The sequence below is a fragment of the Polaribacter sp. ALD11 genome (genome assembly GCF_002831685.1).
Taxonomy (GTDB): Bacteria; Bacteroidota; Bacteroidia; order Flavobacteriales; family Flavobacteriaceae; genus Polaribacter.
Genome location: NZ_CP025119.1, coordinates 2,810,172 through 2,867,842, shown reverse-complemented (window position 1 = coordinate 2,867,842; position 57,671 = coordinate 2,810,172). Strand labels below are relative to the sequence as shown.

Sequence of the window (57,671 nt, the reverse complement as noted above, 5' to 3'; positions counted from 1 at the left end):
CCTTCAACTTGTAAAATACTAATCGGATTATTGTTTAAAATAAAACTATACGGATTGTCATTGATAATTAAAATATGGTGTTTTTTTCCGAATGCAATCAACTTTTCAAACGTTTCTAAGGTTGCGTTTGTTCCTGTTGGCATGTGCGGGTAATTTACCCACATAATTTTAACTTCACTTAAATCTTGTGCCTCTAATTCCTTAAAATCTGGTTGCCAACTTGTTGCATCACTTAAATTATAAAAAAGCGGTTCTGCACCAACTAACTTCGTTACTGATGTATAGGTTGGATATCCTGGATTTGGAATTAATACTTTATCGCCTTCATTTAAAAAAGCCATAGAAATATGCATAATTCCCTCTTTACTTCCCATTAATGGCAAAACTTCATTTTCTGGGTTTGAATCTACAGAAAACTTGGTTTTGTAAAAAGTTGAAATTGCATTTCTTAATTCTGGTAAACCTTGATAGGATTGATATTTATGTGCACTCGCGTCCTTTAAACTTCCTTGAATTGCCTCCAACACTTTTGTTGGTGGTTGCAAATCTGGAGAGCCAATTCCCATATTAATAATTGGTTTTCCAGCAGCAGCCAAAGCTCTTACCTCTCTTAATTTCTTCGAAAAATAGTATTCTTGTACTGTCTCTAATCTTTTAGCAGCTTTAATCATTTTCTTCCGTTTTTATAAGTTCCTAAAATTTTGAATTCTTCTGCCATAATTTCTAGTATTGCTATTGCTTTTTCGTAATCTTTATAATTATCAAAAGTTACATCCACAAAAAACGAATATTTCCAAGGTGTTTCTATAACTGGTAAAGATTGAATTTTTGTTAAATTCATCTTACAGTCGCTCAATACATTTAAAATTGCTGCTAAACTTCCTCTTTTATGACTTAATTGAAATTTTAAAGAAGCTTTATTAATTTGGTCAACTCCGTTATTTGGTGCTGAAGTTTGTACAATTACAAAACGTGTAGCATTGTCTTTTATCGCTTGAATTTCGTCTTCAATTACCTCTAAATTGAATATTTCTGCTGCAATTTTTGGTGCAATTGCGGCAATACCAACTAAATTTTCTTTAGAAATTCTTTTCGCTACTTCTGCAGTATCTACATCTTCTACTAACTTAATGTGAGGATGTTTTTTAAAGAAAACTTTACACTGCTGCAATGCCATTGGATGCGACCAAACTTCTTTTATATCTTCAATTTTTTGGCCTTTTAAACACATTAAATGATGGTGAATATTCAAATATTCTTCTCCTATAATATGAAGATTGTTATTATCTATTAGTGCGTAATTAGGAATAATTGACCCTGCAATTGTATTCTCTATTGCCATAATACCAACATCTGTAGATGCATCTAACAAACTATCTACCAACTCATCAAAAGACATGCATTCTTTTAATTGAATTGAAGTTCCGTAAAAGTCGCGCGCAACTTTATGGTGGTTTGAGCCTTCGGCTCCTTGTATGGCTATAATCTTATTCATTATTTAAAATAATATCAAAAAAAAAGCCTCGAATTAGATTCGAGACTTTATATTGTGTAAATGTTTCTTAACAACATGATACAAAGTCTCTCCTCTTATTGTAAAAATAAAAGTAAAAATAGAAACGTGCCCAAGTGTTATTTAACATCTTAATCTTCTTTGTTCTGAATGACAAATCTAAAGATTAAATTGTAACAAACAAATTATATCGCATTTTTTATACAAGAATTGGCAATCTGTTAAAAAAAACATAATAAAAATGAAAAGTTTTATGAATTTCTTTAATTATTTAGAAATGAAACAGACATATGAGAAAAGAAGAAAAAGCTCTTCTTATATATTGGAGTTCGAATTACAATTATAAAGACCTTGTAACAACAAGTTATTGTATACAAATATCTTTTTACAAGAATATTTTTATCAAAAAATAACACTATATTTGCAGCTTCAATGAATACATCATTGATATACATAATAATCATTTAAATAATATTGGAATGTATTTAACTAAAGAAGTAAAAGAAAGCATTTTCGAAAAACACGGTAAAGGTAAAAACGATACTGGTTCTTCAGAAGGGCAAATTGCTTTATTCACACACAGAATTAACCACTTAACTGGGCACTTAAAGAAAAATCGTAAAGATTTTAACACAGAGCGTTCATTAGTAATGTTGGTAGGTAAACGTAGAAGTTTATTAGATTATTTAAAGAAAACCGAAATCAATAGATATCGTGCAATCATTAAAGAATTAGGAATTAGAAAATAATTCGTACAAAAAAGAGGCTCTATAAACGTGCCTCTTTTTTATTATAACAAATTTAGAAGTCTGGTAGTAACTCCATCAGCAATTATTATAAAAAATCAAGAATACCAACAATATTCTTGAATTTCCATTGCAACAACAAACGACAACACAACAACAAACAAATTAAAAATTTAGAATTAAAATTTATGATTCCAAAAGTATTTAGAGAGGTTATAGACCTTGGAGACGGAAGAACCATCTCATTAGAAACCGGTAAATTAGCAAAACAAGCTCACGGTTCAGTTGTTGTTCAAATGGGAAAAGCAATGTTATTATGTACAGTTGTATCTAATTACAAACAAAGTCCTGTAGATTTTTTACCATTAACAGTAGATTATAGAGAAAAATTTGCTGCTGCAGGTAGATACCCTGGAGGTTTCTTTAAGAGAGAAGCTAGACCAAGTGATGGTGAAGTATTAACAATGCGTTTAGTAGACCGTGTTTTACGTCCATTATTTCCAAAAGACTACCATTCAGAAGTACAGGTAATGATTCAATTAATGTCTCATGATGAAGATGTTATGCCAGATGCATTAGCAGGTTTAGCAGCATCAGCAGCTATTCAATTATCAGATTTCCCTTTCGAATGTCCTATTTCTGAAGCACGTGTTGCTAGAATAAACGGAGAATTTGTAATCAACCCAAACAGAGCACAATTAGCAGAGTCTGACATCGATATGATGATTGGAGCTTCTGCAGATTCTGTAATGATGGTGGAAGGTGAAATGGATGAGATTTCTGAAGAGGAAATGGCAGATGCAATTAAGTTTGCACATGAAGCTATTAAGATTCAGTGTGCTGCTCAAGTTCGTTTAGCTGAAGCTTTCGGAAAGAAAGAAACTAGAGAATATGAAGGTGAAAGAGAAGATGAAGAATTAGCTGTAAAAATAAATGACTTTTGTTACGACAAATGTTATGCAATCGCTAAAAAAGGAACTTCTAAAGTAGAGCGTACAACTGCTTTTTCTGAAGTAAAAGAAGCATTAAAAGCAACATTTACAGAAGAAGAATTAGCAGAATATGGTGATTTAGTTGGAAAATATTTCAATAAATCTCAAAAATCTGCAGTTAGAGAATTAACATTAGCAGAAGGTTTACGTTTAGATGGTCGTAAGACTGACGAGATTAGACCAATTTGGTGTGAAGTAGATTATTTACCTTCAGTACATGGTTCTTCTATCTTTACTCGTGGAGAAACACAAGCACTAGCAACAGTAACTTTAGGAACATCTAGAGATGCTAACAAAATAGATATGCCATCTTACGAAGGTGAAGAGAATTTCTATTTACATTATAACTTTCCTCCTTTTTGTACAGGTGAAGCAAGACCATTAAGAGGAACTTCTAGAAGAGAAGTTGGTCATGGTAACTTGGCGCAACGTGGTTTAAAAGGAATGATTCCTGCAGATTGCCCTTATACAGTAAGAGTAGTTTCTGAAGTATTAGAATCTAACGGTTCTTCTTCTATGGCAACTGTTTGTGCTGGTACAATGGCATTAATGGACGCTGGTGTTCAAATGATTAGACCTGTTTCTGGTATTGCAATGGGATTAATTTCTGATGGAGATCGTTACGCAGTTTTATCTGATATTTTAGGTGATGAAGATCATTTAGGAGATATGGACTTTAAAGTAACTGGTACTTCTGAAGGAATTACTGCTTGTCAAATGGACATTAAAGTAAAAGGACTAGGATATGAGATTTTAGTAAATGCACTAAAACAAGCTCGTGATGGTCGTTTACATATCTTAGAAAAATTAACAGATACAATTGCTGGTGCAAACGTAGAAGTTAAAGAGCATGCTCCTAAAATGATTAACAGACGTATTCCTAATGATATGATTGGTGCATTTATTGGACCAGGAGGTAAACATATTCAAGAATTACAGAAAGAAACAGGAACTACAATTGTAATTACTGAAGACCCTGTAACCGAAGAAGGAATTATCGAGATTTTAGGAACGGATCCAGAAGGAATTGAAAAAGTTATTACTCGTATCGAGTCTATGCTATTCAAACCTGTAGTTGGTAGTGCTTATGAAGTTAAAGTAATTAAAATGTTAGACTTTGGTGCAGTTGTAGAATATGCAGAAGCTCCAGGAAATGAAGTTTTATTACACGTTAGTGAATTAGCTTGGGAACGTACAGAAAATGTTACTGATGTAGTAAACATGGGAGACGTTTTTGATGTGAAGTACTTTGGTTTAGACCCAAGAACTCGTAAAGAAAAAGTTTCTAGAAAGGCATTGTTACCAAAACCAGAAGGTTATGTAGCAAGACCACCAAGAGATGATAAACGTTCTTCTGGTAGTCGTGATAACAGAAGCAGAGATACTCGCGGACGTGATGACAGAAAACCTAGAGAACCAAGAGAACCTAAAAAAGAAGATTAAATTCTTTTTTAATTGATATTTAAAAATCGCCAATTAATTTTGGCGATTTTTTTTGTTTAAAACCCAATTATCTAAATGCTTTTATTTTCTTTGTAACTCTCTATGAAAATTCAACACATTACATATTTATCTCTAGGAACAAACCAAGGACATAAATTAGATAACTTACAAAATGCCGTCAATCTAATTGATGGTAAGATAGGTGCTATTCAAAAAATATCTTCAATTTATAAAACCGCTGCTTGGGGCTTTAATGGTAATGACTTCTATAATATATGTATTAAAGTTTCTACATCTTTACCATCCGATGCATTAATTAATCTTCTTTTATCAATTGAGAAAGAATTAGGAAGAGAGCGAACAAATAAAGAAGGCTATCAAAATAGAAACATAGATATTGATATTTTGTTGTTTGATGACGAAATTATCCTCTCTAAAGCACTAATTGTTCCACACTCTAAGATGTTAGAAAGAAAGTTTGTGATGATTCCTTTAGTTGAAATTGCTGCCAACGTAATTCATCCAATAGAAAAAAAACTATTAAATATTTGCTTACAAAACTGTAACGATTCTTCTGAGATATTTAAAATTGACGCACTACTAACACGTCCAATACCAATCACAGAGAAATATAACTATATTGCTATTGAAGGTAATATTGGAGCAGGAAAAACATCTTTGGCTAAAATGATGTCAGATGAATTTAATGCAAAATTGGTTTTAGAGCGTTTTGCAGACAACCCTTTTTTACCAAAATTTTACGAAGACAAAGAGAGATATGCTTTTCCATTAGAAATGAGCTTCTTAGCTGACAGATACCAACAATTAAGCGATGATTTAGCCCAATTCGACCTTTTTAAAAACTTTATTATTTCAGATTACTATATCTTTAAGTCTCTAATATTCGCACAAGTTACACTCTCTAAAGATGAATATTTATTATACAGAAAAATGTTTAATTTAATCTACAAAGAGATTACCAAACCAGACCTGTATGTCTACTTGTATCAAAATACAGAACGTTTACTAGAAAACATTAAAAAAAGAGGGAGAATATACGAGCAAAATATTGAACCTGAGTATCTTAAAAAAATTCACGACGGATACAAAAGCTTTATCAAGACACAAAAAAACTTAAATCTATTAATTATAGACGTATCAGAAATTGATTTTGTAAACAACACAATTGACTACGATTTTATAATGGACAAAATAAAGAATAATTAGAAAAAAAATTATATTTTTGCGCAAATAAAAATTCCCCCAATTTTTTTTAATAAATTATATATATAAATCTAATGAGGAGAATTTTTTTAATTGCAATCTTAAGTTGTTTTACAACAACTGCAATATTTAGCCAATTTACTACAGACGAAATTACTTACGGAAACAGAATTGACTTAGAAAACTCTAACAGTTGGGCTGCAGGAGGTGGTTTTAGTAACTTTATTATGCATGGAGATTTGCGTTCTATTGGTACTGGAAACCTTGGTAACTTCTATAATTTTGGTGTGTTTGCTTTTGTAGATAAAATGTTTAATCCTTTACTGGGGTTAGAGGTGAAAGCTACCTACTCTCAAATATCTGGTGGAGCTCAATATTTCTCTGATGTTTATGAAATATTGTATGTACCAAATACAGTCATTAGAAACAATATGTATTTTGAAGGTACTGCCTATGGGGCAGAATTAAACTTGATTTTAAGTTTTTCTAACTTATACCAAACAGCAGCAACTAAATGGAATGCAGCTGGTTATTTTGGTGTTGGTTATCATCAATATAATTCTCAACTTTTTGAGAAAAACTTATCTGGCGGTCCAGACAAACCTTTGGTAGATTTTGGTACAAACCCTGCAAGAAATAGTAAGAATTCTGCTAGTTCTATCTATTTATCAGGGCAATTAGGTCTTAAACGAAGAGTTAGTAAGAGAGTAGATATTGAAATTAGAACAGGAATGTACTTTAATTATGAAGATCATTTAGATGCTGCAATATCTAATAAGCAAGATTGGGAAACTTTTTTTGTAACAAGTATAGGTGCTACTGTTAAGTTAGGTAAGAAAAAAGTTTTTACAATTTGGGGGGATGAAAGTGGTGACAGTAGAGGCAAATTTAAAATTATTGACACTGATAAAGATGGTGTAATGGATGAATTAGATGCTGAACCAAATACACCTGCAGGAGTAATGGTTTATGGTAATGGTAAAGCTGTAGATTCTGACAAAGATGGCTTACCAGATTATAAAGATAAATGTCCTTTAGAATACGGGCCAGAATCTAATGAAGGCTGCCCATTAAATGTAGACTCTGATGGAGATGGTGTTATGGATGGTAAAGATCTATGTCCTGCAACTCCAGGAACTATAGAAAACAGAGGTTGTCCGAAACAAGAAGCGGGTAATAATCCTTCTAATATAAATAACCAGATTGCTTTATTAGCTACAAGTATTTATTTTGAAACAAATAGCGATAAAATTCAAAATATTTCTTACAATACTATAGACAAGATTATTACTCTAATGAAACAAGTACCTAACATTAAGTTTCTTATTGAAGGTCATACAGATGATAGAAATAGTGATAGATACAACACATACTTATCTCAAAGAAGAGCAAACGCTGTTAGAAAATACATGATTAAAGAAGGCATTTCTAATGAAAGCCTAAGCGCTAAAGGTTTTGGAGAATCTAGACCCAAATTTTCTAATGATAATGCTGGTGGTAGACAATTAAATAGAAGAGTAGAAATTAAACCTGCTGGTTCTTTAGAGTAAATAGGAAAACAAATAAGTAACAAAAGAGAGCATATTAATAATATGCTCTCTTTTTGGTTTAAAAAATAACTACATAAAAAAAGAGCGACACTTTTAGGTATCGCTCTTATCTATTTTCAAGAAGTATCTTATTTTTTCAATTCTAACTTTTCTGCAAAATACTCACAAAAATCGCGCATTGTAGCGCCCATCTTCTGATCGTCTGTTGCACGTTCAAAAGTATCTGCCATAGATACTAATGTTTGATGATAAAACTGCTTCATTTCATCTACAGGCATATCTTTTGTCCAAAGATCCATGCGTAAGGTATCTTTCTTTTTATGATCCCAAACAGAAATCATAATGGCTTTAGATTCTTCATCATCTATACCACCATCTTTCGCTGTCCAAGAAATTTCTTCAGGAACTTTGTTTTCATCTAAACCTATTCTAAAATTAATTTCTGAGTTATGTTTTACTGACATTATTTTTTGGGCTTATACTTCGATTTTTTAAATAAATCTAATTCGTTAATTTTTAATAATTCTTGCAAAGATACATCATTATGATTCATATAAGAACGTACAATTTGCCAACCTACCCAAACACCAACTTTACCTGGAGATAAATTGTCATGCTCCATATAGAACTTAGAAAATGGCGCTGTTTCTAGAAAACGTTTGTTTAGTTTAATATCTGTACTAAAAAGTATTTTTTTCTCTATAAAGTAACTCCAAATTTGTGCTTCATTTGAAAGTACCCAATTGAGTTTATCTTCCTCATAACCAATTTTTTCTTTATTAGAAACGTTAGGCAAATATCTATCTAATACGTACATTTTTTTTCCTTCATGTATCATTTTACCAACAAAACTTCTCTCTTTAGAGTTCTGAATCTGTTTTTCTATGATTGCTTCTCCTACAGACACAATAAGATGTTCTTTGGTGTTATTTTCTTTGATATACTTTGGGTAATCTGCATAAAAATCATGATTCTTACCTAAATAAACATCTAAAGAAACTATTAATAAACTATCTGCGTAAATTACTCTACTGTCATAATCTATATTCGTTAACATGGTAATTACATCTGGTGCTAAAAAATTAGGATTGTAATATTTAACATGTTTAAAAAGTGATCTCAACTCTTCTTCTAAAGGAGAAATGTCTTTATAAATATTTTGAGTTTCGATAAACAATTCCTGCTCGTCTTTATTATTCATTTTAGAAAATGAAATACTATCTGTTATTCCTTTTGGAAAAAAATAAGGATATTTTGTTTTCAATTTGTCTAAATCCTGTCTTTCTGAAGTATAAAAATCTACATCAAATCTTTTTACTTCAAAATTTACATCAACCTTAGAAACATCTATTTTATTTATATTATTAGTATTGCACGCAAAAAAACTGAATAAAACCGCTAAAATCACTAGAAAAAATCTCATAAACTTTGTATATTGCTGTTAGAATTACAAACGATAAAAATACTAAAATAGTTTCTCTAATGAATACAGAAAAAGTAGCAACTCATATTATTTCTTGGTTAAAGGAATATGCTGAAAACGCAAAGGTAAAAGGTTTTGTTGTTGGTGTTTCTGGCGGAATAGATTCTGCACTTACCTCTACACTTTGCGCAAAAACAGGTTTCCCTACATTATGTGTAGAAATGCCAATTCATCAAGCAGAAAGTCAGGTCACTAGAGCAGAAGAGCATATTAAACAATTAAAAGAGGCGTTTAGCAATGTTTCTGAAGTAAGAGTAGACTTAACCTCTACTTTTGAAGATTTTAAAAACGTAGTTCCACAAACAGAATCTTCTGCAAAGGTAGATTTATCTTTAGCAAACACAAGAGCTAGATTACGTATGACAACTTTATACTACTTTGCTGGCTTACATAGCTATTTAGTTGCGGGAACAGGTAATAAAGTTGAAGATTTTGGAGTAGGGTTCTACACAAAATATGGTGACGGTGGTGTAGATTTAAGTCCGATTGCAGATTTAATGAAATCTGAAGTCTATGAATTAGCAGCCTATTTAAAAGTTCCCAATTCAATACAAAAAGCACAACCCACAGATGGCTTATTTGGAGACAGTAGAACAGATGAAGATCAAATTGGCGCTTCTTACGACGAGTTAGAATGGGCTATGAAACAACAAGATAAAGGAAAAACTGAAAACAATTTTTCAGGAAGAGACCAAGAGGTTTTTAAAATATACGAAAGACTAAATAGAATTAACCAACATAAAATGGTACCAATACCTTTGTGTGAAATTCCAGAAGAATTAAAATAAAAAGACAAAAATCCCGTAAAATTATTTTACGGGATTTTTTTTATGTTTTACTCTAAAACTCTATAAGATATTAGCTGAAATCATCATTTTTTTGATTCTCATATAAGCTCTTTTTTTCGAGCCTTTAGAAATTTCAAAAGGTAAAAAAACAAATAACTGAACAATTTTTAATAGTTGTAAAATTCTTTTCATAATCGAGTATTTTTCTTTAGCAAGTGCAATATACAAAAAAACTATTCTTATAAATGAATACTACCTAGGGGAAAACACCTTATTTTACAATTTAATAACCTTATACAACTCTATTTAATTTCTCAAAAAGACTGATTCTTAGACCTGTATAGCTTTTTATTGTTTCTAAATCTATTGCAATTTCTGCACTAGCTTCTTTTACCAACTCTTCAATTTTCTTTCCTATTAAAACCCTTCTCAAATTAAAAACAGCATCGCTTACTAACTTGGGTAAGATCTCTAAAGCCGTTTTTACCTCAATATTTTGCCCCTCCCAATCGCTTAATTGATGCTTTTCTTCATCCATTAAAATAGAAGTAACTGTCGATGAAATATCAGAATTTTTATGATTTACTAAAGTATCTATTTCTAATTTTTCAAATTGATTTAATTGATGGATTATCTCTGTATAAATCTCTTGAAAAATAATATTTGTAAATTCTGTTTCATCATCTTGCAAATGCACATAAATCTCTGCAGAAACATTATTATTATATTTTCTTGAAGTTGTGGTTACTTTTCCTTGTTCATCTTCATTTTCAATTTCTTCGATAAATTCGGCGACTTCATTACCAAATAATAATAAAATTCTAATAATTTCTTTTTCTAAAATAGAAAGTTGATCTATTTTTTCTGTTGAAGTACCACCTTTTACCAATCCCATTTTAGCTTGCTCTTGCTCCATAAAATATTCTGGTGGTGGTTCATTAGGGTCTTGTTGCGATCTACTTTGTTGTCTACTTGCTTTGCTTTTTTCTTGCTCTCCTTTTTTTATAATTTGTGCCAATTCACTAAACAAAACACGTTCAGAAACTTCCATAATTCTTGCACATTCTTGCACATACACTTCACGCTGAATGCCATCAGGAATTTTAGAAATACTTACCACAATATCTCTAATTACACCCGCTTTTTTTATAGGATCATTATTTGAATCTTTTAATAAAAGAGAAACTTTAAAGTTGATAAAATCTTGTGCAGCATCTTCTAAATAAGTTTTTAGCTCTGCATTTGAATGTGATTTTGCAAAACTGTCTGGGTCTTCTCCATCAGGAAATTGAACCACTTTTACATTCATTCCTTGCTCTAGAATGATGTCAATTCCACGAATAGAAGCTCTCATTCCTGCAGCATCACCGTCAAAAAGTACCGTAATATTTTTAGTAAGTCTATTAACCAATCTAATTTGATCTGACGACAATGCCGTTCCTGAGGAAGCAACTACATTTTCTACCCCAGATTGATGGAAGGAAATTACGTCTGTATAGCCTTCTACCAAATAACAATTGTCTTGTTTTGCTATATCTTTCTTCGCTTGAAAAAGACCATATAAAATTTTACTTTTATGATAAATATCGCTTTCTGGAGAGTTTAAATATTTCGCTGCTTTTTTATCTGCAGTTAAAATTCTACCTCCAAAACCTAAAATTCTACCAGACATAGAGTGAATTGGAAACATAACACGCCCTTTAAAACGGTCGAATTGTCTGTTCTCTTTTACGATTGTTACTCCGGTTGAAGCTAAATATTTTAAATCATATCCTTTAGCTAAAGCGGCATTTGTAAAAGCATCCCATTCATCTAAACAATAGCCTAACTCAAAGGTTTTTATAGTTTCATCTGTAAAACCACGTTCTTTAAAGTAAGAAAGTCCGATTGCTTTTCCTTTGTTAGAATTTAGCATTATATCATGAAAATAATCTTTAGCAAATGTAGAAACCATAAACATGCTTTCCCTTTCATTCATTTGCGCTTTTTCCTCGCTAGATTGCTCTGTCTCTTCTATTTCTATATTGTACCTTTTCGCTAACCATTTAATAGCTTCAGGATATGTGTAATGCTCATGTTCCATTAGAAATGAAATCGCATTCCCTCCTTTTCCTGTAGAAAAATCTTTCCAAATTTGTTTTACTGGAGATACTACAAATGAAGGTGATTTTTCATCTACAAACGGACTTAACCCTTTGAAATTACTTCCTGCTTTTTTTAGTTGAACAAACTCTCCAATAACCTCTTCTACTCTTGCGGTCTCAAAAACTCGGTCTATGGTACTTCTTGATATCATTTAGTGGCGTATTAAAAAGGAATACAAATATAAGAATTAGATGTTTCTAATATTTTTCATTTTGATAAAATAAAAAAAACCTCACTACATTATAATAGTGAGGTTTTATTTTTCATCTCGACTTGCTCGATGTAACATTTTATAAAATTACGAAGCTGCTTTTAATTTCTTCAATGCAGTGTTCGTTAATTTTGCTTCTGCATATTCTTTGGTAACATTAAATATTTTTTCATCTGAACTAGGTAGCTCAAACATGGCATCTGTAAAAATTGCTTCACATAAAGAACGCAAACCTCTTGCACCTAGTTTATATTCAACCGCTTTTTCTACAATATAATTTAACGCTCCTTCTTCTATTGTAAAATCAACTTCATCCATTGTAAACAACTTAGAATATTGTTTTATAATAGCATTTTTAGGTTCTGTTAAAATGGCTCTTAATGTAATAGCATCTAGAGGATTCATGTAGCTTAAAACAGGTAAACGTCCAATAATTTCAGGAATTAAACCAAATGCTTTTAAATCTGAAGGGATAATGTATTTTAACAAGTTCTCTTCATCTACTTTATCATCATCTAAAGATGCTGTAAAACCTACCGCTTGCATGTTTAAACGCTTGCTAATAAATCTTTCAATTCCAGAAAATGCTCCACCCGCAATAAATAAAATCTCTTTGGTGTCTACCTCTATAAATTTCTGTTCAGGATGCTTTCTTCCACCTTTAGGTGCAACATTTACAACGGTTCCTTCTAGTAATTTTAATAATGCTTGCTGAACACCTTCACCAGAAACATCTCTTGTTATAGATGGGTTGTCTCCTTTTCTGGCAATTTTATCAATTTCATCAATAAAAATAATACCCCTTTGCGCCTTTTCTACATCATAGTCTGCAGCTTGCAACAATTTACTTAAAATACTTTCTACATCTTCACCAACATATCCTGCTTGTGTTAATACAGTTGCGTCTACAATAGCAAAGGGTACGTTTAGCATTCTTGCAATTGTTTTTGCTACTAAGGTTTTTCCTGTTCCGGTTTCACCTACTAAAACAATGTTAGATTTTTCGATCTCAACATCATCATCTTCACTATCTTTTGTCTGCAATAATCTCTTATAATGATTATAAACAGCAACAGACATAGAACGCTTTGTTTCATCTTGACCAATAATATATTGATCTAAGAACTCTTTAATTTGTATCGGCTTTCTAAGTGTTAAGTCTTTAGACAAACCATTCGTTTTTGTTTCAGAAACTTCTTCCTCTACAATACCATGTGCTTGTTCTATACATTTATCACAAATATGAGCATCCATACCTGCAATTAGCAAGTCGGTTTCTGCTTTTTTTCGTCCGCAAAACGAACATTCTAAATTTTCTTCTTTCGACATTATTCCTTGCTTTAGGCCTTAGGCTTTAAGCGTTAGACAGCAGCACTTTTAAGGGCGTACTACAGATCGCTTATTGCTTATTGCAAACTATTTATTTCTTTCTCTCTAAGACTTCATCAATCATTCCGTATACTTTTGCTTCATCTGCTCTCATCCAATAATCTCTATCAGAATCATTGTGTACTTTTTCTAAAGTTTGACCAGAATGGTTTGAGATAATTTCATACAATTCATCTTTTAACTTTATAATTTCTCTCGCAGTAATTTCAATATCAGAAGCTTGCCCTTGCGCCCCACCTAAAGGTTGGTGAATCATAATTCTAGAGTGTGGTAACGCAGAACGTTTTCCTTTTTCTCCTGCACACATTAAGACAGCACCCATAGAAGCTGCCATTCCTGTACAAATTGTTGCAACATCTGGTTTTATAAATTGCATTGTATCATAAATACCTAAACCTGCATATACGCCTCCTCCAGGAGAGTTTATATAAATTGAAATATCTTTATTTGCATCTACACTTTCTAAGAACAATAATTGCGCCTGAATAATATTAGCTACTTGATCGTTAATTCCTGTTCCTAAGAAAATAATTCTGTCCATCATTAAACGTGAAAAAACATCCATTTGAGTGATGTTCATTTGACGTTCTTCCATAATGTATGGCGTTAAACTACTTGTTATTTTTGTATAATTGGTACTACTAATTCCGTGATGTTTTGTTGCGTATTTCTCGAACTCTTTTCCGTAATCCATTATTCTGCTTCTTTTAATATTTGTTTTGTAAATATAAGAACTATTTCTTACTATTTTGTTTCAGTTTGTCGGTAAAAAAACCTGAATCTAACAATTCAGGTTTTTATTTTTATATATCTACACGTAGTTAAAAACAACCTAGTGAGATTCTAAAAATAGCCTAAGACTACTTATAAACTTCTTTTGTAAACGCTTCGTAAGAAAGTTCTTTTGTTTTAAAACTCATGTTTTCTTTGTAAAAAGCCAATAATTTCTGACTAATTAATTGAGATTGTAATTTCTGAGCTTCTTCTTGATTTTGTAAAATTCTACCAGCAATTTCGTCCAATTCTTTTTCTTCTGGATTCATGTTACCAAACTGAGCCATCTGCGTACGGATAAATCCTTTTGCATATTCTACCAATTCTGTATACTCTAATTTAATATCATTATCCTTCATAATCTTTCCTTCGATTAATTGGTAACGTAAACCTGTTTCAGATTTATCAAATTCAGCTTTAGCTTCTTCAGCCGTTAATGGTTTCTCACCAGCATTTTGCAACCATTTTTGTAAAAATTCTGACGGCAAATCAAACTTTGTTGTTTCAACTAAGTGCTCTGTAATTGCATTTAATAATTGTTGATCTCCTTGTTGCTTGAATTGCTTTTCTGCGTCTTCTTTAATTTTTGCTCTTAATTCTTCTGCATTAGAAACACTTCCATCAGGGAATAATTTATCGAACAACTCTTTATCTAAATCTGCTGGTTCGGTCTTTGTAACCTCTTCTATTGTTAAAGTAACAGGAATGTCTAAATCGTGAATTTCATCATGAGAAACTTCTAAAATTTGTTGTAATTTATGATCGTTTTCAAATAATTTCTTAGTCTCTAACTCAATTACATCACCAATTTTAGCTCCAATAAACTTCTTTTCGTTCTTTTTACCTTGCAAATCACTTACTAAGAAAGTCCCTTTTTTATTGATTTCTTTTTCCTCATTTACAAAAGCACCCGTTATGTTAGAGTCTGCAGTAGCTTCTTCTAGAGGAGAAACCTTACCATAACGAATTTGAATATTCTTCATTTCTTCGTCTAGTAATTCTTCTGTAGCAATAATATTGTATTCTGTTACTTTCTTTTTAGATTTTAAATCTACATCAAATTGTGGCGCTAAACCTAATTCAAACTCAAAAGAAAGCGTTTCTGCATCCCAGTTAAAATCTTCTTTAACTCTAGGTAACGGATTACCTAAAAGCTCTAACTTTTCTTCTTGTAAATATGTATTTAAAGATGCTTGTAAAACCTTGTTAACCTCATCTATCATTAAAGATTTACCATACTGCTTTTTAATCATTCCCATTGGCACTTGTCCTTTTCTAAAACCAGGAACATTTGCTTTTTTACGGTGATCTTCTAACAGTGCTGAAACTTTTGCTTGATAGTCATCTGCAACAATATCAACTTTTACAACTGCGTTTAACGCATCTCTATTTTCTCTTGTAATATTCATTTCTTTGTTCTTTTATCTTAAAAAAATCGAGTGCAAAATTAATTAAAAAATAATTAGCTAACAAGTGTTTAATCTGTTCTATTTCACATAGAAATATCTAAAATGCTAAATATTATAAATTCTAATTACACTGATTATCATTAGTTTAATTATAGTATTATTCTTTTTTTTCTTCGGAAATATTCTGAAGAGTTCTCAGCAAAACCTCCAATAAAAAATTAGTTATTAATTCTCTTATCTTCCTTTAGTAACGAAAACAATGCAGATCTAAATATAGATAGTAAAATACTAAAAAATAAAGCTGTCCAAAAGCCTGAAACCGTAAAACCAGTTACTAATTTGTCTGCCAAAATGATTATAATTGCATTTATTACAAAGATAAATAGACCAAAAGTGACGATTGTTGCTGGCAATGTAAAGAAGATTAACAAAGGTCTTACAATCATGTTTAGCAATGCAATTACTGCTGCAACTATAATTGCAGAAACATAACCAGAAACTGCTACACCTGGTAAAATATTAGCCAACACAATTACTGCAAGTGCTGTTAACAAAATTTTTAAAAATGTTTTCATGTGTTTTGTTTTAGTACTCTTACTCTAAAAGCGAAAACTATACCAAATGAAAAAAGACTGCTTTTTTGTCAGGTTTATGAGTAAATTATGGCTAATTAAGTCAAAAAATAACTACAAGTAACCCTTTGCAACAAGTACCATTAAAGTTTTTACCCCCAGAATACCACTAGTTAAAACGAACGTTAACAAATAATATTAACAAGAAAAGAAATAATTAAAAAAAACTTACCTCTATAGACTAGCCTGCGTTAGGGATTGTAGAGAAAAGCCCACAGAGAGGAACGAACGAGGACTTGCAACGTAAAGCCCGACCCTTTTCGGGTAACGCCCAAATAAAAACAAAATTATTTGTCTTTCTGAAGCTCCGTAGCCTTACGCTCTAACTCTGCTTGAAATTCTTCCATCACAGGTTTTACTGTACTTTCTGGTATGTCTGCTACCTTAATATACATTAAACCGTCTACTGCATTGTTAAATTTAGGATCTACATTAAATGCTACCAAACGTGCATTCTGCTTCACATACTTTTTAATTAACACAGGTATTCTTAATGCTCCTGGTTCAATTTCATCGATAATTTTATCGAATTTTTGCATATCTGCTTTGGTTGCATCAAATACAAAATCTTTATCACCATCTTTTAGCTTCACTTTAAATTCTTTCTTAGGACGAATATATTGTGCAATATACGGATCGTAATAATGTGATTTCATAAACTCAATCATCAAAGATTTCGAGAAATCTGAAAATTGATTACTAATTGAAACACCACCCATTAAATATTTATATTCAGGATAACGCAATGTTACATGTACAATTCCTTTCCATAATAAAAATAGAGGCATTGGTTTCTGCTGGTATTCACCAATAATAAAAGCTCTACCCATTTCTATTGTATTTTCCATCATTTGATGCAATTCGGGCTCAATTCTAAACAAGGTTTGTACATAAAAACCATTGATTCCGTGTTTTTTATAAATCTCTCTTCCAAGTCCCATTCTATAAGCACCTGCCAATTTACCTTCTACAGAATCCCACAGTAATAAATGGTGGTAATATTTATCGAACTTATCTAAATCTATTTCTTTATTGGTACCTTCACCAACAGCTCTAAAAGTAATTTCACGCAATCTACCTATTTCATGTAATAAATTAGGAATGTCTTTAGCTCTAGCAAAAAAGACTTCATAATTCTTACTTTCTAACAGTCTGCTATCTTTGTCTCTTAATGCATTTATCTCTTTTACAAAGAATTCTGAATTTCTTTGAAGTGTTATTTTTCTAGCAGTTTTTTTAATCTTAATATTTCCCCTAGAAATTAATTTATGGGCTTTCTCAAAAGGATTCGCCAACATGTACGTTTTCTTTCTAATAAATTCTGAGAAAGCAGCAATATCTTTAAATTCATTTTGATCTTTTACTGAAATAGGTTTTCCTATTCTTACTTTAATAACTCTACCTCCTTGATACATCACCTCAGATGGTAGTTTTGCAGTTCTTAAAGTATCGGAAAACTTAGATAAAATATAAAATAACCTACTATTTTTTGCGTGAAAATAAATAGGAATTACAGGTACATTTGCTTTTTTAATAAACCTTACTGCGCCTTCTTCCCAAGGTTTATCTACATTTAACTTTCCGTCTTTATAAGTAGAAACTTCTCCGGCTGGGAAAATACCCATCGGTTTCCCTTCCCTTAAATGCATCAATGCACTCTTAATACCTGCAACACTAGATTTTGCATCTTTTCTTGTTTCAAAAGGATTTACCGGCATTACATAAGGCTTTAAAGGCGCTATTCTGTGCAGTAAAAAATTAGCAATTATTTTATAATCTGCTCTTTTTTCAATTAACAACTTTAACAATAAAACGCCATCAATTCCGCCCAAAGGGTGATTTGAAACTGTAATAAATGGTCCTTCTTTAGGAATCCTTTTTAAATCATCTTCAGGTATTTCGAATTTTATCTTACAATCATCTAAGATTCCGTTTAAAAAATCTAAATCAGATTTGTTTTTGTTGTTTTCATAAATTTTATTGATAGATGATATGCGAAGTATCCTTAAAAGAATCCAACCGACAAAAGTTCCTAAAAACCCAAATTTCTGTAAACCAATTACTTGTGCAATTTCCTTAGATGTTACTAATGCCATAATTTACGATTAGACGTAATTGCAAATATACTAAAAAGAAATATTAATTTATTAATTTATTGCCAAAACACCCTATAGGCATGAATTTTGTGGAATTTAGAAAACTGAAATATCTTTCTATTTATAAAATTACTTTGCTACTTAACCGCATAAACCGAATATAAATAATACAATAAATCCTATAAAACAACGTACTAACTTTTCTATCTATATTGTTGCTAGCACTATCTGAATCGTCTCCTTATTTACCTGTGTTAATAATGATTTTCCTTTTTCTTCTATACTGTCAATAGCTTTATCATCAAAATGGCGCACGGTAAACAAATCAACCCCTTTCTGAACTTCTATCTTAAATTCCTTTTTCAACTCTTCATAAAAGGCATCAAAGGTGTTAAATTTATTATCAATACAAACAGAAAAACTGATAGCAGAATTCTGAATTAAATTTACTTTTAATTGATAATCGTGTAATTTCTGAAAAATATAGCTAATGTTATTTTCTACCATAAAAGAGAAATCTAACGCAGAAATAGAAACTAAAACCTGGTCTTTCTTTACAATAAAACAAGGAATATAAGGCACTAATCTTGTACCCTGAGTAACTCTTGTACCTGTTTCTTTTGGGTTGATAAAAGAACGCACAAGTAACGGAATTCCTTTTCGTTCTAATGGCTGTAATGTTTTAGGATGAATTACAGAAGCTCCGTAAAAAGCCATTTCAATTGCTTCTTCATAAGAAATTTGCTCTAACAGAGTAGTTTCTTCAAAAACTCTTGGATCTGCATTTAAAACCCCAGGAACATCTTTCCAAATAGTTACACTTTCCGCATCTAAACAGTAAGCAAAAATACCAGCCGTATAATCTGAACCTTCTCTACCTAAGGTGGTGGTGTTCTCAGTGTCATTTGCAGCAATAAAACCTTGCGTAATATTTAGTTTAGAAGCGTCTAATTTATTGCTAATAATATCTTGTGTCAAGTCCCAGTCTACTTTTGCATCTCTATAATTACTATCGGTTTTTATATAGTTTCTTACATCAAACCAATTATTTTCAATTCCTACTTTGGTTAGATATGCACTTACAATTTTGGTTGACAAAAGTTCGCCAAAACAGATAATTTGATCGTAAACATAGTTATATCTTTGCGAAGTATTTCTTGCTAAGAACCAGCTTAACTCTCCTAAGAGAATATTAATTTCCTTATAAATCTCATCATTTTTATCAAATAAGCCATCCATTATGTTTTTATGATAGTTTTCAATAACTCCTAATTTTTCTGATAACTTTTCTGTTTTATTGTAATAAGCATCGATAACCTCTTCAAAAGCATTTGTAATTTTTCCCATAGCAGAAATTACAACCACTGTATTATCTGTACCTTCATTTTGTAAAATACTAATTACGTTTTTTACACTTGCTGCATCTTTTGTAGACGCTCCACCAAATTTAAAAATCTTCATTTTTAATTATAATTTAAGAAAATTGTTAGTTAAATCATCATTTATAGATAAATTTTAAATACATTTTTCATGTATCAAAATCATTCAAAATGATATATTTACTTAATTATTTTGAATAAATTTTACTAAATTTTCTTTATTCATTTGCACCACAGACCAATTATTTAAATAAGTTGCGCCTGTACTTTTGTAAAACTCAATTGCATTGGTGTTCCAATCAATTACTTCCCAAGCAACTCTGTTAAAGTTATTGTCATAAGCATATTTTAAAACTGCGGAATACAATGCTTTTCCTGCTCCAATTTTTTGCTTACTTTTTGTAACCATTAAATCTTCTAAATGTATACTACGCCCTTTCCATGTAGAAAAACGTTCGTAAAACAAAGCGATTCCTATGATATTGTTTTCTTGTTCTGCAACAAATACTTTAAACTTTGGAGCTTCGGAAAAACCATCTCTAACCAAATCTGCTACTGTAATTTCTACAGCTTCTGGTTCTTTTTCAAAAACGGCCAATTCAGTAATTAAATTAAAAACAGCTTGCATGTCTTTTTCTTGCCCTAATCTTACTTTAAAGTCCATATTATTTTAATTTTAATCAAAGATAGTTTTTTTGAAATCAGTTAAAAATATTTAGTGTTTTTGAACATTTCTTTTTAATTTGTTCAAAATTCATAGCTTACAGCTAACTTTTTCTTTTTTTAGGAGGAAAAACCTATGTAGCGAAAACGATTTAGTTAAAAAAAAATAGCATCTTTGTAACGTTGAACAAATTCTTAAAAATGGCAAAAAAAAATCAAACTTTAGGTGAGTTTATTATCGAAAATCAAGACTCATTTAAATACACTTCTGGAGAACTTTCTAGATTAATTAATTCTATAAGATTAGCTGCAAAAGTAGTAAATCATGAAGTAAACAAAGCTGGTTTAGTAGATATTACTGGTGCTGCCGGAGACACAAACATACAAGGTGAAGACCAACAGAAGTTAGATGTTTATGCTAATGAAAAGTTTATACAAACACTTACAAAAAGAAATATAGTCTGTGGTATTGCAAGTGAAGAAGAGGATGATTTTGTGGCAATTAATAGTCAAGATGAAAATAACCAGAATAAATATGTAGTTTTAATTGACCCTTTAGACGGCTCTTCTAATATTGATGTTAATGTATCTGTAGGAACTATATTTTCTATATTTAGACGCGTTACACCGGCAGGAACTCCTGTTAAATTAGAAGATTTTTTACAAAAAGGAAACAAACAGGTTGCTGCTGGTTATGTAGTATACGGAACCTCTACAATGTTGGTATATACAACTGGAGATGGTGTAAACGGTTTTACATTAAACCCAGCAATTGGTACCTTTTATTTATCACACCCAAACATGACTTTTCCTGAAGATGGAAATATTTATTCTGTAAATGAAGGAAATTATTTAGACTTCCCTTTAGGAATCAAAAAATATATAAAATACTGTCAAGAAGAGGAAGGAGAAAGACCTTACACCAGTAGGTATATTGGTTCTTTAGTTTCAGATTTTCATAGAAATATGATTAAAGGTGGTGTCTATATGTACCCAAAAGGATCTAGAAACCCGAATGGAAAATTACGTTTATTGTACGAATGTAACCCAATGGCTTTTATTGCAGAACAAGCAAATGGTAAATCTTCTGATGGTTATACAAGAACAATGGATGTTGAACCTACAGAACTTCACCAAAGAGTTCCTTTTATCTGTGGAAGCAAAAATATGGTAAATAAAGTAGAAGAATTTATGCAAAAGTTTGGTGAATAAATCTTATTTATACTGTTATAAGTTAACAAGGGCTTAATATTTTGGGAAATTGTAACATATTAAGTAAATTTACACTAGCAAAAAACAAATACGAACTTTAAAAATATAAAAAAATGGCTTTTAAGTTACCAGAGTTAGAATATGCATATGATGCATTAGAACCAAATATAGATGCTAAAACTATGGAAATTCACCATAGCAAACATCACAACGGATATACAACAAAATTAAACGGAGCAATTGAAGGAACTGATTTAGAGGGAAAGTCTATTGAAGATATTTTAACTAATCTTGACATGAGTAATGGCGCTGTTAGAAACAATGGTGGTGGTTTTTACAATCATTCATTATTTTGGACAGTAATGAACCCTGAAGACAAAGGATACCTTTCTGGAGAATTAAAAGACGCTATTGAAGCTGCTTTTGGCTCTAAAGAAGCATTTATGGAAGCTTTTTCTAAAGCTGCTGCAACACAATTCGGTTCTGGTTGGGCTTGGTTATGTGTACATAAAGGCGGTAAAGTAGAAGTTTGTTCTACACCAAACCAAGACAACCCATTAATGCCGGGTGTTACTTGTGGAGGAACTCCTATTTTAGGATTAGACGTTTGGGAACATGCATATTACTTAAACTACCAAAACAGAAGACCAGATTATATTGATGCATTTTTTAATGTAATTAACTGGAATGAAGTTGAACGCAGATATGCTGAAGCAAAATAAGTTACCTTTAGTATCTCCTTTTTTATACAAGAAGTGATTTACTTATAAATTAAAAAAAAGCATCCAATTAATTGGATGCTTTTTTTGTGCTTGTAAAAGCTCTCTTTAAAAAAACTTCTTTGAAACTACTCCTTCTTCAGTTTCTATTGTTATTATATAAATAGAATTACTTAGGCTGTTTGTTTTTAATATAACCTCTTTTTTATTTAGTTGAAATTCATCATTAACTTCTATTATTTTTTGACCTAAAAGATTGTAAACAAGCACCTGCTTTATGTTTGTCTCAGTATTATTTTGAATTGTTAATTCTTTTAGTTTTCTATTATGGTATACTTTAAATGAATTCATTAAAAAGTCGTCTTCAATACTTAAGGTAGATTCCTTAAAAACAATATAAAACCTATTTTCGTACAACCCAGCATCTAAATTAAGTTTTGCTGATGAATTCATTAAATTATAGGTCAAATCTAATTTGGTATCTTTTAAGTAAATAAGATTATTTATATTTTGAGTTTTATCAATATTAATACTTACAGTTTGAGCTTTCTCTATAATTATTTCTAAAGGAATTTCTAAATTTTCTTTAATTTGTTCCACCCCTGCTATTGTATAAAAACTATCGTCCTCTGGAAATTTCCAATACATATCTGTTACTTGCCTATCTGATATTTTACTATCAAAACCTCTATCATAATCAAATGAGTTTCCTTCTTTGAATGAAATAGCTATTTGCTTATGGTAAACTTGATTTAAAATTGGAGAAAAATCCATTCCTAATTTTAATATAGGCAAATCATCAATTTTATCTTTTTTACTCGTTTTTAAAAAATAAGAACCTCCTGTACCTTCAGGAACCAAAGCTCTTTGACTATTATTAAACAACAAGTCACCTGCATTATCGGTATTAAAGAAAAAACCCTGAGCAATTGCCAAATGATTAAATGGCGGCGCTGTATATGAATATTCTTGCCTCCCAAAAACCTTATCTATAGCAGTTAGATTTGCATCGTTAGATTTTAATAAGACAATATCGTCTGGCTGAATTGTTACTAGTACTTTAAGGGTAGTTAAAACACCAGATGTATTTGGTAGATTTACACTTGTTAATTGACTAACACTATTAATATCTATATCTATATTTTTAGAAGATAGAGATTCATAAACGATATATATACCATCTACAGGCTTAGATAGTTTATTAAAGTTAAAGCTAAGATTATCGCTAGCAGAAGTCAACTCTACTTTATCACCAACAATTGAACTACCTCCTCCTAATATTGCACTTTCGGCTTCAATAACAACATCAACTTGCGTTGGCGCAGTTGCTTGTGTAGAGGTAGATGTATTTATAGTTGCATAATCACCATTATAACCACTACTATAATGTCCAAGAACGTCTTCTGCATTACTAACATCTGCTTGTTGCCACAAATAAGCCGTAGCTCCAATAGATGAGTTGTCTGTTAGAAACTTTTGTATATTAAATGCTGATGGATAAGGGTTACCGATCAAAACATTTACACCTGAAGGAACACCTGTATATGTATAGTTTCCATCATTTGGAGTTCCAACAAATGTGTAATTTTGTGCTCTTCCTGGTCCTTTTAAAATATAGCCTTTACCTGGGTTTATTACTTTTGTACTTCCGATTCCTGAATTATTATCATAAGCATATGTTCCGCTTCCTAAATCATCATACGTATATATCCAACGATTCGCTAACTGTATTGGAGACCCATTAAAATTACCGTCTAACCCAGCAATAAAACCTATATCTGATGGCAAAGAACTTAATGAAGTTGGTGTTGTACCATCTTTCATTACGCTTGCAACTGTATAATTATTTTGGCCAACAGTTGCTACTGGTGATGAAAAATAATTATAGAGGTATATACTTTCAACTTCAGAGTTTTGATCAACATACAATTTTCCCGAACCTGTAATTGTCGACGTTCCTAAATGGGTTTGCATTAACTGTGCTCCGCCAATTAATCTTATATCTCCATTTAACTGAACTCCATGTGCAACTTCTAGCCCTAGGTTTGAGTTAATTACCAATTTCCCTCCAGCTTCCACCTCTACTTCTCTAACATTTGCATTTTCGGTTAGTGCTAAGGTACCAGTTGCAGTAGATTTAACTAACAACTTATAACAACTATCAGAATTATTTGGTACGCTCAATGCACCAGAACCGTTATAAAATTTCGTTCCATCTACAACAATTAAGTCCTGATATTCAATTGTAAAGTAATCGTTATCTGCAAAAACGACATTGCTTGCTTTATAAAAGCCTCCTCCAACATCTGTTAATTCATAAGTAGACGTTGGAGACAATAAATCGCCATCATTATCTACAACCAATTTTAAGGCTGAACATAATTGTTTTCCAGAAATATCTATTCCATTTAAATCTAAAATAAAGCTAACACTACCAACATCATTTCTTTTACTTACTCTCCATTTTGTAGATATTCTTTCTTGATAATTACTAGTATTTGTAACAAAGGTGGTTGTTGCTTTATTATCTCTTCCCCAAAATAAAAATTCATCATTAGCCAAAGCACTAGGGTTATACATTCTTACAATTCCTGTTCCTTGAGAATCTGTATGATTTGAACCGTCTGTTGCTTGTCCTATTCCTGCAACATCATGATCAAAATTAAATCCTGAATTGTCTTGCGTGTAAAAATCATTATTTTGAAGAGTTAAACCGTATTTAGCTGTCAAATAATTATCGGTAATAATTTTCTCTGTCATGTTTAAAACCGTTGAATACACTATTATTTCTGAGACATTTCCATTTGTAAAATTCCCGAATTCAATAGTGGAAATAGGGGCTGTAGTACTGCCAACATTAAGCGTAAATGAGTCTTCTAAAGTATCTGTTAGTTTTCTTATTTCATATGAATTAGCAGCACTTTGTTTAGAAAAACTTAAAATAGCATCTAATCCAAAAGGAGAATTAATTCCACTGTCATAATCAGCCACTCCGTACCTTGTAAATCCTATATTTCCAGAATTATTCCATTGTTCAAATCTAATCGAGGTACTTCCTGCTTTATTAAAAAGCCTAGATCTACTAGTAAAGTCTGATGCATTCAATACAAATAAAGCTGTACCTTCATTATAACTATTATCAGAACCACTCATAAAATCACTTCCATCAAAATTTGCTGCTGGATATCCGTTTATTGAGGTTTTATTAAATGTTGGTTGATTTGCAGTATTTCCTTGAGTGTAACTATTGGCATATCCACTTAAATCATTCCAAGAAACTAAAGGTGAAGAATTTGCAGGATTATTTGTTGTTATACCATCAGCATTAATATCATTGGCGTTCAACCATAAAACTAAACTAGTACCACCATCCGTTCCACCGACTCCTCCAGGACCTAAATGAGTAGTATTTGTTGGAACGGTTTCTCCGGTAACCTTAACATTGTCTATTGCCCACCAATAATCCCAATCACCAGTATAAGTAAACCTAACTTTTACATTTGACGCAGCATTCGATTGAGTTGTAATATTTAAAATAACATGTGTGGCTCCATTGTCCACAGCTATATAATTAGCTCCAGAATTAGTTGTGTAACTAGCAACTGTTTCCCAAGTGGCACCATTAAAAACTTCAACGATACAAGATTCTGGAGATTGATAATCTCTATATTGATAATCAAATTCTAAAGTAATAACGTCGTATATCCCTGTATCAAATTCACGTGTTTCTAAAGTTGCATTTTGACTGTTTCCATTACCATAATTATCACTATTTAAAATAGCATAATTACCATTAATATCACCAGCACTTATTCCTCTTGCTGAATTAAATTCCCAAATTTGACCTGAAATAGGACTACTTCCATTATCTATATTATTCCATCCTGTAGGTAAGACACCTCCAGAAAAATCTTCATTAATAATTACTGTGGTTTGACCAAAAGTGACTATTCCTAATAAAAGGAAAAGAATATAAACTCTTTGTTGTGCTTGTTTTAACATAATTATAGATTGTGCTAATACTACACTTAAGATATTCTCTGGGGAGTTATTCTTAAGTAATTAGATAATTTTTCAACAAGTTAAAAAAACATTCGTTTATTTACAAATTAATAAGCTCTTTTATCATTCCCTTCATAATAATTAATAAACGCCTCGTTTACAACCCTATGACCTCCTGGAGTTGGATAATCTCCTGTAAAATACCAATCACCTAAATTATCTGGACAAGCTATGTGTAAATTTTCTACCGTTTGGTAAATAACCTCAACATCTGCTTTTATATCTTCTGTTTTTAGCATTTGAGCAATCTTAGCTGAAACTTCTTCTGTAGTAAAAGGATCGTAAATTCCTTTTACAAAATTTACTATTTCTTCATCTTTTTTAGATTGCTGTGCTTTCGACTTTTTATAAACCTCGTCTATAACACTTTCCTGATTTGTATCTTTTAACAACTCAATTGCTGCCTTAAAGGCAATAAAATCATTAATTCTAGCCATATCAATTCCGTAACAATCTGGGTAACGAATTTGTGGTGCAGAAGAAACTACTACTATTTTTTTAGGGCTTAATCTATCTAAAATCTTAATAATACTTTTCTTTAATGTCGTTCCACGAACAATACTATCATCTATAATAACAAGATTATCTGTTGGTTTTACAACACCATACGTAATATCATACACGTGTTCTACCAAATCATCTCTACTACTATCATCAGCAATAAAAGTTCTTAGTTTCGCATCTTTAATCGCTATTTTTTCAAAGCGAGGTCTTTCAGATAGAATTTCTGTAACTCTTTCCGCAGATAACTTTGTTCCTCCTTCTAAAATTTTTGCTGTTTTTTGCTGATTTAATAAATCTTCCGCAGCTTCCGTCATTCCGTAGAAAGAAGTTTCTGCAGTGTTTGGTATGTATGAAAAAACAGTGTTAGAAATATCGCTATCAATCGATTTCAAAATCTTTGGAAACACTAATTTTCCTAAATTTTTTCTTTCTTCATAAATGGATGCATCACTTCCTCTAGAAAAATAAATACGTTCAAAAGAACAAGATTTTTTCTCTCTTGGCTCTAATACTTCTTTAATAGATGTTTTACCGTTTTTCTTAATAATTAAAGCATGCCCTCTTTCTAATTCTTGAACATCTTCTATTTTTACATTAAACACAGTTTGTATTACAGGTCTTTCTGAAGCTACAACTACAACTTCTTCATCTTCATAAAAATACGTTGGTCTAATTCCGTTAGGATCACGCAACACAAATGCGTCTCCATGACCAACCAAACCTGCCATTGCATAACCACCGTCCCAATTTTTAGAAGATCTTTTTAAAACTTTTTTAATGCTTAAATTTTCTTCAATAAAAGGAGAAGCGTCTATTTTACTAAACCCTTTTTTCTTCGCTTTTTGATATAGCTTAGCCACTTCATCTTCTAAAAAATGCCCAATTTTCTCCATTACAGTTACCGTATCTGTAAACTCTTTTGGATGTTGCCCTAATTCTACCAATTCTTCTAACAACTGTTTAGAATTTGTCATATTAAAGTTACCGGCAACTATTAGGTTTTGATGTTTCCAGTTACTTTGGCGTAAAAAAGGATGCACACTCTCGATACTATTTTTACCAAAAGTACCGTAACGAACATGTCCTAAAAATAAATTACCGATGTATGGCATATTTTCTTCTTGCCATGCAACGTCGTCTTTTTTATCCGGATTTTCCTCTAGGACATTATTTAAGCGATCGTTAATTTGAGCAAAAACGTCTTGTATTGGTTGCGATTTATTAGAACGAACCCTACTAATATATCTAGTTCCTGGCTCTACATTAAATTTAACGCTTGCAAAACCAGCACCATCTTGACCACGATTGTGTTGTTTTTCCATTAATAAATACATCTTATTAATTCCGTAGAAAGCAGAACCGTATTTATCTTTATAAAATTGTAAAGGTTTCTTTAATCGAACAAGTGCAATTCCACATTCGTGTTTAATAGCATCACTCATTGTATCTAATTTTTTGTTGTGTTGTGTGTTGTTAAATCTAGTGTTGTATCAAGAAAAAAAAATCCGCAGTCGAAACTGCGGATTAAAATTAAGATAATTCTATATCAAATTGTGTTAATTCTTTAAAAGCTTGTAAGCGCACTTTAACTTCTTTTACTGTAAGCTCTTGCATGCGTTCTGTACCAAACTTCTCTACGCAGAAAGAAGCTAAATTAGAACCGTAGATAATTGCATTTTTCATATTTTCAAAAGAAATATCTTCTGTTTTTGCTAAATACCCACAAAAACCTCCTGCAAAAGTATCTCCTGCTCCTGTTGGATCAAAAACTTCTGCCAACGGTAAAGCTGGTGCGAAAAACATTTTTCCTTCATTAAACAATAAAGCGCCATGTTCTCCTTTTTTAATAACTACATACTTAGGTCCCATCGCATGAATTTTCTTAGCTGCATTTACCAAAGAGTATTCTCCAGATAATTGTCTTGCTTCTTCATCATTAATAGTAATTACATCTACTCTTTTTAAAACGGTATGCAAATCATCTAAAGCAATGTCCATCCAAAAATTCATAGTATCTAAAACTATCAATTTTGGCTTTTCATTCATCTGATCTAAAACAGATGCTTGCGTTAATGGGTGTAAATTTCCTAACATTACAATACCAGCATCTTTAAAATTTTCTGGTACAACGGGTGTAAAGGTTTCTAAAACATTTAATTCTGTAATTAGAGTATCCCTAGAATTCATATCATTATGATATTTTCCACTCCAGAAAAAAGTTTTTCCATTTTTATCAACCTCAATTCCATCGGTATTAATTCCTTTAGAATTCATCATTTCTAGGTACGAAGCAGGAAAATCTCCTCCAACAACAGAAACAACGCCTGTTTCTACTCCAAATTGAGATGCTGCCAAACCTACAAAAGTTCCAGAACCGCCTAAAATTTTATCTGTTTTACCAAAAGGTGTTTCAATAGCATCAAAAGCTACAGTACCAACTGCTAATAATTTACTCATTTCTTAGATTTTATGCGTAATTTTGTATCTTACAAAAATCGCTTTTTAAAAGTGCAAAAATAAGTTTTAAAAATGACTATTAAAGAAATACAAGAAGAAATTATTGACGAGTTTTCTATGTTTGATGATTGGATGGAACGCTATGAATATATCATAGAACTTGGTAAATCTTTACCTATTATATCTGAGCAACATAAATTAGATGAAAACTTAATAAAAGGTTGCCAATCTAAAGTGTGGTTATATTCTGAATTAGATGCTGATAAATTAAAATTTACTGCAGATAGCAATGCAATTTTAACCAAAGGAATTGTGGCATTATTATTGCGCGTATTCTCAGAACAAAAACCAGCAGATATTTTAGCTGCCGAAACCACTTTTATAGATGAAATTGGTTTAAAAGAACATTTAAGCCCAACAAGAGCAAATGGATTGGTTTCTATGGTAAAGCAAATAAAAATGTATGCAATTGCACAACAAACAAAACTAGCAAATTAAGAAATTACATAATGACAGATAAAGAATTAGAAGAAATTGGAGACAAAATTGTAGCAGTTTTAAAAACAATTTACGATCCAGAAATACCTGTAGACATCTATGAATTAGGTTTAATTTATGATGTTTTTGTTTCTGAAGAAAACAATGCTAAGATATTAATGACCTTAACATCACCAAATTGCCCTGTAGCAGAAAGCTTACCTGTTGACATTGAAGAAAAAGTAAAGTCTTTAAAAGAAATTAACAGCTGTGAGGTAGAAATTACTTTCGACCCAACTTGGACGTCAGAAATGATGAGCGAAGAAGCAAAGTTAGAATTAGGAATGCTTTAAAAAGTATTCAATATATCAGTATTCAATATAATTTTGAATACTGATATCATTTAGATCAGGAACAAAAAAGAATCTTAACTCTGAAACTAATAACAAAAGATGGCAAAAGAAATTATAAATAGAGTTGCAAATAGCAAACTAAAAACATTTGATCTTGAGGAAATTTATCCCGAAGGAAAAAGAGTTGTGTTTGATATTAAAGACTGGCTATTTGAAGAGCTTATTTTAAAAGAAAAAGACTTTAGAGCATCTGTTAAAAACCACGATTGGTCTCAATATAAAAATTGTTTTGTTGCCATAACTTGCTCTGTAGACGCTATTGTTCCTTCTTGGGCTTTTATGTTAATCGCTGCAGAAATAACACCTTTTGCTAACAAAGTAGTCATTGGAGATTTAGAATTATTAGAAACAGTCTTATATCAAGAATTATTAAATTTTGTAGATTTAAAAGATTTTACAGATTGCCCAGTAATTATTAAAGGATGTGCAGAAAAACCAATTCCTAATTCTGCCTTTGCTTTTTTAATTGCAAAATTACAACCTATCGCTAAGTCAATTATGTTTGGTGAAGCTTGCTCTACGGTACCTTTATATAAATCAAAAAAATAATTTTTTGTTTTAAAAGATAACATTAATTTAAATTTAAATTCATAGTGAGAAGATTACTCCTTCTTTTTTTAATTCTCTTAGCCTCAACTTCCTATTCACAGAAGAAGAAACATGACACCCTACCCAAACCTAAATGGAAAATTAATGGAAGGTTTGCTTTTATATTTAATCAATCTTCATTTTCTAATTGGGCTTCTGGTGGTCAAAATACAGTTGCAGGAAATATTGATGTGAATTACGATTTTAACTACAAGAAAAAAAATGTAAACTGGGATACTAGAATAATTACCGGTTATGGTTTAAGTCACATTAACGAAAAAGGCTATAGAAAAACAAATGACCGTTTTGAACTAAATACACTTTTAGGAATAAAAACGGCAACTTACTGGTTTTTGTCTTTTATTGGGAATTTTAAAACTCAGTATACAAAAGGGTATGATTATAAAAAGGAGCCTAAATTATTAGTTTCAGAATTCTTGTCTCCTGCTTACTTAACTTTTGGACCAGGAATGTTATGGAAAAAATCTGATGATCTTCACTTAAACATTGCACCCGCAACTGCTAGGTACACATTGGTAAGTGACTTTTTCTCAGGAAAATACGGTGTAGATGAAGGAAAAAACACTGCATTTGGTTTAGGTTTTAACTTTTCTGGATATTATAAATTTGGTGTAATGGAAAATGTTGAGATGGAAAATATCCTAACAATGTATTCAGATTATTTAGCAAATGTTGGTAATGTAGATTTAGATTATCAAACAAATATTCATTTTAAGGTAAATAAAAGCATTAAAATGCACATGTCTTTTCATACAATTATCGACGATAATTCTTCTAGTAAAATACAGTTTCGACAATTATTTGGCTTGGGTTTAAATTATAGTTTCCACGAAAAAGTGACTTATTAATAATTTCTTGTCTAAAAACAATAAAAGTGTATTTTTGCACGCTAAATTAAAAAATAGACAAAATGAAAAAATTATCAATCTTAATTTTATTAGTATGTATTAGCTTTTCAGCAAAGGCTCAAACTGCTGACGAGTTAAAAAAAGAACAAGCTCCTAAAAAAGCAAAAATAGCTAAATTACAAGGAGAAGTAAAAGCCATTCAAGCAAAAATTGATGCACTTCCAGGTTGGAAAAAAGGTGCTTTTGGTACCATAGGAGGAAGTATCTCTGGTTTTAACAACTGGTACTCTAGAACTGCACCTACTGCATCTGCTGGTAATATTGGTGTTACTGTAAATGGTTTCGCTAATTTAATTGAAGAAGATTTTTTCTGGAGAAACTCTGCCGCAGTTAATTTAGGTTGGGTAAAATTAGACGAAAAAGGTGTTGCTGGAGACGAAGGTTTTGATACAGCTACAGATGTTTTTACAATTTCTTCTTTGTATGGTAAAAGATTAAATAAAAAATGGGCACTTTCTGCTTTAGCAGAATACAGAACTACCATAATAGATAATTTTAATGATCCTGGGTATTTAGATTTAGGTGCTGGTTTAACTTGGACGCCAACAAACAGCTTAGTTGTTGTAATGCATCCAGGTAACTACAATTTTGTTTTTAGCAGTGGAGATACTGTTTTTGAATCTTCTTTAGGTGCAAAAGTTGTTGCAGATTACACGGAGAAATATGGAAAACTAAGTGTAAAGTCTAATTTATCTATTTTCCAAAGTTATAAAACTTCTGATTTATCTAACTGGACCTGGACAAACTCTTTTGGGTACACAATCTGGAAAGGAATTGGAGTTGGGTTCGAATTAGGTTTGCGTAAAAACAAACAAGAAGCTTTAAATAATGCTTTAATTGATTTCCCTACAGAAACTTTTGATACTGTAGATAATAAATTACAATCTTACTACTTATTAGGTATGAGCTATGCGTTCTAAATAACACAACAATATTTCAAACGAAACCTCAAGAAGAAATTCTTGAGGTTTTTTTATTTTATGTAACTTTGCATTTCAAACTAAATTGCTCATGACTTTATTAATAATTTTCGCAACTATTTCTATATTCTTTTCATTTCTGTGTTCTATTTTAGAAGCTGTTTTACTGAGTATTACACCTACTTTTATCAACCTTAAAAAAAGTGAAGGTGCAGAATATGCAAATCAATTAGAAATATTTAAAAAAGACGTAGACAAGCCCTTAATTGCTATTTTAACAATTAATACCGTTGCACATACTGTTGGTGCTATTTTAGTAGGTGTACAAGCGAAAGTTGCTTATGCAGAGATTTATGGAACTGAAATAAAAACTATTTTCGGAATTAAAGTTACAGAAGACGTTATGGTAGGAATTGTTTCTACAGTAATGACGATTCTTATTTTAGTAGCATCTGAAATAATACCAAAAACAATTGGTGCTACCTACTGGAAACAACTAGCAAACTTTACTTCTAAGGCGTTAAACATAATGATTTTTCCATTAAAATGGACAGGAATTCTTTGGGTTTTACAATTAACAACAAAACTAATTGGCGGTAAAGGACATGGAAGTATTTTAAGTAGAGAAAGCTTTTTAGTGATGACAGAAATGGCTGAAAAAGATGGTGTTTTCAAAGAAAATGAAAGTAAGGTTATTCGAAATTTGTTAGGTTTTAAAGAGGTAAAGGTAAATGATGTAATGACACCAAGATCTGTTTTAGAAATTGCAGATGAGACACAAACCATTGGTTCTTTTTACAATGAACATAAAAAATTACGTTTTTCTAGAATTCCTGTTTTTTCTGAAAATCCAGACGCAATTACCGGTTATTTTTTAAAAGATAATTTACTCGAAGCAATGATTGATGGTAAAAGCGAACAAACCTTAGCTTCTATAAAAAGAGATATTATTGTTACAGAGAGAGAGCTATCGATTCCTGATTTGTTTGATAAATTAATTAAAGAAAAAGAGCATATTGCTATGGTGGTTGATGAATATGGCTCTGTAAGCGGAATTGTTTCTCAAGAAGATGTGATTGAAACGTTATTGGGTTTAGAGATTATGGACGAAAGTGATTCTGTTGCAGATTTACAAGCACATGCTAGAAAATCTTGGGAAAAACGTGCTAAAAGAATGGGAATTATTGAAGACGAAGACAATAAGTAATATATTATTATAAGAAAACTTCAAAGACTATTGACAGTATGTCTTCTCTACTTAATTCTCTTTATAAATTAATTACCTACAAAATCATAAAAATCTTGTAGGTAATTAAAATGTTTTTTTTTTAAAATTAAGGATTAGAATAACCTATTCCTCCTCTTTATATTCATAATATAAAAAGTCATTGTAAGGAAAACGTTCTGTATGAATTTTCTTTACTTCTTCATACGTAACCTCCTTAAAATCTTCTAAATTTTCTTTGTTTAAAGCAGAAATAAAGATTGAAGTTTCGTCCTTATCATTCATCCAAGTTTTCTTCCAATCTTCTAATGTAAAATGTACTTTGGTTCTTTCGGTAACAATATCATCATCTTCAATGGTTTCATGCGAATATGCATCAATCTTATTAAAAACCATTAAAGTAGGTTTGTCTGCACATTTAATATCGTCTAAAATAGAATTTACGGAAGCAATATGATCTTCAAAATTAGGGTGTGAAATATCTACAACATGTAATAATAAATCTGCTTCTCTAACCTCATCTAATGTAGATTTAAAAGATTCTACCAATTGTGTTGGTAGTTTTCTAATAAAACCAACGGTGTCTGTCATTAAAAACGGAATGTTCTTAATTACCACTTTTCTAACGGTTGTATCTAAAGTAGCAAACAATTTATTTTCTGCAAAAACATCACTTTTACTAATTACATTCATCAATGTAGATTTACCAACATTGGTGTAACCAACTAAGGCAACACGTACCATTTTTCCACGATTTTTTCGCTGAACTGCCATTTGCTTATCTATTGTAAGCAATTTCTTTTTTAGTACATCTATTTTATCACGAATAATACGTCTGTCTGTTTCAATTTCTGTTTCACCAGGACCACGCATTCCGATACCTCCTTTTTGCTTATCAAGGTGTGTCCAAAGTCTTGTTAATCTTGGTAATAAATATTGACATTGTGCTAATTCTACCTGTGTTTTTGCAGAACTTGTTTGTGCTCTTTGTGCAAAAATATCTAAGATTAAATTGGTTCTGTCTAAGATTTTACAATCTAAAACTTTTTCTATATTTCGTATTTGTGCTGGCGACAATTCGTCATCAAAAATAGCGGTACCAATACCATTAGACTCTATATAAGCTCTTACTTCTTCTAATTTTCCAACACCTAAAAAAGTTTTAGGGTTTGGTTTTTCCATCTTTTGAACAAAGCGTTTTACAGTAACTCCACCAGCTGTAGTTGTTAAAAACTCTAACTCATCTAAATACTCATCAGATTGTGTTTCGTTTTGTAATTGTGTAATTACACCAATTAAAACTGCTTTTTCTGAGATTGCCTCTTTTGCGTCTATCATAGATTACAAAAGTACAAACTATTCTTCTCTTTAAAGCATAAAAAAAACGGTAACAAAAGCTACCGTTAAATTCATTAATTCAAATTCAAATACAAAAAGTTTACAACGTTTTCTGCGAGACAAAATTAGTTTTAAAATTGAAATATAGTTGTTAAAAGTATATTAAGAAAACTATTACTTTGTGTTAAAAAATAGGTTTATCACAAAACCACGCTTATTTATTGAAGTAAAGTAAAAAAGTATAATATTTACAATTACTAAAAATTTATAATCTATGTTTCCATCTATTACATCATTAAAACAAAGTGATAAAATAACAACTATTGGCTTTTACAATGTTGAAAACTTATTTGACACAGTTGATGATCCTAAAACTTTTGATGACGACTACACAACAGATGGAAAAAGAAAATGGACTGACAAACGCTATCGAATTAAAATTAAAAAATTAAGTTCTGTAATTTCTAAATTAGGATTGAATCGCTCTAAATATCCACCAGCAATTGTTGGTTTGGTAGAAGTTGAAAATGCAAAAGTGGTTTCCGATTTGGTATATTCTTCGAATCTAAAAAAGCATCATTATGGTTTTGTACATCACGATTCGCCAGATGAACGTGGTATTGATGTTGCGCTTTTGTACAACAAACAGTTTTTCGAACTTTTAACTTCAGAAACCTTTCCTGTGTTTTTAAACAATGATGAAGGCGAAAGAGACTACACCAGAGATATTTTAAAAGTAACTGGAAATTTACGTGGCGAATTGGTACATATTTTTGTAAATCACTGGCCCTCTAGAAGAGAAGGTATTGTAGAGAGTGAACCTAAAAGAGTAATAGCTGCAGAAACTGCAAGAACTATTATTGCACAAATTAAAGGCACTCATTTTGATGCAAAAATTATTGTAATGGGAGATTTTAATGATAATCCAACAAGTAATAGTGTAAAAACGTTGGTTTCTGATGATTTTATAAATCCGATGGAGAGTATTTTGAATCCAGAAAAAAGAGGCTCTTTAACCTATAATGGCAAATGGAATTTATTTGACCAAATTCTATTTTCTAAAAACTTTCTAGAGCAAAAAGAAGGAAAACTTCACTTTAAACATGCAGAAGTTTTTAATAAAGAATGGTTGAAGATTTTTAAAGGTAAATTAAAAGGAAGTCCGTTTAGAACCTATATTGGGCCTTGGTACCAAGGTGGCTTTTCAGATCATTTTCCAGTATATGCTTTTTTAAAAAAGGAAGATTAATCTCTTTCTTTTCCCTGTCCTTTAAAAGCTTTCATTAATTTTTCGTCGTTTAAGATATATTTCTTGTATTTACCATCTCTATATCTGTAGTAAATAAAGAATGGCATAAATAAAAACGAAAAATAGAACACACTTAAACCCATTACAATTTGTGCTTTTTCGTGTTCTGTACTCACAAGATACAACCCAGTAGTCACCCAAATAATAAAGATAACAAACATTATTTTTAACGCTAATTTCATATTGCAAAACTACAAAAGTTCTATCTTTAATTTTTAAAAAAGACACGAATTTCACAAATTATATATTAAAATTATAATGTTTAAAACGATATCTGTTGTATTACTTTTAACTAGCTTATCTTTAATTTCTTGTAAAACTGACACAAAATCAGAAAAAATGAATACAAAAATTGTGATTGCACATAGGGGTGCTTCTGGTTATTTACCTGAACATACAATGGAAGCGAAAGCGATGGCTTTTGCCATGAATGCTGACTTTATTGAACAGGATTTAGTGTTAAGTAAAGACGATGTACCTATTGTAATTCATGATATTTATTTGGATGATGTTACCGATGTTGCTACAAAATTTTCGGACAGAAAAAGAAAAGATAACCGGTATTATGTAATTGACTTTACTTTTGAAGAATTACAAACTTTAGCAGTTACCGAACGTTTTAACCCAAAAACTGGCGAACAATTTTATAAAAAACGTTTTCCGAAAGAAAAAGGGAGTTTTAAATTGCATTCCTTACAGCAAGAAATAGAAATGATACAAGGTTTAAATATTGCTACAGGGAAAAAAATTGGTATTTATCCTGAAATTAAAGAACCAGAATTCCATAAAAAAGAAGGAAAAAACTTAACAGAAATTGTTTTAAAAGTCCTTTCTAATTATGGTTACAAAACTAAAGAAGACAACTGTATTTTACAATGTTTTGATGCAAAAGAATTAGAACGAATTCGTGTAGAATTAAAATCGGAATTATTTTTAGTACAATTAATGGAGTTTTCTGAAGATTCTAAAAAATTAAAACATTTTGCAACCTACGCAAACGGAATTGGACCTTGGTACAAGCAAATTTTAGACAAAAAAGTAGATGGAAAATTCACATTTACTTCTTTGGTTTCTGATGCGCACAAGTTGGGTTTAAAAGTGCATCCTTATACTTTTAGAGCAGATCAGTTAGCAGAATTTCATTCTTTTGAAGAGATGATGGAAACGCTCTTAATTGAAGCGAATATAGATGGTGCTTTTACAGATTTCCCAGATTTGGTTGTTGCTTTTTTAAAGAATAAAAGTTAGCAAACCAGTTTAGCCCTGATTGAAACGGCATCCTTTTTATTACTATATAAATAAGCGTCATTGCGAGGAACGAAGCAATCTGTTTTTAGTTTTACACTGCTGTTTTTAACACTAAATAAATCTCTAAAAACAACTAATAAAAAGATATAGTGGAAAGCAGGAAATAGCTTCTAAAAAAAAAACTTAACTTGTAACTTCTATCAACTTATTTCTATAAGCTGTTAGTAATTTAGATTTAGAAATAAAGCCCACATATTTTCCGTCTTTAACAACAGGTAAATTCCAAGCATTGCTATCTTTAAACTTCTTCATAATCTCTGTCATTTTATCCTTATCTACTTGAATAATTTCTGGTGGGTTTTGCATCACATCTCTTGCAAAAACAGTTTTATATAAAGTTTGATCGAACATTATGGGTCTTAAATCGTCCAATAAAATAATACCAATTAATTTTTTATCCTTTTCGCTAATCACAGGAAAAATATTTCTATTCGATTTTACAATCGCCTTTTTTATCATGTCCTCTAAACTCATATCAGGATAAATAGACACAAAATTATTTTCTATAACAGCATCAATATCCATTAAAGTTAACACTGCATGATCTTTGTCGTGTGTAATTAACTCTCCTTTTCTACCTAATTCCATGGCATACACAGAATATGGGTGTACGTATTTTGCAATTGAATAGGCAATTGCAGCCGTTAACATTAAAGGAATAAAAAGCTCGTAACCACCGGTAAGTTCTGCAATTAAAAATATAGCGGTTAAAGGTGCATGTAAAACTCCTGCCATTAAACCAGCCATACCAACTAATGTAAAGTTACTTTCTGATACATTAGAAATACCTGTGGTGTTAATTATTTTAGCCACACAATTTCCCATAACACTTCCCATAAAAAGTGTTGGTGCAAAGATACCTCCTACTCCACCAGCTCCAAAAGTTAGTGCACTTGCAATTATTTTAAAGAAAACTAAGCCGAACAATAGTAGAATAACAACCCACACATTTGTTAGATCTAGGTTCATAAAATTGTTTTGTAAAGCTTCTTCTGGGTTTCCTGCAAGAAGACTGTTAATTACCTCAAAGCCTTCACCATACAAAGGTGGAATAAAATACACAAGAACGCCTAAACCAATACCACCAATTAAAAGTCTTTTTATTGGAGAAGCTATTTTATCGAAGAAATTCTGAATGCGATCATAAACCTCTGTAAAATAAATAGAAACCAAACCTCCTATTACACCTAAAATTATAAAAAAAGGAACATCTGTTATTTTAAAAGCATCTTCAATTTTAAAAGGAAGTAAAACATCTGACCCAAAGAAGAAATAAGATGTAATAATTGCAGACAATGAAGCTAAAAGTAAAGGTAACATAGAAGCAATTGTTAAGTCTAAACTAAATACTTCAATAGCAAATATAATTGCTGCAATTGGCGCTTTAAATATAGATGATAATGCACCTGCCGCTGCACAACCAATTAACAAACTTCTTGTAGCTTGGTTTAGATGAAACAACCTCGCAACATTAGAACTTATTGCAGCTCCTGTAGCTACTGTTGGCCCTTCTAAACCAACCGAACCACCAAACCCCACGGTAAGTGGCGCTGTTAAAACAGATGCCACCATTTGATACCGTTTCATAATTCCTTTTCTTTTTGATATCGCAAAAAGTGTAGATGGAATTCCGTGACTTACCTTATTTCTAATTACATATTTTATAATAAAATATACAATTGTTAAACCTATAATAGGAAATAGAAAGTAAAAAGCATTGTGGTAATAGCGTACTAGATTTCCTTCTAAAAGATGTTGAAAAAAGTGTGTTAAATTCTTTAGAATAACAGCACCAACTCCGGCTAAAAAACCTACTAAAATACTTAAAACATATATAAACTGACGTTGAGATATGTATTTATATCTTAATAGTAGCATTTTTTTTAAGTACTTATTTTTAACTGACATTATTAATTTTGTGCTTTTTTAGATAAAACATCTGTTCCTAAATAAACATTGTCTTTATTAAAATACCAAGCTCTATTTTTTGGCATTTTTACATCGTTTATTGTTTCTAAACCTGATAATAAAATGTATTCTCCATCGTTTTTAGTTTCGTCTTTAAAAAACTGATAGACTTCCATCGCATAATTTTTAGGGTTGAAATAAAAGTACCAAGTATCTTTACCGACTTCCTTAGAATACGTAACTTTTAAAACCAAATACTCTTTTCCATTGAAGGTTTTCTTTGCTATTTTCTGATGAATAATAGTCCCTTTATCTTTTAGCTTCATTGGTAAACCATACAAATACGTATAATAATTTTTATACATTTTTGCGCGTTCGCAACTTAAATTATGCTTCTTTTTTAACGCATCAGACGGATTAGTGTTTCCATTAACAGCCAAACTACAATCTCCTTTATGTACTGCAAATTCTGTAATAATAGTGTCTCTCACAGCCTTTATAAAAAAATATTGTTCTGGTAAGTTTATACGTATTCTACTTTTTCTTGGTGTATTTTTTGGGGTTTCCATAATAACAAAAAGTTCCCCTTTAAATGTTTCCCAATTTCCATTTGGATCGTGAAATTGAATTGCTTTTTCTAACAATTCATTACCTGTTATTTTCTGGGAAAAAGAAATTATTGAAGTAAAAAGTAGTAGAAGTGTTATAATATATTTCATAGATTAAAAGTAAGTAAATTTTAAGACAAAAAAACCTCACAGGTTTTAGATACTGAAACAAGTTCAGTACAGGCCTGTGAGGTCTATTTATTTTAAATTTATTTTTTATTCCTGAATATCCAATTTCAAGCTTAACTCTTTTAATTGATCATCATCAATAAATGCAGGCGCATCTATCATAACATCACGTCCAGAATTGTTTTTTGGGAATGCAATAAAATCTCTAATGGTTTCTTGTCCGCCTAAAATAGCAACCAATCTGTCCAATCCGAAAGCCAAACCACCATGAGGAGGCGCACCATATTCAAAAGCATCCATTAAGAAACCAAATTGTGCTTTTGCATCAGCATCAGAAAAACCTAAATGACGCAACATGGTTGCTTGCATTTGTTTATCGTGAATACGAATAGAACCACCACCAATTTCATTACCGTTTAAAACCAAATCATAAGCATTTGCTTTTACGGCTCCAGGATCTGTATCTAACAATTCCATTTGCCCAGGTTTTGGCGAAGTAAACGGGTGATGCATTGCATGATAATGCCCAGTTTCTTCATCTAACTCTAATAATGGGAAATCAATCACCCAAAGAGGTGCAAATACTTTAGGGTCTCTTAAACCTAAACGCTCTGCTAATTCCATACGTAAAGCGGATAATTGTGCTCTTACTTTATTGGTGTCTCCAGATAAAACACACACTAAATCACCGGGTTTTGCACCTGTAACTTCAGCCCATTTTGCTAAATCTTCTTGATCATAGAATTTATCTACAGAAGATTTAAACGTTCCGTCTTCGTTAACTCTAGCATAAATCATTCCTAAAGCACCAACTTGCGGACGCTTTACCCACTTGATAATATTGTCTATTTCTTTTCTTGTATACCCATTTCCCCCAGGAACTGCGATACCAACAACCAATTCTGCGCTATTAAAAACAGCAAAATCTTTATGTTGTGTAACTGCGTTTAACTCGCCAAACTCCATTCCAAAACGGATGTCTGGTTTGTCGTTTCCGTACAATTTCATTGCATCGTCATATAACATTCTAGGAAATTTATCCACTTCAACATTATTTACTTCTTTAAGTAAGTGACGCGTTAATCCTTCAAAAATATTTAAAATATCTTCTTGCTCCACAAACGCCATTTCACAGTCAATTTGTGTGAATTCTGGTTGTCTGTCTGCACGTAAGTCTTCATCTCTAAAACATTTTACAATCTGAAAATATTTATCCATTCCACCAACCATCAATAGTTGTTTAAATGTTTGTGGAGATTGTGGTAAAGCATAAAACTGACCTTCATTCATACGAGAAGGCACCACAAAATCTCTAGCACCTTCTGGTGTAGATTTTATTAAATAAGGAGTTTCAACTTCGATAAATTCTTGGTCAGACAAGTATTTTCTAACTTCCATCGATACTTTATGACGGAAAATTAAACTATCCTTTACCGGATTTCTTCGAATATCTAAATACCTATATTTCATTCGAATATCTTCTCCACCATCCGTTTTATCTTCAATAGTAAAAGGAGGAGTAACAGATGCGTTTAAGATTTCTAATTTAGAAACCAACACTTCTACATCTCCAGTAGCCATTTTAGAATTTTTTGCTTCTCTATCAATTACAGTACCTGTAACCTGTATTACAAACTCTCTACCTAAAGACTTTGCTTTTTCCATCATTTCTTTTGGCGTACGATCTTCGTCAAAAATTAGTTGCGTAATTCCGTACCTATCACGTAAATCTACCCAAACCATAAAACCTTTATCGCGGCTTTTTTGTACCCAACCTGCTAAGGTTACTTCTGTATTTATATGCGATGCTCTTAACTCGCCGCAAGAATGACTTCTATACATTTCTTTTCTTTTAATGTGCTGCAAAATTAATCATTTTCTATAGAATATGAGTTTTTTGGGCGTTCATTTCTAAAGAGAAATGCCCCGCTTTTCGCACTCGCTTTTTTTAAACAAAAAAGAGCTCAAACAAATGCTGCAATCGGTAACGCAGAATCCGTCTAAATCTTTGTAAATTTGCGTTATGAGTGTCATTAATATTCAAGAGAAGTTTAAGTTATTTTCAGATGTTTGGTCTCCAAAGAAAGTGGGCGAGTTAAATAATCAGCAAATACTACTAGCAAAATTAAAAGGAGCATTCGTTTTTCATAAACACGACAATGAAGACGAGCTTTTTATGGTTGTAAAAGGAACTTTAGATATTGAGTTAAGCGATAAAACAGTCACTCTAAAAGAAGGCGAGTCTTACATTGTACCAAAAGATGTAGCACACAAACCCGTTGCAAAAGAAGAGGTTCATGTTCTATTATTCGAGCCTTTAAGTATAAAACACACTGGTGATGTTATTGCAGATATTACTGTAGAAACGTACGAAAGCATTTAAGAAATTATGAGTAAATTATATTTAGTGCCAACACCAATTGGTAATTTAGAAGACATGACTTTTAGAGCCATTCGTATTCTAAAAGAAGTCGATTTTATTTTAGCAGAAGACACACGCACAAGCGGAAAGCTTTTAAAACATTTTGAAATTGCTACACAAATGCACAGTCATCACATGCACAATGAACATCGATCTATACAAGGTGTTGTGAATAGAATTAAAAACGGAGAAACCTGCGCATTAATTTCAGATGCTGGAACGCCCGCAATTTCAGATCCTGGTTTTTTACTAACAAGAGCCTGTGTAGAAAATAATATTGAAGTAGATTGTTTACCTGGTGCAACGGCTTTTGTACCTGCTTTGGTAAATTCTGGTTTGCCAAACGATAAGTTTATTTTTGAAGGTTTTTTACCTGTTAAAAAAGGAAGACAAACTCGGTTTTTATTATTAGCAGAAGAAACCAGAACGATGATTTTTTACGAATCGCCTCATAAATTAGTAAAAACATTAGGGCATTTTGTAGAGTATTTTGGCGCAGACAGACAAGTTTCTGTATCAAGAGAATTAACAAAAATGTTTGAAGAAACCATTAGAGGAACTGCAACCGAAGTTTTAGCACATTATACGAACAAACCTCCAAAAGGAGAAATTGTTGTGATTGTTGATGGGAAGAAGTGATTAATGTAATAATTTATCAATTTTAAAATATAGCAGTGTCTGTTCTAGCGCAGTCGAGAACTTTATAAAAACCTCCTGAATCTGAAAAGGAGTCATAAGTTGATTATTTCTAATAATTTAATGATTTTTTCATATTGGAAAATAAATAATAAAATCAAAACAACTAGAAATAAAATTGCAATAAAAAATATTGGGCGAATTACTTTAAACACAATCAAGCGAACTGATTTATAAAAGTACTTACCTTTTATATTTGAAAGTATATAAACTGATTCCATAAATTAGTTACTTAAAAATTTATTTAAAATCCATTCAAAAAAGTGAGATACACTTTCTGCTTCTAACCTAAAAGCTAATATAACAAGTACTATTAGACAAATAAGTCTCCAACTTAAAGTTGGGATTGGTATGTTCAAGGTTTTGTTTTTATTTTTCCCCATAATTTCTAATTTTATTCTGCTAATTTAATTTTCTAATGACATTTTCATAAGACATGTAATTTTCCTAATAAAACCAAGGTTTTTGACTTTTGCAGAAAAGTAATACTCAAAAATATATAACTTTCAATATTTTTATGAGAAAATAAGATGTTGCATTCCGTAGTTTCAGTCATTTTATTATTTCCCAAAACTATGTGTAAATTAAATTTTAAAATAGGATAGCTTTTCTGAACCAGATAAAAATCTCGTAAACAAAGGGCTTTTGGGTAAAAAACACTTTTTTTCAATATAGAAACTCAATATAAAGGGCCATATTTTATTACTTTCCTAATATCAGACCTCACAGGTTTTTAAAACCTGTGAGGTCTATCGAAATTCATTAATATTGTATTGCTACTAAAAGTAGCTTTTAGAAATGAGTTTTTTAGCGATTAAGGAATCTATAATACCTCTGCAAGAGACTCTTTTTAATTCTTCGTTCGGAATGACAAAAAGATTATTTTTACACTATTCAAATACTTTATAATTTATGATCATTCAACAATTCAAAACCAAACTAAAAGTAAATCCCACAGAAATTACATTTGTAGAAACGATGCAAGTAATTGAGGACAACTACAATTTTACTCCAACTACTTTTACAAATGGAGAGCTCAAAAATAACGCAGGAGAAAATATTGGTTCTTGTAAATTATTTGCATTTGCAAAACATCAAAAATTAACAAAAGAAGAAACATTATTTTGTTTTGGCGAGCATTATAAAAATGTTTTAGAAGATAAAAATGGAACTTCACATCAAAATATTAGAAACTTTATAAAAACGGGTTTCGAAGGTTTGTCTTTTGGAAGTGACGCTTTAGCTACAAAAAGTTAATCGGAAACAGAAAAAATGCTTTTTATCAAATACATTCTTGCTATTATTATATTCTTCTGTAAACAATTTTATTCTTTTTATTAAAAGTATAACAGTCCATAATTTTAGCATACCAATTAAGAATAAGGCCTATTCTCTTGTATTTTTGGTAGTATATTCAAACTATTATGAAAAAGAAGCATTATAATGTATTTGTAATTGGAAGTGGCGTTGCAGGACAAACTGCGGCTAAAATTTGTGTAAAAAACGGATTATCTGTAGCTATTGCAGACAAGCAATCTTTTGGTGGAACTTGCGCCATAAGAGGTTGTGATCCTAAAAAAGTGATTTTACAATTTGTAGATATCCTCAAAAAAACGGAACAATTAAAAGGTTTAGGAATAACCAAAATACCTGAGATAAGCTGGAAAGATATTCAGCGGTTTAAAAATCAGTTTACGAAACCAGTTCCTAAAAGTACAGAAGAAAATCTTACTGAATTAGGAATTGATTTGTACCATCAATCTCCAAAATTTATTAGCAAAAATGAAATTTCGGTGGAAGGAAAAATAATTTCTGCAGATAATTTTGTTATCGCTTCTGGCTTAACTCCTAGAAGTCTAAACTTTAAAGGCGCTCAACTTTTAAAAACTAGCGACGAATTTTTCAAGCTAAAAAAAATACCAAAATCTGCTACTTTTATTGGTGCAGGTTATATTGGTATGGAGTTCTGTTTTCTCTTAGCTACATTAGGTTGCAAAGTAACAATGATAGATAACGGTAACAATGCTCTATCTCAATTTGATTCTTTTTTAACGGATAAATTAGTTGAGAATATGAAGGAAAATGGCGTGGAATTCTATTTTAATTCAGAAATTGAATCCATAGAAAAGTTAAGAAAAAATGTTCAAATTAACTTCAAACAAGAATCTAAAAAGAAAGTTATAAAGTCTAACATTGTTTTTAATACTTCTGGTAGAATTCCTGCAACCAAACTTTTAGACTTAGAGAAAGCAACTATTAAAAGTGATGAAACAGGAATTATTGTAAACAATTTTCTTCAAAATGAAACTAATAGAAATGTTTATGCTTGTGGAGATATTTCTAGTAAATCTTTGCCTTTAACACCACTTTCTGGCCTGCAAGGTCATATCGTGGGAAACAATATTGTAAAACAAGAATCGAAAGAATTTACAAACCCTTTAGTGCCTTCTGTCGTTTTTACATATCCTAATTTGGCAAGTGTTGGTTTGTCTGAAGAGCAGGCAAAAAGTCGATTAAAGAACATAAAAGTTTACAAAGGAGATGCAACTCATTTTTACAATGCAAAAAAAGGAAATGAAAAAGTGTATGCTTATAAAATAATTATAAATGAAAGAACAGATGTAATTGTTGGTGCTCATTTATTGAGTTCTGAGGCAAATGAATGTATCAATATTTTTATGATTGCAATAGAGAAAGAGATGACAGTTTCTGAATTTAAAAAACTTATTTTTACATACCCTTCTTATTCAAGTGATTTGAAAAATATGATGAAAGATTCTTAGGCTTCATGAAAAAATTATTATCAGAAATAAAACAATGTAGCATTTGCGAACCCTATTTAGATTTGGGTGCAAATCCTGTTGTTAGTGCTCATAAAAATTCTAAAATTGTAATTATTGGTCAAGCCCCAGGAACAAAAGTACATGCATCTGGAATTCCTTGGGACGATGCAAGCGGAAAACAGTTAAGAAAATGGCTAAATGTTTCTGATGAAGATTTTTACGATGTAGAAAAGTTCGCCATTGTACCTATGAGTTTTTGCTATCCTGGAAAGGGAAAAAGTGGCGACAAACCTCCAAGAAAAGAATGTGCTCCGCAGTGGCATCAACAATTATTTGAGTTAATGCCAAATCTTCAAATGATCATTTTAATAGGAATGTACGCACAGAATTACTATTTAAAAGACAATGCTAAAAGAACGCTAACTGAAACAGTAGACAATTATCCTGCGTATTTACCCAAGTATTTTGTAATGCCGCATCCATCACCTAGAAATCGATTTTGGCTAGTTAAAAACCCGTGGTTTGAGAAAAATGTAGTTTCTGAATTGCAAAAAAGAGTTGCTACAATTATCAATTAAATAAACTATTTTTATGACTTCTAAAACCGAAGTCATGTTCAAAAAAATAATTCCGTTCTTATTTATTTCTATCTTTTTAATCCATTGCAAGAAAGAGCAATCTTTAAAACTCTCTTCCTCTAATTATGCTGATGTAATTAACAAAGAATTTACTGGAGATTTAGCTTTTGAAACCACTTCTTTTGTAGAAAAATATTGGCGTGTTGTTGGTAATACAGGTTTTAATAAAACCATCTATAAAATTGCCGAAGAGCTAGAAAAAGAAGGGTATGTTTTAGAAGAAGATGCTACTGAAAATACTATTTTAACTTATAGGATAGAAAAACGTCCGCTTAAAAAACCAACTTGGGAATCTGTTGATGCAACTGTAAAAATTGAAGGAGAAAGCGAACCTTTATTACAACACGCAACTAATAGTAACATGATTGCTTTAAATTCTTACAGCACACCAAAAGAAGGAGTTTCGGCAGAAGTGATTTATATTAAAGACCTTAAAAATCTACCAGAAATTAATGTTGAGGGAAAAATTGTGTTTGCAGAAGCGAGTCCATATCTAGTTTTTAAAACTGCAATTACCAAAGGAAAAGCAGCTGGAATTATCACGTATAATAATCCTGATTATTTACAACCAGAAAAAAATACAACCTCTATTCAATTCCGTTCAATTCCTTTAGACACCGTAAACAAACCTTGGGCAATTGCCATGTCTTTCGCTGCAAAAGAGCGTTTAAAAAAATCTTTAGAGAAAGGAAAAGTGACTTTAAACGTAAAAGTGGAAACAAATATTTATCCTTCAGAAGAATTAACAATTATTGCAGATATAAAAGGAAACGAAAAGCCAAAAGAACGTTTGGTTTTTAGTGCACACATTCAAGAACCTGGTGCAAATGACAATGCAACTGGCGTTGGCGTTGCTTTAGAAATGGCTTCGTTAACAGCAAAATTTATCAATCAAAAAGAATTTCAACCAAAAAGAACTTTAACGTTTTTATGGGGAGATGAAATTATTTCAACAAGAAGGTATGTACAAGAAGATTCTATTAGAGCTAAAAACATAAAATGGGGAATTTCTTTAGACATGGTTGGTGAAAACACTGAAAAAACAGGCGGAGTTTTCTTAATCGAAAAAATGCCAGATCCTAGTGCAATCTGGACGCGTGGAAATGACAAACACACAGAATGGGGCGGTTCTAAAATGAGTTTAGACCAAATGAAACCGCATTATTTAAATGATTTTTTAATTGATAAATTTATAGCACAAGGTAAAAGAGTAAATTGGCAGGTTAGTACAAATCCGTTTGAAGGAGGAAGTGATCATGTACCCTTTTTAAGAAATGATATACCTAGTGTTTTATTTTGGCATTTTACAGACCAGTTTTATCACACAGACAATGATAGGATAGATAAGGTTTCTAAAACCACTCTAAAAAATGTTGGTACAACTGCTTTAATTTCTGCATACACATTATTAAATGCTGATCAAAAAACAGCTACATCTATTTTATTCAGTTTAGAAGAAGCTGCTAAAAATAGATTGAACGAAGAGTTAAAACAGAGCAAAATTGCAATTAATAAAGGTGATTCTCTAAAGACTCAAATTGCAATTATTAGTGCGTGGAACAATTGGTATCAAAAATCTTTTGAAACGACTTTAGATATGGTAAAAGAAAATACACTATTAGAAGAAAATATTTTGAATTCTCAAAAATTAATTGATTCAATTTCCAATACCATCATAAATAAATTAGAAAAGAATTAAAGAGAAATTTTTAATTTTCGCTTTTCTATTTTTTGATACATTTTGTTAAAAAACTTTTTCCTTTTTACAGAAGCTTCTCCAGAAATATTTGTAGAATACTCTAATTGTGTTCTCAAATGCTCTTCAACTTGATCTGTTGTATTCTCATCTGTAACTTTAAAATAAGTTAAATTTGTATATGGTATAAAAGCTTTTTTCTCTGTATCTGCTTTCATTAACACCGTATTTAGGAGTGAGATTAGGTTATTATGATACAATTGAAACTTATTCTCTCCCTCTTTTCTTTTTTGATTTTCGGCTTGATCTTCTATCGATTTTAATGATTCTATTAAACCGTCTGCGATAGAAAGAGCTTCATTTTTTGCAGTTAAACCAACTTCAAAGAAATATTCTATTTGATTTAATACTCTATCTATAGTAGAGTCATTCCAAATTTCTACTAGAAATACTTTTTCATATTCATTTAAAAAATCATCATACTTTCTTAAAATCTCTTCTGAGGGTTTAAATTTAGAAAATGAGATTCTTTTTAGATTATTATCTCTACTTAACATATTAATCAATAGAAAAATTCTAAACTTTTTAAATAAACCGTTATCTGTATGATATAATGGAAAGTCTTTAGCACAATTTATAATTTGACCATTCTTAGAATTTAAAATAGTACGAATTTCCATTTTAGAATTATTAAAAAAAGATTCTAAAAAACTATCAGAAATAATTGAATGTGTTTTTTCAACAGTTATTTTTCTAACTCCATTCTTTTTTTTGTCTAACAATTCATTCAAATCAAAATTATAATGTTCCGATAAGACTAAAGCTTCTTTTAGTGTAAGTACAGTTTTCCCTTTTACCCTTCTATAGGCAGCATCATAATTGATATCTAACACACCTGCAACATCATCAACTAAAGAAATTTTTTCCGGTAATCTTTCTTTGATAAATTTAAATATTTTTTGTTCTTCAGTTTTCATGAGGTCTTTCAATCAATTATCTCAAAATCTACAAAAAATGAAACTAAATTTTGTAAATTTCGCAATAATAAAACTTTATCGTTTTACTATATTTGAGGTTAAATTTGAAGAGGTTGGGGGACCTTAATAATTTAAGATAAGCCTTTTCAATAAATATTGAAAAGGCTTTGTATTTTTTGTATGGTAAATATAGTAGGTTTCGGTTGTTTTACAATTAAAATATTTCATTTTTTTAAACATGTTTTCCAACTTCAAATCCATGTTTTCCTAAATATTGTTTTCCGCTGTCAATAGCATCTTCTTCTAAAGTTGTTCCCATAGAGTCATTCCATCTGTTTAAGTACCCAAAAAGAGAAATTACGCCCAACATTTCTACAATTTCTCCTTCATTCCAATACTTATGTAGCGCTTCCTTAATTTTAGCATCTACGGCATTTGGCACCATAGAAGCCGCCAAAGAAAAATCTAACGCTGCTCTTTCTGCTTCAGAAAAAGCAGCGTGCGTTTTGTAGTCCCAAATATTATCTAGTTGTTCTTGCTCTGCACCATATCGTTCTGCAGCTCTAATTGCGTGCGCTTGGCAATATCGACAACCCGTTGCATTACTAGAAACCCAAGCAATCATCCTTTTTAAAGCAGATGTTACGCTACCTTCATTTGCCATAACTGCCTTGTTTAAATTGATAAAAGCTTTAGAAATGGCTGGCCTACGTTGCATTGTTAATACCGAGTTTGGACAAAAACCCAAGGTTTCATTAAAAAATGTTGCTAATTCTTTTGTTTCTAAATCATGCGCTGCAGAAAGTGGTGTTATTAATGGCATATTTTTGTTTATTTATAAAATTATCGAATTCTATTTTTCTAACTTTACCATAAATATAACTTTTAATATGGAAATCAAACTACATTCTTACAACCTTGAGTTAAAACATACATTTACTATTTCTAGAGAATCTCATGATTTTCAACCAGCATTAATTGTTGAGTTAATTTCTGATGGGATTTCTGGCTTTGGTGAAGCAACATCAAACCCATATTATAATATTACAGTGGATAAAATGATGCAACTTATTTCTGAAAATAAAACTGCAATAACTTCTTTATCAAATGAAAAACCTGAGGTATTTTGGAAAAAACTACAGCCTATATTTAAAGATAACATGTTTGCATTATGCGCTCTAGACATAGCTTTTAATGATTTACAGGCTCGTAAAGAAGGTAAGAAACTATATGAGGTTTGGGGTTTAAATATTGATAAAAATCCAATGACAGATTATACTATTGGTATTGATTCTATAGATAAAATGGTTGCAAAAATGAAAGAACTTCCTTGGCCAATTTATAAAATAAAGTTAGGTACAAAAGATGATATAAAAATAGTAACAGCATTAAGAAAACATACAGATGCTATTTTTAGAATTGATGCAAATTGTGGTTGGACTGCAGATGAAGCAATTGAAAATTCATTTAAATTAAAAGAACTTGGTGTAGAATTTTTAGAGCAACCTTTAAAAGCAGATGATATAGTAGGAGCCAAGAAATTATATGAAAATTCTGCATTACCAATTATTGCAGATGAAAGCTGTATTGTAGAAAGTGATGTTGAAAAATGTGCTGGTTTGTTTCATGGAGTAAATGTGAAGCTTACAAAGTGTGGTGGTGTAACTCCTGGTAAAAGAATGTTAGAAAGAGCAAAAGAATTAGGGTTAAAAACAATGGTGGGTTGTATGACAGAGTCTTCTGTTGGAATTTCTGCGATTGCACATTTATTACCATTATTAGATTATGTAGATATGGATGGGAGTCTATTACTTAAAACAGATATAGCAACAGGAGTTACCATAAATAATGGAGTTGTTTCTTATGCGGATAAAAATGGAACAGGTGTAACTTTACTTTAAATATGCAATTAGATAAAGCCCCGAATACAACTGCTTTTACAAACGGAATTGAATATTTATATTTCAGCGGAACTTCTTATTTAGGAGTTACAGCATTGCCTGAATTTCATGAAGTCATTTTTAAGAATATTAAAAACTGGGGAAGTGCCTTTGGAAGTTCTAGAAATGCAAATATTAAATTAAGTATCTACAAAACAGCAGAGGAATATTTAACTAATTTTTTTAAAACGGAAGATTGTGTTACCGTTTCTTCAGGTACTTTTGCTGGCTTTTTAACACTTTCTACTTTAGAGAATATAGTAGATTCTTTTTTCTACATGCCAAAAACACATCCTGCAATTTTACCTAAAAATGCACTTCCTGTTTTTGAAGACAAACGTCTAAATAACCTTCTTCTTAATACTGAAAAAGAAACAATTTGTATTGTTGTTGATGCAATTGCTGCTTTAGAAACCAAACCTTTTAATTTTGATTTTTTACAAGAAATTTCATCAGAAAAAAAAGTAATTCTTTTAGTTGATGAATCTCACAGTTTGGGTGTTTTGGGTGAAAATGGAAACGGTATTTCTTCTAAAATTAAACCAAATGAAAACATCGAAGTTATTAGTGTTTCTTCTTTAGGAAAAGCTTTTGGAGTTAATGGCGGTATTATTGCCGGAAAGGAGAACATCATCAATTTAATTAAAGAGAATCCGCTTTTTATAGGAAGTGCACCTATGAATCCTGCTTTTTTAGCAAGTTTTTTAAACGCGCAAGAATTATATAAGAGTCAATTTCTAAAATTACAAGAAAATTGCAAGTATGTTTACGAGCAGCTTAAAGATTTAAAGAAAATCACTATTTCAGAAAACTATCCTGTTTTCTATGTGAATGATGAGAAAATTGCTAAATTTTTAGCATCAGAAAAAATAATTATTACTAGTTTTTACTATCCAACATCAATAAAAAAAATTAATAGAATTGTATTAAACGCAAATCATACAAAAGAACAGTTGGATTTTTTGATAAAATTAATTAAACCTTAAAACCTTTTCTCATGAAAATAAAAGCCTTACTTCTATTCTCTTTATTAATTACAGTTTTCTCTTGCAATAAAGGCTTTGAAATTATAGATAAACCTATAGAATTTGGTGATTTAAGAAAACAATTAAGCTTGGAGTATATGAATTCTCATTATGGAATTATTCAAGATTCTCCAACCATAGAACCGAAAATAATTGTACTACACTGGACTGCTATTCCTACTTTAGACGCCTCATTTAATGCTTTTGTAAACACAGAAATCGGAAGTCATAGAACTAAAATTAACACCGCAAGCAATCTAAATGTATCCTCTCAGTTTTTGGTAGATCTAGATGGAACAATTTATAGGTTAATGCCAGAAAACTTTATGGCAAGACACGTTATTGGTCTAAATTACAGTGCTATTGGAATAGAAAATGTAGGAGGAACAGATTCAACTCCTTTAACAGAAAAACAAGTTGCGTCTAACATTTGGCTTGTTACTTATTTAAAAGATAAATATGACATCGATTATTTAATAGGTCATTATGAATATACTAATTTCGAAAATCATGAATTATGGTTAGAAAAAGATAGTGGTTATAGAACGAAGAAAACAGATCCTGGAAAAGATTTCCTTTTACAAATTAAAAATGCTACTAAACATTTAAACTTTAAAGAAACTCCAAATTAAACAGCAAGTTCTATTTTGTCTTTTAATAATAAAACCCACTAAGAACTAGTTCTTAGTGGGTTTTATTCTACAATTAATAAGATTTTATTCAGCTACATTCCACCAAAGTGGTGTTGTTAATCTAACATTAGCAGAATTATCTGGCATATTTTCATAATTTCTATCTTCTTCATTATACTCATACATCATTCCTTGAATCCAATCATTAGCACCAGGAAAAATGGTTAAGTTTACATTTACAGGTCTTTCTAAACCTGGGTATATCGTATTGCTGTAATCCATTCTTCTCATATCAACCCAAGTTTCTGGATCAAAAAGTAATGTGATATACTTCTGAACCATAATATGTGTTAATGTTAAACCAGTAGCTCCTATTTCTGCATCCATTTTAGCGATATAAGTTGCAGCCTCCATAGAACTTGCAGAAGCTTTTTCAAAATCTGCTTGAATTCCTATTTTTAAAGCTGCATACGCACCTGGTCTGTCTCCTTTTCTAAATCTTGCCTCAGCTTCAATATACTTAACCTCGCTAAAAGTCATCATATAGGTTGGTGCTGGAGCACTTGTGTAATGCCCTCCATTTCCTAAAGAATAATTACCACCTCCTGTAGCATTATCCGGCAAAGGTCCTTCTCCTGTTCTAACACCTTGATATCCTCCATTTATGGCTTCTGGTACAATTATCTTAAGACGAGGATCTTCATAAGCAACTGGTAGATTTAATGAGTTTTTTAATAATTCTACAAAAAAGTGTGAGAAATAATCAACTCTTGAACTTCCATAACCTCCTGCTGCATATGGTTGACGGTCATTTTCTGCATCGCCACCACCGTAACTTCTAAAAGCATTATCTGCGTTAGATTGAAGTGCTTTAGCACATGCTTCTATAATTGCATCAGCATCATATGCCATGTCTCCAGAACTTTTTTTAGACAAATGATTTAAATAACGTGCCTTTAAAGCATACGCCAATCTTGTCCATTGCTCTTTATTTCCGTTGTAAAAAACATCTCCTCCATTTGCATTTAACTCAATCTCACTTGGTTGTTTTATTTCTACAATTGCTTCGTCTAGCAACTTAATAATACCTTGATAAACCGTTTTTTGATCTTCAAACTTAGGAGTTAAATTTAATGCAGATTCACCGTCATAAGTTTCTTTGAAAACAATAGCTCCATACTGGTCTGTTGTTGTCCCAAAACCATACGCTCTTAAAATTTTACCTACAGCTGTAAAGTTTGGCGAATTGTGTTTTTTTCCTAATACTATTAAATCGGCTGTATTTGGCAAAGAATATACGTAAGCATTTTGCCATAAAAAATAGCGTCCTGTAGTAAAGGAACTACTCCATGTTTCTGAATAATAATTAGCATTATTTTGAGAACCATATTGGGTTACTCCTAAAATCTCTCTACTACCTCTGTAAAGAATACCAGTAAACATGTTTTCAATAGCGCCTTTTATACGGTATTGCGGTTCTAATGATTGCGTTGTTGGTGCGGTTACAGAACTATTTACATCAAAATAGTCTTCCGAACATGATAAAAATCCGAGACTAATAGCTAGTATACAAATAGTATATTTTAAATGTTTCATTTTTTATATTTTAAAAAGTTAATTTAATCCCTACATCGAAGCCTTTTGTATTTGGTGTACCAAGATTGTCTACACCAACTGAACCAGCTCCAGGAACACCTCCTCCAAATGCATTTATCTCTGGATCTACACCACTATAGTTTGTAAAAGTTACTAAGTTTCTTCCTGTTAAAGAAAATTCTAATTTAGAAATAGGTAAGCGATCTATTGCATTTTTACCTAATTGATAATTCAAACTTACATAACGTAAACGTGTATAAGAACCATCTTCAACAAAGTTATCTGAGAGTCTAGAATAATAATCTTGATAATATACTTGGTCTTTAGTAACAGAAATATCATTAATTGATCCATCTGCTTTTACACCAGGAATAATAGTAGTTTCGCCTCTATCTGAAGTATTAGCGCCAACTCCGTAAAATGCCAATGCTGATGCAGTAGCGTTATACACTGTATTTCCTTCTACAATATCTAGCAAAAAAGATAGCCCAAAGTTTTTATATCTCATAGAACTTGAGATACCTAAAGTAAAATCGGGTTGTCTATCTACTTCTGCATAAGTTTCATCCGCTAAAGTTGGGTATCCATTAACCCCTATAAGAACTTCTCCATCATCATTTTTAAGAGCCCTTTTTCCACGAAGTGAAAATAAAGAAGCATTTAACACACCTGCTCCTGCTGCAGAATTTAGAAAAGTCCATGAGTCTGACAAGTAGACTTCTTTAAGCTCTCCTGGTAAATCTACCACTGTAGTTTTATTGCTTCCAAAATTAAAGTTCATAGTCCATTGAAAATCTGAAGTAGATGGCATCAATTTAACAGATAATAATGCTTCTATTCCTTTATTTTCAATTTCTCCTCCATTTAAAGTTGCGTAGAAAGTTCCTGCAGTTGGAGGGACACGTATGTCTGATAATATTTGATTATCTGATATACTTTTATAATAAGTTGCGTTAAAGCTTACTCTATTGTTTAAAAAATTAGAATCAAAACCGATTTCCCAACTATTAGTAAATTCTGGTTCTAATGCAGCATTTCCAACATCTACTCCATTGTATGCATAACCTGTACTACCAAGGCCGTTTATTTGAGTTACTAAATAACTTTCTAACTGACCTATTGGGGCATCCTTTCCTACTTGTGCCCATGTACCTCTAAGTTTTAAATAGCTTAAACCATTACCTTCTGATTTAATATTAAATAAGTCTGTAAGAACAGCAGAACCACCAACAGAAGGGTAAAAGAAAGATCTACTTTTAGACGGCAGTGTTGATGACCAGTCATTTCTACCAGTTACATTTAAAAATAATGCTTTTTTGTATCCTAGTTTTATTTCACCAAAAACACCTACATTTCTTTTTCTTGAAATACGTTCTGTTATACTTTGATTTTCTTTAGCAATATTGCTTATATTATAAATACCTGGTGCCAAGAAATCTTTACCTGTTAAATAATCTGTTTTAACATTACTGTCTTCAATAGTATTACCTGCTAATAAATTCAATTCAAAATTACTTGATAATTGAGTATCGTAAGTCGCAATAAAGTTCGAAGTGTATTTTTTATAAAGTCTTTCGTATTGTGATATATAACCATCACTTCTGGTGTCATTTAATGAACCATTTGCTGTTATTCTACGACTATGTTGGTCATAAATATCTGCACCAAATTTGTAAGAAAGATTCAAGTTTTTATTGATAGCATAATCCAATCCTAAAGAACCTATAAATCTATTTAACTCGTTCGTATTAGGGCTATTCTCTAGACTCCAATATACATTGTCAAATTCTTGCCCTGTGTAAAAACCTTTTTGAGCTCCGTCTGCATCTTCATAGTCTTTTACATTTACTGTAGACGGGTAGTTTAATAAACTCGTAATACTACCGCCAGTTGCATTTCCTTGACGTGTACTATTAATATTTGTTCTAATATAGTTTCCTGAAACCCCTAAAGTAAGCTTATCTGATAGTTTAGAATTTTGTGTAATTCTAAAAGTTGTTTTATCATAAGACGTTGTTGGTATTACTCCTTCATTCGCTAAGTTTCCTATTGAAAAATAAGTGTTGCTTTTTGCTGAACCCCCAGAATAACTTAAAAAATGATTTTGAGTTACTCCCGTAGTGTAAAAATCTTTTATATGATTATACGTTTTTGTTCCTGAAGGGATTTGTTCTCCCCATGATAAAGGGCTATCATCATTATAAATAACACCTCCACCTACTTGAGGTATTTGTTCTCCTTTTCCGTAGTTTCTTTGAATTGATGGAGTTCCAATAATATTATCAACTGAAAGAGAAGAAGATAAAAACACTTTACTTACACCTTCTCTACCTCTTTTAGTTGTAATAACTACGGCACCTTCCGCAGCTTGTATACCATATAATGCAGCAGCAGCAGGGCCTTTAAGTACCGTTATACTCTCTATATCTTCTGGGTTTAAATCAGACGCTCTGTTTGTGCTTGCAACCTCTAAGCTAGAATCTGTAGAGTTGTCAATTGGCAAACCATCTACAATCATAAGTGGTTGGTTGTTTCCGGTAATAGATGTTCCTCCACGAATCATTATTACCGAAGAAGCTCCAGGTGCACCACCAGAACTAGTTACAGTAACACCAGAAACTTTTCCTTGCAAAGTATTAACCATATTGTTTTGGTTACCTTCTAAAAGCTCTTCTGATTTTAATGCTTGTGCAGCATATCCTAAAGATTTTTTTTGTCTTTTT

At 31.2% G+C, this 57,671-nt stretch carries 48 protein-coding genes (2 of these 48 cut by a window edge); 24 read left to right on the top strand and 24 right to left on the bottom strand.

All coding sequences use genetic code 11. The features are described 5' to 3' along the window. Together CW731_RS12605 and CW731_RS12600 are read right to left on the bottom strand one after the other, a co-directional pair. A protein-coding gene (locus CW731_RS12605; protein ID WP_100947058.1) for a pyridoxal phosphate-dependent aminotransferase crosses the window boundary here: on the bottom strand, nucleotides 1-671 show its 5' portion. The gene continues 472 nt to the left of window position 1, outside the view; 671 of the gene's 1,143 nt are visible here — the first part of the coding sequence; it begins with the start codon at nucleotides 669-671; its stop codon lies beyond the left edge, outside the window. Then, nucleotides 668-1,495, bottom strand: coding sequence for a prephenate dehydratase (locus tag CW731_RS12600; RefSeq protein ID WP_100947057.1), 828 nt, complete (start codon nucleotides 1,493-1,495; stop codon nucleotides 668-670). The genes CW731_RS12605 and CW731_RS12600 overlap by 4 nt, the downstream gene beginning before the upstream one ends. 497 nt (nucleotides 1,496-1,992) lie before the next feature. Here CW731_RS12600 and rpsO point away from each other — a divergent pair, with 497 nt between their 5' ends. The 4 genes from rpsO (at nucleotide 1,993) to CW731_RS12580 (ending at nucleotide 7,468) form a co-directional block, all read left to right on the top strand. After that, entirely contained in the window at nucleotides 1,993-2,262 is a 270-nt protein-coding gene (gene rpsO, locus CW731_RS12595; protein WP_100947056.1) for a 30S ribosomal protein S15, read from the top strand. A 185-nt stretch (nucleotides 2,263-2,447) separates the two neighbouring features. Continuing rightward, a complete protein-coding gene (locus CW731_RS12590) occupies nucleotides 2,448-4,694 on the top strand; it encodes a polyribonucleotide nucleotidyltransferase (RefSeq protein ID WP_100947055.1) in 2,247 nt (748 codons plus the stop codon). 102 nt (nucleotides 4,695-4,796) lie between these two features. Then, nucleotides 4,797-5,921, top strand: a complete 1,125-nt coding sequence (folK, locus tag CW731_RS12585; protein ID WP_100947054.1) for a 2-amino-4-hydroxy-6-hydroxymethyldihydropteridine diphosphokinase — start codon at nucleotides 4,797-4,799, stop codon at nucleotides 5,919-5,921. 71 nt (nucleotides 5,922-5,992) lie between these two features. Then, nucleotides 5,993-7,468, top strand: a complete 1,476-nt coding sequence (locus CW731_RS12580; RefSeq protein ID WP_100947053.1) for an OmpA family protein — start codon at nucleotides 5,993-5,995, stop codon at nucleotides 7,466-7,468. A 128-nt stretch (nucleotides 7,469-7,596) separates the two neighbouring features. Here CW731_RS12580 and gldC read toward each other — a convergent pair whose 3' ends face one another. Continuing rightward, entirely contained in the window at nucleotides 7,597-7,932 is a 336-nt protein-coding gene (gldC, locus tag CW731_RS12575) for a gliding motility protein GldC (RefSeq protein ID WP_100947052.1), read from the bottom strand. After that, nucleotides 7,932-8,891, bottom strand: a complete 960-nt coding sequence (gene gldB, locus CW731_RS12570; protein ID WP_100947051.1) for a gliding motility lipoprotein GldB — start codon at nucleotides 8,889-8,891, stop codon at nucleotides 7,932-7,934. The genes gldC and gldB overlap by 1 nt, the downstream gene beginning before the upstream one ends. A gap of 59 nt (nucleotides 8,892-8,950) precedes the next feature. Here gldB and nadE point away from each other — a divergent pair, with 59 nt between their 5' ends. Next, nucleotides 8,951-9,739 carry an NAD(+) synthase gene (gene nadE, locus CW731_RS12565; protein ID WP_100947706.1) on the top strand — a complete coding sequence of 263 codons (789 nt, stop codon included), beginning with the start codon at nucleotides 8,951-8,953 and terminating at the stop codon, nucleotides 9,737-9,739. Nucleotides 9,740-10,031: 292 nt separating this feature from the next. Here nadE and dnaG read toward each other — a convergent pair whose 3' ends face one another. The 8 genes from dnaG to CW731_RS12525 all read right to left on the bottom strand — a co-directional run bounded on the left by dnaG (nucleotide 10,032) and on the right by CW731_RS12525 (nucleotide 20,438). Beyond that, complete coding sequence (gene dnaG, locus CW731_RS12560) at nucleotides 10,032-12,035, bottom strand: DNA primase (RefSeq protein WP_100947050.1); 2,004 nt, start codon at nucleotides 12,033-12,035, stop codon at nucleotides 10,032-10,034. A 147-nt stretch (nucleotides 12,036-12,182) separates the two neighbouring features. Then, nucleotides 12,183-13,424 carry an ATP-dependent Clp protease ATP-binding subunit ClpX gene (gene clpX, locus CW731_RS12555; protein ID WP_100947049.1) on the bottom strand — a complete coding sequence of 414 codons (1,242 nt, stop codon included), beginning with the start codon at nucleotides 13,422-13,424 and terminating at the stop codon, nucleotides 12,183-12,185. Nucleotides 13,425-13,515: 91 nt separating this feature from the next. After that, nucleotides 13,516-14,178: an ATP-dependent Clp endopeptidase proteolytic subunit ClpP gene (gene clpP, locus CW731_RS12550; RefSeq protein WP_100947048.1), complete on the bottom strand. Its 663-nt coding sequence runs from the start codon at nucleotides 14,176-14,178 to the stop codon at nucleotides 13,516-13,518. Between the two features lie 166 nt (nucleotides 14,179-14,344). Next, nucleotides 14,345-15,667 carry a trigger factor gene (locus CW731_RS12545; RefSeq protein WP_100947047.1) on the bottom strand — a complete coding sequence of 441 codons (1,323 nt, stop codon included), beginning with the start codon at nucleotides 15,665-15,667 and terminating at the stop codon, nucleotides 14,345-14,347. A gap of 218 nt (nucleotides 15,668-15,885) precedes the next feature. Continuing rightward, nucleotides 15,886-16,242, bottom strand: a complete 357-nt coding sequence (locus CW731_RS12540; RefSeq protein ID WP_100947046.1) for a phage holin family protein — start codon at nucleotides 16,240-16,242, stop codon at nucleotides 15,886-15,888. 344 nt (nucleotides 16,243-16,586) lie between these two features. After that, a complete protein-coding gene (locus CW731_RS12535) occupies nucleotides 16,587-18,395 on the bottom strand; it encodes a lysophospholipid acyltransferase family protein (protein WP_100947045.1) in 1,809 nt (602 codons plus the stop codon). Nucleotides 18,396-18,602: 207 nt separating this feature from the next. Beyond that, on the bottom strand, nucleotides 18,603-19,856 hold the full coding sequence (locus CW731_RS12530) for an aspartate kinase (RefSeq protein ID WP_100947044.1): 1,254 nt from the start codon (nucleotides 19,854-19,856) through the stop codon (nucleotides 18,603-18,605). Between the two features lie 102 nt (nucleotides 19,857-19,958). Further along, nucleotides 19,959-20,438 (bottom strand): GNAT family N-acetyltransferase, encoded by a 480-nt coding sequence (locus CW731_RS12525; RefSeq protein WP_100947043.1) that lies wholly within the window; start codon nucleotides 20,436-20,438, stop codon nucleotides 19,959-19,961. Between the two features lie 200 nt (nucleotides 20,439-20,638). On the opposite strand from CW731_RS12525, the gene fbp reads away from it, so the two are divergent. Both fbp and CW731_RS12515 read left to right on the top strand, forming a co-directional pair. Further along, nucleotides 20,639-21,649 carry a class 1 fructose-bisphosphatase gene (gene fbp / locus CW731_RS12520; protein ID WP_100947042.1) on the top strand — a complete coding sequence of 337 codons (1,011 nt, stop codon included), beginning with the start codon at nucleotides 20,639-20,641 and terminating at the stop codon, nucleotides 21,647-21,649. Between the two features lie 113 nt (nucleotides 21,650-21,762). Beyond that, nucleotides 21,763-22,371, top strand: a complete 609-nt coding sequence (locus tag CW731_RS12515) for a superoxide dismutase (protein WP_100947041.1) — start codon at nucleotides 21,763-21,765, stop codon at nucleotides 22,369-22,371. A 105-nt stretch (nucleotides 22,372-22,476) separates the two neighbouring features. On the opposite strand, the gene CW731_RS12510 is transcribed toward CW731_RS12515, so the two are convergent. From CW731_RS12510 to CW731_RS12500, 3 genes are all read right to left on the bottom strand, one after another. After that, nucleotides 22,477-26,370 (bottom strand): T9SS type A sorting domain-containing protein, encoded by a 3,894-nt coding sequence (locus tag CW731_RS12510; RefSeq protein ID WP_100947040.1) that lies wholly within the window; start codon nucleotides 26,368-26,370, stop codon nucleotides 22,477-22,479. Between the two features lie 107 nt (nucleotides 26,371-26,477). Continuing rightward, nucleotides 26,478-28,376 carry an amidophosphoribosyltransferase gene (locus CW731_RS12505; protein WP_100947039.1) on the bottom strand — a complete coding sequence of 633 codons (1,899 nt, stop codon included), beginning with the start codon at nucleotides 28,374-28,376 and terminating at the stop codon, nucleotides 26,478-26,480. Between the two features lie 88 nt (nucleotides 28,377-28,464). Continuing rightward, nucleotides 28,465-29,391 (bottom strand): PfkB family carbohydrate kinase, encoded by a 927-nt coding sequence (locus CW731_RS12500; protein WP_100947038.1) that lies wholly within the window; start codon nucleotides 29,389-29,391, stop codon nucleotides 28,465-28,467. Between the two features lie 72 nt (nucleotides 29,392-29,463). Here CW731_RS12500 and CW731_RS12495 point away from each other — a divergent pair, with 72 nt between their 5' ends. From CW731_RS12495 to CW731_RS12470, 6 genes are all read left to right on the top strand, one after another. Next, entirely contained in the window at nucleotides 29,464-29,889 is a 426-nt protein-coding gene (locus tag CW731_RS12495; RefSeq protein WP_100947037.1) for a SufE family protein, read from the top strand. Nucleotides 29,890-29,900: 11 nt separating this feature from the next. Continuing rightward, nucleotides 29,901-30,221 (top strand): DUF59 domain-containing protein, encoded by a 321-nt coding sequence (locus CW731_RS12490; protein ID WP_100947036.1) that lies wholly within the window; start codon nucleotides 29,901-29,903, stop codon nucleotides 30,219-30,221. Between the two features lie 99 nt (nucleotides 30,222-30,320). After that, a complete protein-coding gene (locus tag CW731_RS12485) occupies nucleotides 30,321-30,830 on the top strand; it encodes a DUF2480 family protein (RefSeq protein ID WP_100947035.1) in 510 nt (169 codons plus the stop codon). Nucleotides 30,831-30,874: 44 nt separating this feature from the next. After that, nucleotides 30,875-31,738 (top strand): DUF3078 domain-containing protein, encoded by an 864-nt coding sequence (locus CW731_RS12480; protein ID WP_100947034.1) that lies wholly within the window; start codon nucleotides 30,875-30,877, stop codon nucleotides 31,736-31,738. A gap of 62 nt (nucleotides 31,739-31,800) precedes the next feature. Next, nucleotides 31,801-32,718, top strand: a complete 918-nt coding sequence (locus CW731_RS12475; protein WP_100947033.1) for a DUF3078 domain-containing protein — start codon at nucleotides 31,801-31,803, stop codon at nucleotides 32,716-32,718. Between the two features lie 91 nt (nucleotides 32,719-32,809). Next, nucleotides 32,810-33,925 carry a CNNM domain-containing protein gene (locus CW731_RS12470; protein WP_100947032.1) on the top strand — a complete coding sequence of 372 codons (1,116 nt, stop codon included), beginning with the start codon at nucleotides 32,810-32,812 and terminating at the stop codon, nucleotides 33,923-33,925. 144 nt (nucleotides 33,926-34,069) lie between these two features. Here the strand turns inward: CW731_RS12470 and hflX are convergent, their stop codons facing one another. Then, nucleotides 34,070-35,281, bottom strand: a complete 1,212-nt coding sequence (gene hflX, locus CW731_RS12465) for a GTPase HflX (protein WP_100947031.1) — start codon at nucleotides 35,279-35,281, stop codon at nucleotides 34,070-34,072. A gap of 274 nt (nucleotides 35,282-35,555) precedes the next feature. On the opposite strand from hflX, the gene CW731_RS12460 reads away from it, so the two are divergent. Next, nucleotides 35,556-36,530, top strand: a complete 975-nt coding sequence (locus CW731_RS12460; RefSeq protein WP_100947030.1) for an endonuclease — start codon at nucleotides 35,556-35,558, stop codon at nucleotides 36,528-36,530. Here the strand turns inward: CW731_RS12460 and CW731_RS12455 are convergent. Then, nucleotides 36,527-36,772 carry a hypothetical protein gene (locus tag CW731_RS12455; protein WP_100947029.1) on the bottom strand — a complete coding sequence of 82 codons (246 nt, stop codon included), beginning with the start codon at nucleotides 36,770-36,772 and terminating at the stop codon, nucleotides 36,527-36,529. The two genes, CW731_RS12460 and CW731_RS12455, sit on opposite strands and share 4 nt — an antisense overlap. Nucleotides 36,773-36,848: 76 nt before the next feature. Here CW731_RS12455 and glpQ point away from each other — a divergent pair, with 76 nt between their 5' ends. Beyond that, the gene (glpQ, locus tag CW731_RS12450; RefSeq protein WP_100947028.1) at nucleotides 36,849-37,838 is read left to right on the top strand and encodes a glycerophosphodiester phosphodiesterase; all 990 of its coding nucleotides are present in this window, start codon (nucleotides 36,849-36,851) and stop codon (nucleotides 37,836-37,838) included. A gap of 183 nt (nucleotides 37,839-38,021) precedes the next feature. Here glpQ and CW731_RS12445 read toward each other — a convergent pair whose 3' ends face one another. The 3 genes from CW731_RS12445 to aspS all read right to left on the bottom strand — a co-directional run bounded on the left by CW731_RS12445 (nucleotide 38,022) and on the right by aspS (nucleotide 42,385). Next, entirely contained in the window at nucleotides 38,022-39,776 is a 1,755-nt protein-coding gene (locus tag CW731_RS12445) for a chloride channel protein (RefSeq protein ID WP_232734671.1), read from the bottom strand. Between the two features lie 32 nt (nucleotides 39,777-39,808). Further along, nucleotides 39,809-40,525 (bottom strand): DUF6503 family protein, encoded by a 717-nt coding sequence (locus tag CW731_RS12440; RefSeq protein ID WP_100947026.1) that lies wholly within the window; start codon nucleotides 40,523-40,525, stop codon nucleotides 39,809-39,811. 105 nt (nucleotides 40,526-40,630) lie between these two features. After that, a complete protein-coding gene (aspS, locus tag CW731_RS12435; RefSeq protein WP_100947025.1) occupies nucleotides 40,631-42,385 on the bottom strand; it encodes an aspartate--tRNA ligase in 1,755 nt (584 codons plus the stop codon). Between the two features lie 181 nt (nucleotides 42,386-42,566). Here aspS and CW731_RS12430 point away from each other — a divergent pair, with 181 nt between their 5' ends. The 6 genes from CW731_RS12430 to CW731_RS12405 all read left to right on the top strand — a co-directional run bounded on the left by CW731_RS12430 (nucleotide 42,567) and on the right by CW731_RS12405 (nucleotide 48,781). After that, entirely contained in the window at nucleotides 42,567-42,926 is a 360-nt protein-coding gene (locus CW731_RS12430) for a cupin domain-containing protein (RefSeq protein WP_100947024.1), read from the top strand. 6 nt (nucleotides 42,927-42,932) lie between these two features. Continuing rightward, nucleotides 42,933-43,604, top strand: coding sequence for a 16S rRNA (cytidine(1402)-2'-O)-methyltransferase (rsmI, locus tag CW731_RS12425; RefSeq protein ID WP_100947023.1), 672 nt, complete (start codon nucleotides 42,933-42,935; stop codon nucleotides 43,602-43,604). Between the two features lie 969 nt (nucleotides 43,605-44,573). Further along, on the top strand, nucleotides 44,574-44,918 hold the full coding sequence (locus CW731_RS12420; RefSeq protein WP_100947022.1) for a HopJ type III effector protein: 345 nt from the start codon (nucleotides 44,574-44,576) through the stop codon (nucleotides 44,916-44,918). A gap of 167 nt (nucleotides 44,919-45,085) precedes the next feature. After that, complete coding sequence (locus CW731_RS12415) at nucleotides 45,086-46,444, top strand: NAD(P)/FAD-dependent oxidoreductase (protein ID WP_100947021.1); 1,359 nt, start codon at nucleotides 45,086-45,088, stop codon at nucleotides 46,442-46,444. Between the two features lie 5 nt (nucleotides 46,445-46,449). Beyond that, nucleotides 46,450-47,022: a uracil-DNA glycosylase family protein gene (locus CW731_RS12410; protein ID WP_100947020.1), complete on the top strand. Its 573-nt coding sequence runs from the start codon at nucleotides 46,450-46,452 to the stop codon at nucleotides 47,020-47,022. Nucleotides 47,023-47,056: 34 nt separating this feature from the next. Further along, on the top strand, nucleotides 47,057-48,781 hold the full coding sequence (locus tag CW731_RS12405) for a M28 family peptidase (RefSeq protein ID WP_100947019.1): 1,725 nt from the start codon (nucleotides 47,057-47,059) through the stop codon (nucleotides 48,779-48,781). On the opposite strand, the gene CW731_RS12400 is transcribed toward CW731_RS12405, so the two are convergent. Then, nucleotides 48,778-49,755, bottom strand: coding sequence for a hypothetical protein (locus tag CW731_RS12400; RefSeq protein ID WP_100947018.1), 978 nt, complete (start codon nucleotides 49,753-49,755; stop codon nucleotides 48,778-48,780). The two genes, CW731_RS12405 and CW731_RS12400, sit on opposite strands and share 4 nt — an antisense overlap. Before the next feature lie 232 nt (nucleotides 49,756-49,987). Continuing rightward, nucleotides 49,988-50,578 (bottom strand): carboxymuconolactone decarboxylase family protein, encoded by a 591-nt coding sequence (locus CW731_RS12395; RefSeq protein WP_100947017.1) that lies wholly within the window; start codon nucleotides 50,576-50,578, stop codon nucleotides 49,988-49,990. 67 nt (nucleotides 50,579-50,645) lie between these two features. On the opposite strand from CW731_RS12395, the gene CW731_RS12390 reads away from it, so the two are divergent. From CW731_RS12390 to CW731_RS12380, 3 genes are read left to right on the top strand one after another with little or no spacing between them, the layout of a single operon-like run. After that, nucleotides 50,646-51,656, top strand: a complete 1,011-nt coding sequence (locus CW731_RS12390; RefSeq protein WP_100947016.1) for a dipeptide epimerase — start codon at nucleotides 50,646-50,648, stop codon at nucleotides 51,654-51,656. A 2-nt stretch (nucleotides 51,657-51,658) separates the two neighbouring features. After that, nucleotides 51,659-52,681 carry an aminotransferase class I/II-fold pyridoxal phosphate-dependent enzyme gene (locus tag CW731_RS12385; protein WP_100947015.1) on the top strand — a complete coding sequence of 341 codons (1,023 nt, stop codon included), beginning with the start codon at nucleotides 51,659-51,661 and terminating at the stop codon, nucleotides 52,679-52,681. An 11-nt stretch (nucleotides 52,682-52,692) separates the two neighbouring features. After that, on the top strand, nucleotides 52,693-53,352 hold the full coding sequence (locus tag CW731_RS12380; RefSeq protein ID WP_100947014.1) for an N-acetylmuramoyl-L-alanine amidase: 660 nt from the start codon (nucleotides 52,693-52,695) through the stop codon (nucleotides 53,350-53,352). A gap of 84 nt (nucleotides 53,353-53,436) precedes the next feature. Here the strand turns inward: CW731_RS12380 and CW731_RS12375 are convergent, their stop codons facing one another. Beyond that, nucleotides 53,437-54,948, bottom strand: coding sequence for a SusD/RagB family nutrient-binding outer membrane lipoprotein (locus tag CW731_RS12375; protein WP_100947013.1), 1,512 nt, complete (start codon nucleotides 54,946-54,948; stop codon nucleotides 53,437-53,439). Nucleotides 54,949-54,958: 10 nt separating this feature from the next. Continuing rightward, nucleotides 54,959-57,671: the 3' portion of a SusC/RagA family TonB-linked outer membrane protein gene (locus tag CW731_RS12370; protein WP_100947012.1), read on the bottom strand. 326 nt of this gene lie beyond the right edge of the window; 2,713 of the gene's 3,039 nt are visible here — the last part of the coding sequence; the start codon falls outside the window, past its right edge — the gene reads right to left on this strand; it ends in the stop codon at nucleotides 54,959-54,961.

What these genes read in the sequence shown, in the direction of transcription:
- hflX (WP_100947031.1), bottom strand. Translation starts at nt 35,281, where the DNA reads ATGATAGACGCAAAAGAGGCAATCTCAGAAAAAGCAGTTTTAATTGGT.
- CW731_RS12530 (WP_100947044.1), bottom strand. Translation starts at nt 19,856, where the DNA reads ATGAAGATTTTTAAATTTGGTGGAGCGTCTACAAAAGATGCAGCAAGT.
- rsmI (WP_100947023.1), top strand. Translation starts at nt 42,933, where the DNA reads ATGAGTAAATTATATTTAGTGCCAACACCAATTGGTAATTTAGAAGAC.
- glpQ (WP_100947028.1), top strand. Translation starts at nt 36,849, where the DNA reads ATGTTTAAAACGATATCTGTTGTATTACTTTTAACTAGCTTATCTTTA.
- CW731_RS12590 (WP_100947055.1), top strand. Translation starts at nt 2,448, where the DNA reads ATGATTCCAAAAGTATTTAGAGAGGTTATAGACCTTGGAGACGGAAGA.
- CW731_RS12375 (WP_100947013.1), bottom strand. Translation starts at nt 54,948, where the DNA reads ATGAAACATTTAAAATATACTATTTGTATACTAGCTATTAGTCTCGGA.
- clpX (WP_100947049.1), bottom strand. Translation starts at nt 13,424, where the DNA reads ATGTCGAAAGAAGAAAATTTAGAATGTTCGTTTTGCGGACGAAAAAAA.
- gldB (WP_100947051.1), bottom strand. Translation starts at nt 8,891, where the DNA reads ATGAGATTTTTTCTAGTGATTTTAGCGGTTTTATTCAGTTTTTTTGCG.
- folK (WP_100947054.1), top strand. Translation starts at nt 4,797, where the DNA reads ATGAAAATTCAACACATTACATATTTATCTCTAGGAACAAACCAAGGA.
- CW731_RS12495 (WP_100947037.1), top strand. Translation starts at nt 29,464, where the DNA reads ATGACTATTAAAGAAATACAAGAAGAAATTATTGACGAGTTTTCTATG.
- aspS (WP_100947025.1), bottom strand. Translation starts at nt 42,385, where the DNA reads ATGTATAGAAGTCATTCTTGCGGCGAGTTAAGAGCATCGCATATAAAT.
- CW731_RS12395 (WP_100947017.1), bottom strand. Translation starts at nt 50,578, where the DNA reads ATGCCATTAATAACACCACTTTCTGCAGCGCATGATTTAGAAACAAAA.
- CW731_RS12500 (WP_100947038.1), bottom strand. Translation starts at nt 29,391, where the DNA reads ATGAGTAAATTATTAGCAGTTGGTACTGTAGCTTTTGATGCTATTGAA.
- CW731_RS12385 (WP_100947015.1), top strand. Translation starts at nt 51,659, where the DNA reads ATGCAATTAGATAAAGCCCCGAATACAACTGCTTTTACAAACGGAATT.
- CW731_RS12430 (WP_100947024.1), top strand. Translation starts at nt 42,567, where the DNA reads ATGAGTGTCATTAATATTCAAGAGAAGTTTAAGTTATTTTCAGATGTT.
- CW731_RS12490 (WP_100947036.1), top strand. Translation starts at nt 29,901, where the DNA reads ATGACAGATAAAGAATTAGAAGAAATTGGAGACAAAATTGTAGCAGTT.
- CW731_RS12600 (WP_100947057.1), bottom strand. Translation starts at nt 1,495, where the DNA reads ATGAATAAGATTATAGCCATACAAGGAGCCGAAGGCTCAAACCACCAT.
- CW731_RS12420 (WP_100947022.1), top strand. Translation starts at nt 44,574, where the DNA reads ATGATCATTCAACAATTCAAAACCAAACTAAAAGTAAATCCCACAGAA.
- CW731_RS12475 (WP_100947033.1), top strand. Translation starts at nt 31,801, where the DNA reads ATGAAAAAATTATCAATCTTAATTTTATTAGTATGTATTAGCTTTTCA.
- dnaG (WP_100947050.1), bottom strand. Translation starts at nt 12,035, where the DNA reads ATGATATCAAGAAGTACCATAGACCGAGTTTTTGAGACCGCAAGAGTA.
- rpsO (WP_100947056.1), top strand. Translation starts at nt 1,993, where the DNA reads ATGTATTTAACTAAAGAAGTAAAAGAAAGCATTTTCGAAAAACACGGT.
- CW731_RS12440 (WP_100947026.1), bottom strand. Translation starts at nt 40,525, where the DNA reads ATGAAATATATTATAACACTTCTACTACTTTTTACTTCAATAATTTCT.
- CW731_RS12505 (WP_100947039.1), bottom strand. Translation starts at nt 28,376, where the DNA reads ATGAGTGATGCTATTAAACACGAATGTGGAATTGCACTTGTTCGATTA.
- CW731_RS12470 (WP_100947032.1), top strand. Translation starts at nt 32,810, where the DNA reads ATGACTTTATTAATAATTTTCGCAACTATTTCTATATTCTTTTCATTT.
- clpP (WP_100947048.1), bottom strand. Translation starts at nt 14,178, where the DNA reads ATGGATTACGGAAAAGAGTTCGAGAAATACGCAACAAAACATCACGGA.
- CW731_RS12485 (WP_100947035.1), top strand. Translation starts at nt 30,321, where the DNA reads ATGGCAAAAGAAATTATAAATAGAGTTGCAAATAGCAAACTAAAAACA.
- CW731_RS12525 (WP_100947043.1), bottom strand. Translation starts at nt 20,438, where the DNA reads ATGGACTTTAAAGTAAGATTAGGGCAAGAAAAAGACATGCAAGCTGTT.
- CW731_RS12405 (WP_100947019.1), top strand. Translation starts at nt 47,057, where the DNA reads ATGTTCAAAAAAATAATTCCGTTCTTATTTATTTCTATCTTTTTAATC.
- CW731_RS12390 (WP_100947016.1), top strand. Translation starts at nt 50,646, where the DNA reads ATGGAAATCAAACTACATTCTTACAACCTTGAGTTAAAACATACATTT.
- CW731_RS12535 (WP_100947045.1), bottom strand. Translation starts at nt 18,395, where the DNA reads ATGGCATTAGTAACATCTAAGGAAATTGCACAAGTAATTGGTTTACAG.
- CW731_RS12545 (WP_100947047.1), bottom strand. Translation starts at nt 15,667, where the DNA reads ATGAATATTACAAGAGAAAATAGAGATGCGTTAAACGCAGTTGTAAAA.
- CW731_RS12460 (WP_100947030.1), top strand. Translation starts at nt 35,556, where the DNA reads ATGTTTCCATCTATTACATCATTAAAACAAAGTGATAAAATAACAACT.
- nadE (WP_100947706.1), top strand. Translation starts at nt 8,951, where the DNA reads ATGAATACAGAAAAAGTAGCAACTCATATTATTTCTTGGTTAAAGGAA.
- fbp (WP_100947042.1), top strand. Translation starts at nt 20,639, where the DNA reads ATGGCAAAAAAAAATCAAACTTTAGGTGAGTTTATTATCGAAAATCAA.
- CW731_RS12515 (WP_100947041.1), top strand. Translation starts at nt 21,763, where the DNA reads ATGGCTTTTAAGTTACCAGAGTTAGAATATGCATATGATGCATTAGAA.
- CW731_RS12455 (WP_100947029.1), bottom strand. Translation starts at nt 36,772, where the DNA reads ATGAAATTAGCGTTAAAAATAATGTTTGTTATCTTTATTATTTGGGTG.
- CW731_RS12380 (WP_100947014.1), top strand. Translation starts at nt 52,693, where the DNA reads ATGAAAATAAAAGCCTTACTTCTATTCTCTTTATTAATTACAGTTTTC.
- gldC (WP_100947052.1), bottom strand. Translation starts at nt 7,932, where the DNA reads ATGTCAGTAAAACATAACTCAGAAATTAATTTTAGAATAGGTTTAGAT.
- CW731_RS12580 (WP_100947053.1), top strand. Translation starts at nt 5,993, where the DNA reads ATGAGGAGAATTTTTTTAATTGCAATCTTAAGTTGTTTTACAACAACT.
- CW731_RS12510 (WP_100947040.1), bottom strand. Translation starts at nt 26,370, where the DNA reads ATGTTAAAACAAGCACAACAAAGAGTTTATATTCTTTTCCTTTTATTA.
- CW731_RS12445 (WP_232734671.1), bottom strand. Translation starts at nt 39,776, where the DNA reads ATGCTACTATTAAGATATAAATACATATCTCAACGTCAGTTTATATAT.
- CW731_RS12410 (WP_100947020.1), top strand. Translation starts at nt 46,450, where the DNA reads ATGAAAAAATTATTATCAGAAATAAAACAATGTAGCATTTGCGAACCC.
- CW731_RS12400 (WP_100947018.1), bottom strand. Translation starts at nt 49,755, where the DNA reads ATGAAAACTGAAGAACAAAAAATATTTAAATTTATCAAAGAAAGATTA.
- CW731_RS12415 (WP_100947021.1), top strand. Translation starts at nt 45,086, where the DNA reads ATGAAAAAGAAGCATTATAATGTATTTGTAATTGGAAGTGGCGTTGCA.
- CW731_RS12540 (WP_100947046.1), bottom strand. Translation starts at nt 16,242, where the DNA reads ATGAAAACATTTTTAAAAATTTTGTTAACAGCACTTGCAGTAATTGTG.